46 protein-coding genes and 3 tRNA genes (1 of these 49 running past the window's edge) are annotated in these 57,671 nt (G+C 49.4%); 38 read left to right on the top strand and 11 right to left on the bottom strand.

Features of this window, described 5'->3' with window-relative positions; genetic code table 11:
* The 6 genes in view from V3O24_RS06635 to V3O24_RS06610 are tightly spaced (at most 41 nt apart) and all read right to left on the bottom strand, a layout consistent with a single transcriptional unit that may run on beyond the window.
* Positions 1-981: the 5' portion of an ABC transporter permease gene (locus V3O24_RS06635; protein ID WP_331306673.1), read on the bottom strand. 174 nt of this gene lie to the left of the window's left edge; only the first 981 of its 1,155 coding nucleotides appear in the window; it begins with the start codon at positions 979-981; its stop codon lies off the left edge, out of view.
* Positions 978-2,132 (bottom strand): ABC transporter permease, encoded by a 1,155-nt coding sequence (locus V3O24_RS06630; protein WP_331306672.1) that lies wholly within the window; start codon positions 2,130-2,132, stop codon positions 978-980. The genes V3O24_RS06635 and V3O24_RS06630 overlap by 4 nt, the downstream gene beginning before the upstream one ends.
* Positions 2,129-4,093, bottom strand: a complete 1,965-nt coding sequence (locus V3O24_RS06625) for an ATP-binding cassette domain-containing protein (protein ID WP_331306671.1) — start codon at positions 4,091-4,093, stop codon at positions 2,129-2,131. The genes V3O24_RS06630 and V3O24_RS06625 overlap by 4 nt, the downstream gene beginning before the upstream one ends.
* Positions 4,072-5,181: an efflux RND transporter periplasmic adaptor subunit gene (locus tag V3O24_RS06620; RefSeq protein ID WP_331306670.1), complete on the bottom strand. Its 1,110-nt coding sequence runs from the start codon at positions 5,179-5,181 to the stop codon at positions 4,072-4,074. The genes V3O24_RS06625 and V3O24_RS06620 overlap by 22 nt, the downstream gene beginning before the upstream one ends.
* A gap of 41 nt (positions 5,182-5,222) precedes the next feature.
* A complete protein-coding gene (locus tag V3O24_RS06615; RefSeq protein WP_331306669.1) occupies positions 5,223-6,500 on the bottom strand; it encodes a TolC family protein in 1,278 nt (425 codons plus the stop codon).
* Positions 6,487-7,101 carry a TetR/AcrR family transcriptional regulator gene (locus V3O24_RS06610; protein ID WP_331306668.1) on the bottom strand — a complete coding sequence of 205 codons (615 nt, stop codon included), beginning with the start codon at positions 7,099-7,101 and terminating at the stop codon, positions 6,487-6,489. Before V3O24_RS06610 ends, V3O24_RS06615 begins: the two co-directional genes overlap by 14 nt.
* A 71-nt stretch (positions 7,102-7,172) precedes the next feature.
* Between V3O24_RS06610 and V3O24_RS06605 the strand changes: the two genes are divergently transcribed.
* The 11 genes from V3O24_RS06605 to V3O24_RS06555 all read left to right on the top strand — a co-directional run bounded on the left by V3O24_RS06605 (position 7,173) and on the right by V3O24_RS06555 (position 20,809).
* Entirely contained in the window at positions 7,173-8,189 is a 1,017-nt protein-coding gene (locus V3O24_RS06605) for an HlyD family secretion protein (protein ID WP_331306667.1), read from the top strand.
* Between the two features lie 73 nt (positions 8,190-8,262).
* Complete coding sequence (locus tag V3O24_RS06600) at positions 8,263-9,759, top strand: DHA2 family efflux MFS transporter permease subunit (RefSeq protein WP_331306695.1); 1,497 nt, start codon at positions 8,263-8,265, stop codon at positions 9,757-9,759.
* A 201-nt stretch (positions 9,760-9,960) separates the two neighbouring features.
* Entirely contained in the window at positions 9,961-10,569 is a 609-nt protein-coding gene (gene gstA / locus V3O24_RS06595) for a glutathione transferase GstA (protein WP_331306666.1), read from the top strand.
* Positions 10,570-10,733: 164 nt separating this feature from the next.
* Entirely contained in the window at positions 10,734-10,934 is a 201-nt protein-coding gene (locus tag V3O24_RS06590; RefSeq protein ID WP_331306665.1) for a hypothetical protein, read from the top strand.
* A 206-nt stretch (positions 10,935-11,140) separates the two neighbouring features.
* Entirely contained in the window at positions 11,141-11,977 is an 837-nt protein-coding gene (locus V3O24_RS06585; protein WP_104422722.1) for a metallophosphoesterase, read from the top strand.
* Between the two features lie 54 nt (positions 11,978-12,031).
* On the top strand, positions 12,032-12,817 hold the full coding sequence (locus V3O24_RS06580) for a glycerophosphodiester phosphodiesterase (RefSeq protein WP_331306664.1): 786 nt from the start codon (positions 12,032-12,034) through the stop codon (positions 12,815-12,817).
* Positions 12,814-14,370 (top strand): glycerol-3-phosphate dehydrogenase/oxidase, encoded by a 1,557-nt coding sequence (locus tag V3O24_RS06575; RefSeq protein ID WP_331306663.1) that lies wholly within the window; start codon positions 12,814-12,816, stop codon positions 14,368-14,370. The genes V3O24_RS06580 and V3O24_RS06575 overlap by 4 nt, the downstream gene beginning before the upstream one ends.
* A 314-nt stretch (positions 14,371-14,684) precedes the next feature.
* Positions 14,685-16,715, top strand: a complete 2,031-nt coding sequence (locus tag V3O24_RS06570) for a carbamoyltransferase C-terminal domain-containing protein (RefSeq protein WP_331306662.1) — start codon at positions 14,685-14,687, stop codon at positions 16,713-16,715.
* Positions 16,716-17,024: 309 nt separating this feature from the next.
* Positions 17,025-17,813, top strand: coding sequence for a hypothetical protein (locus tag V3O24_RS06565; protein WP_331306661.1), 789 nt, complete (start codon positions 17,025-17,027; stop codon positions 17,811-17,813).
* A 49-nt stretch (positions 17,814-17,862) separates the two neighbouring features.
* Positions 17,863-18,804 carry an ABC transporter substrate binding protein gene (locus V3O24_RS06560; RefSeq protein WP_331306660.1) on the top strand — a complete coding sequence of 314 codons (942 nt, stop codon included), beginning with the start codon at positions 17,863-17,865 and terminating at the stop codon, positions 18,802-18,804.
* A complete protein-coding gene (locus tag V3O24_RS06555) occupies positions 18,797-20,809 on the top strand; it encodes a TonB-dependent receptor (RefSeq protein WP_331306659.1) in 2,013 nt (670 codons plus the stop codon). Before V3O24_RS06560 ends, V3O24_RS06555 begins: the two co-directional genes overlap by 8 nt.
* 389 nt (positions 20,810-21,198) lie before the next feature.
* Here V3O24_RS06555 and V3O24_RS06550 read toward each other — a convergent pair whose 3' ends face one another.
* Entirely contained in the window at positions 21,199-22,512 is a 1,314-nt protein-coding gene (locus V3O24_RS06550; RefSeq protein ID WP_331306658.1) for a DUF917 domain-containing protein, read from the bottom strand.
* Between the two features lie 430 nt (positions 22,513-22,942).
* Between V3O24_RS06550 and V3O24_RS06545 the strand changes: the two genes are divergently transcribed.
* The 12 genes from V3O24_RS06545 to V3O24_RS06490 all read left to right on the top strand — a co-directional run bounded on the left by V3O24_RS06545 (position 22,943) and on the right by V3O24_RS06490 (position 38,374).
* Positions 22,943-25,369 (top strand): alpha/beta fold hydrolase, encoded by a 2,427-nt coding sequence (locus V3O24_RS06545; protein WP_331306657.1) that lies wholly within the window; start codon positions 22,943-22,945, stop codon positions 25,367-25,369.
* Positions 25,370-25,433: 64 nt separating this feature from the next.
* Positions 25,434-26,573: a thiolase family protein gene (locus tag V3O24_RS06540; RefSeq protein WP_331306656.1), complete on the top strand. Its 1,140-nt coding sequence runs from the start codon at positions 25,434-25,436 to the stop codon at positions 26,571-26,573.
* Positions 26,573-28,885: a 3-hydroxyacyl-CoA dehydrogenase NAD-binding domain-containing protein gene (locus tag V3O24_RS06535; protein ID WP_331306655.1), complete on the top strand. Its 2,313-nt coding sequence runs from the start codon at positions 26,573-26,575 to the stop codon at positions 28,883-28,885. The genes V3O24_RS06540 and V3O24_RS06535 overlap by 1 nt, the downstream gene beginning before the upstream one ends.
* 360 nt (positions 28,886-29,245) lie before the next feature.
* Positions 29,246-31,684 (top strand): acyl-CoA dehydrogenase, encoded by a 2,439-nt coding sequence (locus V3O24_RS06530; protein WP_331306654.1) that lies wholly within the window; start codon positions 29,246-29,248, stop codon positions 31,682-31,684.
* Positions 31,685-31,909: 225 nt separating this feature from the next.
* Entirely contained in the window at positions 31,910-33,169 is a 1,260-nt protein-coding gene (locus tag V3O24_RS06525; protein ID WP_331306653.1) for a formylmethanofuran dehydrogenase subunit B, read from the top strand.
* Between the two features lie 9 nt (positions 33,170-33,178).
* A complete protein-coding gene (locus tag V3O24_RS06520) occupies positions 33,179-34,846 on the top strand; it encodes a formylmethanofuran dehydrogenase subunit A (RefSeq protein ID WP_331306652.1) in 1,668 nt (555 codons plus the stop codon).
* A gap of 20 nt (positions 34,847-34,866) precedes the next feature.
* Positions 34,867-35,040 (top strand): hypothetical protein, encoded by a 174-nt coding sequence (locus V3O24_RS06515; protein ID WP_331306651.1) that lies wholly within the window; start codon positions 34,867-34,869, stop codon positions 35,038-35,040.
* Positions 35,041-35,105: 65 nt separating this feature from the next.
* Complete coding sequence (locus tag V3O24_RS06510) at positions 35,106-35,951, top strand: hypothetical protein (RefSeq protein ID WP_331306650.1); 846 nt, start codon at positions 35,106-35,108, stop codon at positions 35,949-35,951.
* A gap of 30 nt (positions 35,952-35,981) precedes the next feature.
* On the top strand, positions 35,982-36,212 hold the full coding sequence (locus V3O24_RS06505) for a type II toxin-antitoxin system VapB family antitoxin (RefSeq protein WP_331306649.1): 231 nt from the start codon (positions 35,982-35,984) through the stop codon (positions 36,210-36,212).
* A complete protein-coding gene (locus tag V3O24_RS06500) occupies positions 36,200-36,604 on the top strand; it encodes a type II toxin-antitoxin system VapC family toxin (protein WP_104422705.1) in 405 nt (134 codons plus the stop codon). The genes V3O24_RS06505 and V3O24_RS06500 overlap by 13 nt, the downstream gene beginning before the upstream one ends.
* Positions 36,605-36,665: 61 nt before the next feature.
* Complete coding sequence (fhcD, locus tag V3O24_RS06495) at positions 36,666-37,562, top strand: formylmethanofuran--tetrahydromethanopterin N-formyltransferase (RefSeq protein ID WP_104422704.1); 897 nt, start codon at positions 36,666-36,668, stop codon at positions 37,560-37,562.
* The gene (locus V3O24_RS06490; RefSeq protein WP_104422703.1) at positions 37,559-38,374 is read left to right on the top strand and encodes a formylmethanofuran dehydrogenase subunit C; all 816 of its coding nucleotides are present in this window, start codon (positions 37,559-37,561) and stop codon (positions 38,372-38,374) included. Before fhcD ends, V3O24_RS06490 begins: the two co-directional genes overlap by 4 nt.
* 71 nt (positions 38,375-38,445) lie before the next feature.
* Here the strand turns inward: V3O24_RS06490 and fae are convergent, their stop codons facing one another.
* The gene (gene fae, locus V3O24_RS06485) at positions 38,446-38,994 is read right to left on the bottom strand and encodes a formaldehyde-activating enzyme (protein ID WP_104422702.1); all 549 of its coding nucleotides are present in this window, start codon (positions 38,992-38,994) and stop codon (positions 38,446-38,448) included.
* 73 nt (positions 38,995-39,067) lie between these two features.
* Here fae and V3O24_RS06480 point away from each other — a divergent pair, with 73 nt between their 5' ends.
* On the top strand, positions 39,068-39,922 hold the full coding sequence (locus V3O24_RS06480) for a radical SAM protein (RefSeq protein WP_104422701.1): 855 nt from the start codon (positions 39,068-39,070) through the stop codon (positions 39,920-39,922).
* An 8-nt stretch (positions 39,923-39,930) separates the two neighbouring features.
* On the opposite strand, the gene V3O24_RS06475 is transcribed toward V3O24_RS06480, so the two are convergent.
* Complete coding sequence (locus V3O24_RS06475) at positions 39,931-40,182, bottom strand: hypothetical protein (protein ID WP_104422700.1); 252 nt, start codon at positions 40,180-40,182, stop codon at positions 39,931-39,933.
* A gap of 207 nt (positions 40,183-40,389) precedes the next feature.
* On the opposite strand from V3O24_RS06475, the gene V3O24_RS06470 reads away from it, so the two are divergent.
* The 9 genes from V3O24_RS06470 to V3O24_RS06430 all read left to right on the top strand — a co-directional run bounded on the left by V3O24_RS06470 (position 40,390) and on the right by V3O24_RS06430 (position 49,065).
* Positions 40,390-40,474: transfer RNA gene (locus V3O24_RS06470), tRNA-Leu, on the top strand.
* 105 nt (positions 40,475-40,579) lie between these two features.
* Positions 40,580-41,875, top strand: coding sequence for a trigger factor (tig, locus tag V3O24_RS06465; protein WP_104422699.1), 1,296 nt, complete (start codon positions 40,580-40,582; stop codon positions 41,873-41,875).
* 39 nt (positions 41,876-41,914) lie between these two features.
* Entirely contained in the window at positions 41,915-42,532 is a 618-nt protein-coding gene (clpP, locus tag V3O24_RS06460; protein WP_104422997.1) for an ATP-dependent Clp endopeptidase proteolytic subunit ClpP, read from the top strand.
* Positions 42,533-42,619: 87 nt separating this feature from the next.
* Entirely contained in the window at positions 42,620-43,894 is a 1,275-nt protein-coding gene (gene clpX / locus V3O24_RS06455) for an ATP-dependent Clp protease ATP-binding subunit ClpX (RefSeq protein ID WP_104422698.1), read from the top strand.
* Positions 43,895-44,072: 178 nt separating this feature from the next.
* Positions 44,073-46,490 carry an endopeptidase La gene (gene lon / locus V3O24_RS06450; RefSeq protein ID WP_331306648.1) on the top strand — a complete coding sequence of 806 codons (2,418 nt, stop codon included), beginning with the start codon at positions 44,073-44,075 and terminating at the stop codon, positions 46,488-46,490.
* Positions 46,491-46,684: 194 nt separating this feature from the next.
* Positions 46,685-46,957, top strand: coding sequence for an HU family DNA-binding protein (locus V3O24_RS06445; protein ID WP_104422696.1), 273 nt, complete (start codon positions 46,685-46,687; stop codon positions 46,955-46,957).
* 13 nt (positions 46,958-46,970) lie between these two features.
* Positions 46,971-47,046: transfer RNA gene (locus V3O24_RS06440), tRNA-Val, on the top strand.
* 6 nt (positions 47,047-47,052) lie between these two features.
* Positions 47,053-47,129 (top strand) — tRNA-Asp (locus V3O24_RS06435).
* A 79-nt stretch (positions 47,130-47,208) separates the two neighbouring features.
* Entirely contained in the window at positions 47,209-49,065 is a 1,857-nt protein-coding gene (locus tag V3O24_RS06430) for a SurA N-terminal domain-containing protein (RefSeq protein ID WP_331306647.1), read from the top strand.
* A gap of 102 nt (positions 49,066-49,167) precedes the next feature.
* Here the strand turns inward: V3O24_RS06430 and V3O24_RS06425 are convergent, their stop codons facing one another.
* Positions 49,168-49,950 (bottom strand): enoyl-ACP reductase, encoded by a 783-nt coding sequence (locus V3O24_RS06425; RefSeq protein WP_104422694.1) that lies wholly within the window; start codon positions 49,948-49,950, stop codon positions 49,168-49,170.
* Positions 49,951-49,997: 47 nt separating this feature from the next.
* Here V3O24_RS06425 and V3O24_RS06420 point away from each other — a divergent pair, with 47 nt between their 5' ends.
* From V3O24_RS06420 to V3O24_RS06400, 5 genes are read left to right on the top strand one after another with little or no spacing between them, the layout of a single operon-like run.
* On the top strand, positions 49,998-52,232 hold the full coding sequence (locus V3O24_RS06420) for an ABC transporter substrate-binding protein (RefSeq protein ID WP_331306646.1): 2,235 nt from the start codon (positions 49,998-50,000) through the stop codon (positions 52,230-52,232).
* Positions 52,229-53,257: an ABC transporter permease gene (locus tag V3O24_RS06415; RefSeq protein ID WP_331306645.1), complete on the top strand. Its 1,029-nt coding sequence runs from the start codon at positions 52,229-52,231 to the stop codon at positions 53,255-53,257. Before V3O24_RS06420 ends, V3O24_RS06415 begins: the two co-directional genes overlap by 4 nt.
* Entirely contained in the window at positions 53,257-54,600 is a 1,344-nt protein-coding gene (locus V3O24_RS06410) for an ABC transporter permease (protein WP_331306644.1), read from the top strand. Before V3O24_RS06415 ends, V3O24_RS06410 begins: the two co-directional genes overlap by 1 nt.
* Positions 54,593-56,197, top strand: coding sequence for a dipeptide ABC transporter ATP-binding protein (locus V3O24_RS06405; protein WP_331306643.1), 1,605 nt, complete (start codon positions 54,593-54,595; stop codon positions 56,195-56,197). The genes V3O24_RS06410 and V3O24_RS06405 overlap by 8 nt, the downstream gene beginning before the upstream one ends.
* 44 nt (positions 56,198-56,241) lie before the next feature.
* Entirely contained in the window at positions 56,242-56,709 is a 468-nt protein-coding gene (locus V3O24_RS06400; RefSeq protein WP_331306642.1) for a CreA family protein, read from the top strand.
* A gap of 78 nt (positions 56,710-56,787) precedes the next feature.
* On the opposite strand, the gene V3O24_RS06395 is transcribed toward V3O24_RS06400, so the two are convergent.
* Positions 56,788-57,375, bottom strand: a complete 588-nt coding sequence (locus V3O24_RS06395) for a hypothetical protein (protein ID WP_331306641.1) — start codon at positions 57,373-57,375, stop codon at positions 56,788-56,790.
* Positions 57,376-57,671 lie beyond the last annotated feature (296 nt).

Genomic DNA, 57,671 nt, shown 5'->3' with positions numbered 1-57,671 from the left:
ACCTTGCGGCATGGCTTCCGGCGGCGTCCATACGCCGGAAAGCAGCAATATCGGCATCATCAGTAAAACCACCAGCATCGTCACCTGGCCCAAGGTACGGCTGGCGGTGGCTATGAACAAACCTATCCCCGAGGTGGCGAATACATACAAAGCCGTTACCGCAAAGAACAGCGGGATGCTGCCTTTAACCGGCAAATGGAAGGCCGGGATGATAATCAGAAATAAACATACCGCAGTACCCAGAAGAATTACCAGACTCATCGCGATGACTTTGGGCAGCAGAATCTGTAACGGCGTCAGCGGAGACACCGCGAGCTGCTCAATGGTTCCGCGCTCCTTTTCCCGAACCGCAGCGGCAGCGGGCAGCAGCATCGACAGTATCGTGATCACGGTCAACAGCTCCGAGATCGACATAAACCAGCCGTCAATCTGGTTGGGGTTGTACAGCACCCGGTGCCGGTCCTCAATAACGGGCAGGTTATCCGTCTGCCCGGCGGCCAGCCCAAGCTCTTGCATCGCAAAGTCCTGGCCGAAGTCCGCGGTAATTTGCGCGGCATACGAGGTTGCCAGTGTGCCCAGTACCGTATCGCTGGTATCCACCTGCAATTGAACAGCGACTTGCTTTCCCCGCAACAGGTTCCGTTGGAAATGTTCCGGTATATCCAGTACAGCCAGGACTTTTCCTTTATTTAACAAATTTTCAGCTTCTTTCTTGCCGGAAATTTCCCCCTTCAAATCAAAATAAGGCGGGCGAAAGCGGTAAATCAATTCACGGGACGCGGCGCTATGATCGTGATCGATGACCATCACCGATGCGTTGTGAAGATTCAGCTTGATGCCTTCGCCTGCGAGATAGACGTCGGCGGTAAAAAAATAAACAATGATCGCAAGCAGGACCGGATCGCGGAAAAGCTGTTTCAGCTCTTTAACGGTCATGGCTATCACGCGGTCCCACCATAACAGGAAACGGTTGCCGTTCATCGCCTCGGCCTTTTGTGGAAATTAAGGTAACCGACAACCCACAGGATAACCGCGTAGAGCATTAGCGCCGCCACCTCGAACCAAAGTTCGGCCCAGCCCAATCCTTTAAGAAAACTGCCCCAAGAGATACGCAGATAATAAAGCGTCGGGAACAAATGCGCCTCGAATCGGGTTCCCGGCTCCATTGATTCAATAGGCACCAGCAGACCCGAGTACAGCATAGCCGGAACAAAGGAAATCACCATCGTCAGCGTTATCGCGGCAACCTGGGTTTGAACCAGCAACGATACCAGCAGGCCGACACCGGCCGTACAGATCACATAAATCACCGACGCGGCATAATAAAACAGCGGGTCGCCCTTGAATGGGGTGCCGAACACGTTCATGACCACCCACCAGAGAACAAGAATGTTCAAGCAGGAAATCAGCAGATAAGGCAGGAATTTACCCAGAATAAATTCGCTACGGCTGATAGTGGAGGCGTAAATATTATAGATGGAACCGTTTTCCTTTTCCCGCACCACGCCCAACGCGGTAAGAAACGGCGGAGTCACCATCAACACCAGCATCATCAATCCTGACGCCATAGACCACTGGCTGCGAAGGGCCTGGTTGTACAAATAACGGGGTTCAAGCAACACGGGGGCTACCCGGCCAAGGGCTTGTTCCTGGGAAAGGCCCCGGGCGCCGGTTAAATAACCGGCCAAAGACTGACGATTAAAATTGGCGATAATACCCGATACATAACTTCGGGTTACCTGTCCCCGGTAAGGGAAAACGCCATCGATAAGGCTTTGCACCGATGTCGATTGTCCGGCCAGCAGACGCTCCTGAAATTTGGGCGGGATGACAATCGCAAAGCGTATGTCGCTATGCGCGAGCAGCGCGTCGAATTCGCGTTCGCTGCGGACATCGCCTTTGTAGTTGAAATAACGGGAGTCGATAAACCGGTGCAGAAAGTCCCGGCTCATCGCCGTCTTATCCTGATCGAGTACGGCGAACGGGATCTTTTCCACGTCGAAGGAAATTCCCCAGCCCAGCACCAGAAAGATGCATAAAGGCAGCACAAAAGCCATGGTGAAAAACAGCCGGTCGCGCAAAACTTCACGCCATTCTTTATAGGCCACCGCCCAGACCCGGCTTAAGTTCATAACCGCTCCTTATTTTCCAGGGCCAGAACCCGGTAAACAAAAACATCCTCCAGCGTAGGCGCGTGGATCGTTGAATCAATCAGCCGGATAGCCTGCCGATCCAGCAACGTGCGAATCTGTTTTTCCGCGGCTGCAATATCCAGCGCCAGCAGATGGATATGTTTGCCGAATAAAGCGGCGCCGTTGAACCCGGCCTGTTTAAGCAAAGCCAGCGTTTCCAGCGGACGGTCGGTGGTGATTTCAAGCAATTGTCCCGCCTCCTGTTGCAAGGACTGGATCATGTTTGTCGGCGACTCATCGCTTATGACCCGGCCCGCATACATCAGCGCCAGATGATCGCAATGCTCGGCCTCGCTCATGTAATGCGTCGTCACCAAAATAGCGACCTGTTCCACGCGGGCAAGATGTACCAGAATATCCCAGAAACGGCGTCGCCCGACAGGATCGACGCCTGAGGTGGGCTCATCCAGAAAAAGCACGCCGGGCTGGTGGACCAACGCGCAACCCAATGCCAGTCGCTGGCGGATGCCCATCGGCAGACCGGCTGTCATCTGTCCGGTGACATCGGTTAACCCGGCAATATCGATGACCCAGGCTATGCGCTGCTTGATGATGTCTCTGTTGACGCCGTAAATGCGGGCATAAAGCCGGATGTTCTCGATCACCGTCAGGTCCAGATAAAGGGAAAACGCCTGCGACATATAACCGATGCGCTCCTTGATGGTCTGCCCGGCATAGCGCATATCGGCGCCCGCAACCTGGCCCTCGCCGCCGGTCGGCGGCAGTATGCCGGTCAGCATTTTAATCGCGGTCGTCTTGCCTGCGCCGTTGGCTCCGAGCAGGCCGAATATCTCGCCCTGCCGAACCGTGAAATCGATTTGATCGACCGCGCGGAACCGGCCGAAATCGCGGGTTAATTGCCGCGCCGCAATAGCGATGCCCTGATTTTGAAGCAAGGGTTTATCGAAACGGGGAACGGTATGCGAGTTTGTCTTCTGCTCGGACAGCCGCTGCCTGCGCAACAAGGCGATAAAAGCATCTTCCAGCTCGGGTTGGGACGCGCGAATGGCTTTAATATCGACGCCAACCAGCAAACCGGAGACTGTTTTTGCCGCCTGATCCGAAGACTGATTATCGACAAAAACCCGCAACCGGGAGCCGATGGCTTCGACCTGCGAATAATGATTTTTAAGTTGATCCAGCGCCTGAATCTGCGGTTCGGCCGACAGCTCCACCAGACTTCCTTGCGCCTGACGGCAAATAAATTCCGGTTCCCCAGCGGCCAGTATGAGTCCGTCATACATCAAGGAAAGTCGATGGAAACGGGCCGCCTCATCCATATACGCGGTAGCAACCAAGGCCGTAACGCCCTGTTCGCGCAGCAGTTCGGCCAGTATGGCCCAGAAATCGCCGCGCGAAACCGGATCGACGCCGGTCGTCGGTTCATCAAGGATGATCAGTTCAGGTTCATGAATCAGCGTACAAACCAGACCCAGTTTTTGCTTCATGCCGCCGGAGAGATTTTTCATCGGCCGGTCGCGAAACTTGTCCAGCCGGGTTATGCCGAGCAGTTTCCGTTTGCGCTGGTCAAGTTGGGCGGGCGTTACCTGGCGCAGTTGCGCAAAAAAATCGATATTTTCCTCTACCGACAAGTCAGCGTAGAGATTAAGCCCCAGCCCCTGAGGCATGAATCCCAACCGGGCCTTTATAAGCTCGGCAGCCGATTCGGAATCAACCTTGATGCCGAATACTTCCAACTCGCCTTGTTCAAAGGACAGCACCCCGGCAATCGCTTTCATCAGGCTGCTCTTGCCGGAGCCGTCCGGCCCGATCAGTCCGTAAATTTCGCCACGCTCGACGCTCAGGTCGACGCCTTTTACGGCAGGCTGTTTTTTATAGCTTTTGCAAAATCCCTGTACTTTGATGACGGGTTTTTCATTTACCAGCGCGGTTTCGCCCATGGCGCATTCTCCTGCCAGCGTATCACCGCGTCGGCGGGCAGACCGGGAGTCAAGCGGTGATCCGGGTTTTCATCCAGATAAAGTTTGACGGCGTATACCAGCTTGACCCGTTCGTCGGGCGTTTGTACTTCTTTAGGCGTGAATTCCGCTTGGGAGGCGATATAACGCAGCGTTGCCGGGAAAGGCCGGTCAGGAAATGCGTCGGTATAAATTTGGGCGGCCAGCCCCAGGCGAACCTTGCCGATTTCTTTCTCCGGCACATAGACTTTCAGATACAGACGATCCAGATCGACAATATCGAACAGCGGACTGCCGGCCGCGACCACTTCGCCGGCATCGACGATACGGGTGGTTATCATGCCGCTTGCAGGGGCTCGGACAACAAGATCGTCCAGCACGCTTTGCGCCTCGGCCAGCGCGGCTTCCGCCTGCGTCACCTGAGCTTCCAGCGCCGCGACTTCATCCTCCTGCGCTTTAACCTGCTCCCAACCCAGACTCGCTTCGGCCAGCAGTTTTTCCGCCTGGGTGACGGCAGTTTGAGTCGTGGTGTGTTGGGCGCGCGCCACCTTCCAGCTTAGCTCGGCCTGTTCGCTGCGATGTTGTTCTACCGTCTGTCTTTTTAACAGTTCGCGAAAGCGCTCGGCATCCTTGCGTTCCTGTTCTTCAGTCGCATCGGCGGAAACCCGGCTTGCATTGGCATGGGTAAGCCCCGCTTTAGCCGTTTCTATCTTTAACGGGACATTTTTCTTGAACACTGACAGCGAGGTCCGGGCGGCCGTGAGTTTTGCTTTAATCGCATCCACGCCCGATTTGGCCTGATCTAGTCGGGCGCGGGTCTGGACATCATCCAGCTTGACCAGAATCCGGCCTTTTTCAACCTGGTCGCCTTCCCTGGCCAGCAATTCGGTGACGCGCCCGGACCATTTGCCGGCTGCGGTGTAATGATCGCCCTCGATGCGGCCATTGGCTTGAACCAGCCCCTCGGGGAAAGGCGGCTCGCGCCATATTAGCCACCAGGCTGCCGGCGCGATCAGCAAGCCGCCGATCAGTAGCGCGACGATAGTGGATGTGCGGATTTTTGTTTCCATATTCGATGTTCCTGCCGGCCTGATTTCAAGAAAACCCAGTGTTACAAAATACCTAACGCGCGCCGCAAATGCAGCGCGGCTAGTGTCGCATCATAATTGGCATTATTGAAGTTGCCATGACTGGTGGTGCGCAAATCTTCGGCCTTAAGCACGTCGGTATTGGTGGACAAACCTTGCTGGTAGCGGTCGGCGGTGACTTTCATGTTTTCATCGGCTTGTGCTATGGCCTGCTGAGCCACGGCTATGCGCTTTTGCGTTTCCTGAATATCCAGCCAGGCCTGTCTTACCTGCAAGCCGATCATGCTGGATAAGTCGTCGCGTTGTTCTTTTAACGAAATCGCCTGCCGGGTAAGCGCATCGCTGCGATGGCCTGAACTGCCGTCAAAGATTTTCCAATCCATTCCGACATTGGCCGTCCACATGCCTTCAAAGGCCTGATAGCGGTTTTCCTGGTATTGGTAACCGCCATTGACCGCGACCTGCGGCAACAGCGCGGCTTTTACACTCTGCGCCTGTTGCTCCAGCGACTCTATTTGCTGGGCCAGCGTGACCAGTTCGGGACGCTGTTTTAATGCGTTGCCGCTCAGCTCGTTTAAGGTTCCCTGAGGCGTTTCAGGGAATTGATGGGCCAGCTTAACCTCGTCGGCGAGATTCCGGTCCAGCAACTGGTTATAGCGGGCCTTGGCAATGTCCAGTTGATTGCTCGCCTGCACGACCAGCTGCCGGGCATTGGCCAATTCCACATTGACGGTCAATACGTCGTTGCGCGCGACCATGCCTTGATCGAACAGATTGTTCACATCCTTCATGTGCAGCTCCAGCGCATCGACATGGCTAAGGGCTACCTGCAAGGCGCTTTCCATGCGCAATACCGCGATATAGGCTTCCGCCACCTGCATTTTGATGTTTAATGCCGAGGTGGTCTCATTGGATTGAACCGCCTGCAATGAGGCTTCGGCGGCATTAATGTTGTGACTGATGCGTCCGCTGGTAAAAATCGGCACCGAGGCCATCGCCTGGGCCTTGACGCTGCCGGGCTGGGACATGTTGAACGTCGCCGTTTGCCCGCTGATCTGTGTTTTGGCTGCCGGCGTTTCGCTGAGCTGGGTATAGCTGCTGCTGACGTTGAGGTCGGGCAAGCGCTGGCCCTCCGCCGAATGCAGCTGCTGTTCGGAGGCGCTGGTGTCGGCTTTCGCCGCTTTGATCTGGTGGTTGTTGTTAATGGCGCTGCTCCAGGCGTCTTCCAGCGTTTCCGCATTAGCCGCGGTGGCGGCAAGAAGCAGTAACGCGCCGATTACATAATGGTTATGGCTTGGCATGGAGTATTCCCCGCATATAAAAAGCAATGACCTGTGAGATCAGGCGTTTTTTTTCGTCGGCGGAAGGCCGCAGCGTTTTCGACAATAGGCAGCGCAAATGCAGGTCGCCTTTCAACATGCTGAAAAACGCGTCTGCCGCAAATACAGGATCAATAATGCTGAAATCTCCGGTGGCATTCAAGCGCCGAAAATAATTTTCCAGCTGCGTCAGTCCGGCTTGCGGCCCGCTTTGATAAAACAGTTGGCCCAGTTCCGGGAAATCCGGGCTTTCCGCCACCACCAGCCGGTAAATGGCCAGGGCGTCTTCGGAGAAAATCAAGTCCACGGCGGATGTCGCGATTTGGGTCAGGTTGTTTTCGACATCATCCAGTTCGATAGTGACCTGGGTCATGGTTTGCAGTAAAGATTTGCAACGGTCGGAAATGACCGCCGAGAGCAGGGCGCTTTTACTGTCGAAATGGTTGTACAGCGTCGCCTTGGAAACCGGTGCGGCCTGGGCGATTTTTTCCATGCTTGCGTTGCGGTAGCCGTGCGCCAGAAACATGCGGGTCGCGCCATCAAGAATGGCTTGCCGCTTAGGATCGATGGGTTCTGAAGTCATTGTTTTATTTTTGCGTAATGCCAAATGATAAGTTAGACTAAACTAAACCGTTTAGTTTATCAAGGTCGTTTATGCGCAGTTTCCGTTCTGTTTTACTGATTTTATTGATAGCCCTTCCTTTGGTCGCAGGAACAGGCTACTGGCTGCTGGATCGCCGGCAATACGAAGCCACCGATGATGCCTATTTGCAAAGCAACATCGTACTGATCAGTCCCAGGGTGCAGGGTTATGTGACGCAGATAGCCGTCAACGACAATCAGGCGGTCAAGCAAAACGATGTGCTGGTGACGATTGACGACCGGGATTATCAGGCCAGGGTCATTCAGGCCGAGGCCAATGTCAGCGCGGAAATAGCGCATATCCAGCGTTTGCGGGCGATGAAAACCTCCCAGCGGGCGCATGTCGAAACCGCGGGCGCCAACATAGCGGCGGTGCAAGCCAGGCGGGAGCATATTCAGAAAGATCTGGAACGCTTTCAGAACCTGATTGACAGGGGATCGGCGGCCAGGCAATCCCTGGATAAGGTTGAATCGGAGTCCAAACAGGCCGCGGCCGAACTCAGAGGCTCGCAATCCGCAGCCAACGCGGAACATACCCAGCTAGCGACGCTCGATATTGAAATCACCGAAACCGAAGCGCGGCTGGAAAACGCCAAGGCGCAATTGAGCCTGGCGAAAATCGACCTGGAACATACCCAGATCAAAGCGCCGGTAGACGGCGTCATCGGCAATCGCGGCGTGCAGCTTGGGCAGTTGGTCCGCCCCGGCGTTGCGTTGGCCTCTCTGGTGCAAAACAGCAAAATCTGGGTTGAGGCGAATTTCAAGGAAACCCAGCTGCAACACATGCGCTTGGGGCAGCCTGTTACGATTAAAGTGGACGCCTATCCCGACCTTGAATTGGCCGGTAAAGTGGACAGTTTTTCACCGGCCAGCGGTTCCGAATTCAGCATCCTGCCCGAGGAAAACGCCACCGGCAACTTCACCAAAATTGTGCGCCGGGTGCCGGTCAAGATAGTCTTCGACGCGTCCGAGAACATCCAGCTGCTACGGCCGGGCTTGTCGGCCGAAGTTAAAGTCAAAGTGCATTAAGCCCGTGGTAAAGACGGATCAGCAGGATACCGAAGCGCCATTGACCCTGGGTCATTGGATCGGTTTTTTCAGCATGGCGATTGGCGTGTTCATGGCGGTGCTGGACATCCAGATCGTCGCCAGTTCCTTGCAGAAAATCCAGGCCGGGCTGTCCGCGACCAAGGATGAAATCGCCTGGGTGCAGACTTCTTACCTGATTGCCGAAGTCATCGTTATTCCACTGTCCGGCTGGCTGGGCCGGGTGTTTTCGACCCGCTATTTATTCGTCATCTCGGCGGGCGGATTCACGCTGGCCAGCCTGTTTTGCGCATTCGCCTGGAACCTGCCGTCGATGATTGCGTTCCGCTGTTTGCAGGGCTTTGTCGGCGGCGCGATGATCCCGATGACCTTTACCGTGATCTTCATATTATTCCCCCCGCGATTGCAACCGAGCATGAGCATCGTGCTCGGCTTGATTGTGACGATGGCCCCGACCGTCGGCCCGGTGCTGGGCGGTTATCTTACCGAAACCTACAACTGGGAATTGCTGTTTTTGATCAACGTCATCCCCGGCATCATCGTTTGCGTCCTGGTGTGGAAGTACCTCGATATTGACCGGCCGGACTGGTCGCTGCTGCAGAAAATCGATTTTGTCGGCATAGCGCTGATTGCCGTGTTCCTGGGCAGCATGCAGTTTGTGCTCGAAGAAGGCGCAAGCGAGCAGTGGTTTGAAGATCATCTGATTGTCGCGTTGACCCTTGTCGCGGTCGTCAGCGGCATCGGCATGCTGGTGTGGGAGTTAAAAACGCCTCACCCGATCATCGACCTTTACGCATTCCGCAATATCAATTTTGCGATAGGCTGCGGTTACAGTTTTGTACTGGGCGTGGGGCTTTATACGATCATTTATCTGACGCCGATTTATCTGTCCAGCGTTAAAGGCCTTAACAGTCTGCAAATCGGCCACTATTTGATGGTTGTCGGCATATTCCAGTTACTCTCCGCGTTTATCGCGGGGCCATTGGAGAAAAAAATGGATTTGCGCTGGATGCTGTGCCTGGGACTTGGCTTGTTTGCGCTGGGTTCGTGGTTGAATGGCAATTTAACCGTCGAATCCGGCTATTGGGAGTTTTTCTGGCCGCAGGCTATCCGGGGCAGCGCCTTGATGCTGTGCTTCCTGCCGATCAACACGCTGGCCTTAGGCCGGTTGCCGGTCGAAGAAGTTAAAAACGCCAGCGGGCTTTATAACCTGATGCGTAATTTGGGCGGTGCGATCGGGCTCGCGGTCGCCAATACGCAAATGATTTATTTAACCAAAGCGCATTATGCCGTGTTGCGCGACTCGGTTACCGCAACCAGCTACCAGGCGCAGCAAATACTGGAAGGATTAACCGAGTCGATGGGGCAAATGAATTTACCCGATCCCGATCTGGCCGCGTTAAAGCAAATCACCGGGCTTGCGATGAGGGAAGCGGAAGTGATGACCTTTAATAACCTGTTCCAGGTTATCGCCGTTATGTTCGCGGCTTCGCTGGTTGTTGCGCCTTTTTTACAGAAGGTGGAAAAAGGAAATGCGGTAATTCACGAGTGAAGTCAGGAAGTGCAAGCTTCGCCTAATGCGCCTGCTTTGGGTGCCTGCACTCCGGTTGTTAGTAGCAACCATAAAGATCGACCCGTTGTCGTCGATAGCGCAAAACCTTGCATGGCGTGACCATGTGGTGTATTTAATGACAGATTGTTTTCATTTGATCAGCCTTGTTTATTAATTTAATGCAACCCGGAGGAAAAAATCATGAAACTTTATTACAGCAAAGGGGCCTGTTCATTATCGCCCCATATCATAGCCTGCGAAGCGGAACTGCCGATTGAACTCATTGAAGTCGATTTGGCGACTAAGCGCACCAAAACCGGGGAGGATTTCCTGTCGATAAACCCTAACGGTTATGTGCCGGTGCTGGTACTGGACGACGGCAACCGGCTGACCGAAGGTCCGGCGATTGTTCAGTATCTTGCCGATCAGGCGCCGGGTAAGCACTTAGTCCCCTCAGCGGGCACGTTCGAACGTTATCGGTTGCAGCAATGGCTGAATTTTATTGCAACCGAGATTCATAAAGGCGGATTCGGGCCGTTGTTTAACCCCGCCACGCCTGAAGCCGCTAAAAAAATGGCGATTGCGTCACTGACTTCGCGTCTGGAAACCGTCGCGGAGCAGCTTGCGAACCGGGCATTTTTGCTAGGCGAGCATTTTACCGTGGCAGATGCCTATTTGTTCGTCACGCTGGGTTGGGGCGCGTATGTCGATGTCGATATTTCCCGCTGGCCGGTGTTGGTGGACTATGTCGCTAAAATTTCCGCGCGTCCGGCGGTGCAAAAAGCGATGACGGAAGAAGGGCTTATTTGAATCGAACGTGGTTTCCTTAAGCCGTTCGTGGTGAGCCCTTCGGCTACGCTCAGGAGGGCCTTGTCGAACCATGAATGACTTAAGGATGTATTCGTTTGTACGCCATGTTCCGTTGTTTTATACTCGGTCCCATCAAAACAGTCAGGCCGTCAGGAAATTAATTTATGAATACCGGCAACATGAGCAGCAAGGAAATTATCAAAGATTTGCTTTTGCGGCTGCCGGATGAAGTTTCTTTACACCAGATTGCGCAAGAAATTGAGTTTATTGTGGCTGTACGTCAAGTAATGGCGGAGCTTGATCGCGGAGAAAGCGTTACAGTTGAGCAGCTGGAAAAAGAACTGCCCTCATGGATTATGAGGTAACGCTGTCATTGTCAGCCCGCCGCGATCTTGAAGATGTCGTGCGTTATATCTCAGTTTTGCTAGTTCCCAGGTTCTAGCTTAGAAATTCGGTTTTGGAGGCTGCTGCCTCCAGTTTCGCGAAGCTAGAGCTTAGGCCTTCGAGATTCCCTAATTATGCAAATCCCATAAAGGCTAGTGACTGCATTAACCTAATTCGAGATGCTCCTATGAACAGAAGATCCTTTCTTAAATCAGCGCTATCCTGCGGCGCACTTGCTTTTGCCGGGAGTTATCCGATATTGATCGAGCGAAACATCGTGCAGGTGAATCGGTATAAAATTCCTGTCGATAATCTGCCGCTTTCGTTCCACGGCTTTACGCTGGCGCACCTGACGGACATACATTTGGGTTTTCTGGTTTCACCGTCGTTTGTTGAAGAAATAGTTCACCGGACAAACAGCTTAAACACGGATGCGATCGTATGTACCGGCGATTATGTCCATAATCGGAACACGATTGAAGAAATCGATACGGTATGGCCTATTTTGTCCAAGCTAAGTGCAAGGTACGGCGTCTATTCGGTATTGGGTAATCATGATCATTGGGGCGATTCCAACAGATCCCTGTATTGGCTGGAACGATCGGGACAGAATATTCGGCATCAATGCAAGCCGATTTACAAAGGGCGCGACCGAATTTTGATCGGCGGGGCAGGGGACTTTTGGGGCGACGAACTAATGATCGACAGGGTATTTTCCAGTTCGGATCAAGGCGATTGTAGGATACTGTTGTCGCATAACCCGGATTCGGTCGATACGGGGTTTGAAACGCCGTTGTCTTTGGTGCTGAGCGGTCATACCCACGGCGGGCAGGTCGTAATACCTTTTTTGGGCGCGCCCAGATTGCCGGTAAAAAACAAAGACTATTCTAGCGGCCTTATCGCCACGCCAAGAACCCCGCTTTTTATAAGCCGAGGGATCGGTTGGGCAATTTTGCCGGTGAGGTTTAATTGCTACCCGGAAATCGCGGTGTTGGAACTGGTAAACCCAAGACTGGTGGCATAATAATTTGAGCTTGGGTATCAGCGAATAAAATTAAGGTTAATGAGGAATGAAGTAATGAGCAACCGGAACACATGCTTAATCTTTGCCCACCGCGGCGCTAGCAGGGAAGCCGCCGACGACTTGGATGCAGGAGGTGGAGCAATTGCCGAAAACACCCGAGCCGCCTTCAACAAAGCCCTGCAATACCCGATTGACGGCATTGAAACGGATGTACAGCTGAGTCTGGACGAGGTGCCTGTGCTCTGGCATGACTGGGAGCTGGATAAATTGGGCCATCCGGGAAAATGCATCGACGATTTTAATTTCGCGCAGCTTGAACAAATGGATTTTGCCGGATACAGCTCGCCCGATGCGTTGCCTGAAGGCGCGTTGAGCCTTCAGGAGTTTATCGATAGTTTCCGGGGACGTTGCCGCCTGGATATTGAGCTTAAACGCCGCGACGGGGAATCGCGGCAACGGTTGGAAACTAAAATCCTGAAAATGCTGGCGATCATCGGCGCATCCTCCGCCGATGACGTGTTTATTTCCTCATTCAGCCTGCCCGGCCTGATTTTTGCCCATCAACACGCGCCGGATTTACCGCTTTACTATCTGCTGTCCGGTCATCACACCCAGGCCGACGTTGAGCAATTTATGGTAGAACACGGCTTCCTTGCCGGTTTTTGCCTGCCGATCGACATCCATAACGATTCTATTGCCAAGCTTTTGCGCGACAACGGCAAAGGCGTCGGGGTTTATACCTGCAACAGCGTCGAGGAGATTCAAAAGGCGCTGGATCTGAAGGTCAATATCCTGATTACCGACTACCCGCAACTGGCATTGCGGATGCGCGATTCGTGAAACGGGACTTTGCGCAACTGGCCGACCGGCATTTTGATGTGCTGGTTTGCGGCGGCGGCATTTATGGTACATGGACTGCGTATGATGCCGCTTTGCGCGGATTGAAGGTTGCCATTGTCGATCAGGGCGACTGGGCCTCGGGAACCTCGTCCGCTTCCACCAAGCTGATACACGGCGGCCTGCGCTATCTGGAATCGCTGGACTTCAAGCTGGTTAAAAAAGCCTTGCGCGAACGCGAGATGTTGAAGAAGGCCGCACCGCACCGCGTCTGGCCGTTGCGTTTCGGCATCCCGGTTTTTAAGGGCAGCAGGCTAAACGGCATTCGCTTGAAACTCGGTTTGATGCTTTATGATTTTTTGGCTGGGACGCTTTACTCCGGGCAAGTCCATCGTCATTTCAGCCGGGCCGCATTCGCGGAGCGTTTTCCCTGTCTCAATTCCTCATTATTAACCGGCGGCTTTACTTATGCCGACGCACAGACCGACGATGCCCGTCTGGTTTTGGAATTGATTGACGGCGCGTTATCGGCCGGGGCGGTATGCGTGAATTACTGCAAAGTGACCGACTTTATCGAAGATAAGGGGCAAGTCTGCGGGGCCAAAGTTCAAGACCAGGTCAACGGCAAAACAGCAATCGTCTACGCCCGGCAAATCGTTAATGCCACCGGGCAATGGACGATTGAAAGCGGTTGCCGGTTGACCAAGGGCGTGCATCTGATCTTGCCCAAGGCGCTGGATAATGAAGCGCTGTTGCTGACCGCGCAATCGGACGGGCGGGTGTTCTTTATGATTCCGTGGTACGGGTTGACGCTGTTGGGCACCACGGATACCGATTATACCGGCGATGTCGATCGGGTCTCTGTTGAAGCGGATGAAGTCGATTACCTGCTGGACGAAGCCAATCAAGTGCTTGATGTGAACTGGGCTGAGGCCGACATTATCGGGCGTTACGCGGGATTGCGCGTTTTAAAACAGAGTTTAAAAACAGCGCCGTCTGCGGTCAGTCGCGACTGGGAACTGAAAGTCGCCAAGAACGGCCTGTTGACTTCCATCGGCGGAAAAATCACGTCGGCGCGCGAGGATGCGGCTCAAATCGTCAATACGCTTTGTGAAAATTTAGGCCGCAATGAGCCTTGCCGTACCAACGGCAGGCCGTTTCCGTGGCTGCCGGATCAGGATTACCGGCTGTGGGAGGAGCAAGCTTTGGCCGAAGCCGTAACGCTGGGCATCGACGGCGAAAGCGCCCAATGGCTGGTACGGCGACACGCAAAACGCGTGTCGATGATTTTTCAATTAATCGAGCGGGATGCTGAGTTGGCGAAGCGGATAACGCCAACGCTGCCTTTTATCTTCGCCGATTTGGTGTTCTGTGCCGAAAATGAAATGGTCGTGCATCTGGATGATCTGCTCAGACGGCGAATTCCGTTGCTAATCTTGGCCAAAATGACTGAGGCTGAGCTGCGTTATCTCGCCGAAATGACAGCAAGAACGCGGGGTTGGGATGAGGCTACTTTAAATAACGAACTCGGCAATTGCAGCAGACAAAATATCTGATCAGGCAGTCGTGGAAATGTGCGTCAAAAAATATGAACGGGCGATAATCGGGTTCAATGCTTTTTGCGGCGGTATTTTTAAGGTGGCTATGGAGTCCTGATTATAGCTTGGTCAATGGTCCTGTTTTTTATGATAGCCAAGAAATTTGTATATTAAATCCTGTCTGCGATAATGTTGTCTCTAACTTGTACCATTTGTCGGCAGGTTGTTTTTCTTTTTGGGCCATTCAAGTCATTAATTCCATATGTCTTAATGGATCTTATAATTGGCTCTATGGTATTTAACTTTATTAACAATGTATTAAGGAAAGTTTAATGTTGGTTCTGGGCTTAAGTGGTGGCTGCGACGCAGTGTTTGATAAATATTTTAAATTATTTGAAGACGCCCACCATGATACTGCGGCGGTGTTAATGCAAGATGGTCATGTCATCGCTGGAATTGAAGAAGAACGATTAATTCGCATTAAACATACCGGTAAAATATGGAGATTTGCCGTGCTGTTTTGTTTGGAACAAGCAAATAAGACATTGGAGGATATAGATTATTTTGCTATCTACTCTAATGAAGATGTTTTAAATAAAGTATTAAAACAATATCAGATAAGCAATCCCTTACTCGCTGAAATTGGAGATGCACGTCAACTTTATCGGTATTTGTTTCAGAATGAGTTTAATTTTTGCTTAAAAGATAATCAGCTTGTATTTGTTGATCACCATATTACCCATGCGGCAACAGCCTATTATATGTCCGGGTTTAGTGACAGTCTGGTGTTGACCATTGATGCGCTTGGCGACACTTTATCGACCAATGTGATTGATGTGCGCAATGGTCGCTTTGATAATTTGTTGAGCAAGTCGGAATCCGACTCTTTAGGGATTTTATATTTGGATGTAATACGTTTTCTTGGCTATCGTATTTATGACGAATATAAAGTCATGGGGCTGGCGCCTTATGGTCGTAGTCATGTATATAGAGAGCAATTGCAGCGATTCTATACCTTGCTGCCAAACGGCGATTATGCGGTGCATCGAGAACGCAGGTTTGAATTGTTCAACATAACCAGTCCTCGGAAAAAAGATGCGCCGATTACCCAAGTTCACATGGACATTGCTGCGGCGTTACAAGAAGCGATAGAGACTATCGTTTTGCATATCCTGCGTCATTTTCAGCAAGTGACGGGACACGCTCGCTTAGTAATTAGCGGCGGTGTCGGACAGAGCAGCAGTATGAATGGCAAGATTCTTTATTCAGGCTTGTTTGAAGATGTTTTTGTGCCTTCTTTCGCTGGTGATTCGGGGTGTGCATATGGTGCGGCGGCTTATACGACTCACCAAATGCAACCGGAATTACCTTTGGCTCGAGTGACTCACGCCTATTGGGGAACGCCGATTCATGATGACGAAATCAGCGACACTTTAGAGGCTTGGCGCACCTTTCTGCATACCGAGAAAATGGATAACCGGTCGGAGCAGGTGTCCGATCTGATTATTGACGGTGCGGTGATAGGTTGGGTGCAAGGGCGTTCCGAATTCGGCCCTAGGGCTTTGGGCAACCGCAGTATTCTGGCCGATCCGCGTGTCGCTACTCATAAGGAAACGATCAATGCAATGATCAAAATGCGCGAAAGTTACCGCCCGTTTGCCCCATCGGTCGTGGAAGAACGGGTTCGGGATTTCTTTGAAGTGCCGGGAGAAAATGCCGATTTTCCTTTCATGTCTTTTGTGTTGAATGTCAAGCCGGAATGGCGCACACAACTACCCGCTATTACTCATGTAGATGGCAGTGCCCGGCTGCAAACTGTAAGCAGGGTCAGCAATCCGCGCTATTGGGAGTTAATTGACGCATTCGGCAGAAAAACCGGCATTCCGATTTTGTTGAATACCTCGTTCAACAACAATGCGGAGCCAATTGTCGACAGTATAGACGACGCCGTCGTGTGCTATTTGACGTCCGGGTTGGACTATCTGGTCGTAGGCGATTATTTGGCTCGCAAAAAAGCTTGGCAACCTAAGGACATAGAGGATTTAATCATTAGCTTACCGAAAGCGGCTCGATTGCTAAGAGAGGATTGCTATATCAGTCATAGTGAACGAGGTTTCACTTACTCGTTGGTTTGGAATTACGATTCCGCCCGCGATTTTGATTTCGATCCTACACAACAGCCTCGTGCATTGTCTGAAGTATCGTACAAGGTTTTGCAAGCGGCGGATGGGGAGCACTCTGTAAGTCGGCTTATGTTTGCGTTGGGGTTTTCAAAGGAACAGCAATCGCAGGTTTTGGATGAATTGCCGGGGCTATGGTCCGAGCGATTGCTGGTGTTGCGGCCAGAATCCAAACGACGTTAATTTTGCCGGGTTATTGGGGTGTTAACCGTTATAGGCGTAGCGTGTCAGTATTATTGCCCCTTAATTAGGCAAGAATGGGCAAAATTTAACCCTTGTGCGAACAACACATGGCATTCGGCAGGGTAACAATGTTTTTGCCTTTGAGTACCTTTGTAGTGCGTTAAAGCACGATTCAGGCGTATTTTAACGGTGCTTTATTTCTCTTTAAAGGCTATTATTGCGATTTTACTAATTTAAAAAATATGCAATGACCAACCCAAAGACTTCTTTCTTGGTATTAATGTTCGGTCTTAACCAAAGATACTAGAAATGAAACGCATCTTGTCTGTCTTTTTTATATTTTTTGTATTTATTACAGGAGGTTACTGGTCTGCCTATTCAAATGTAGGATCGATTATTTATTTCTATAATCCAGAAACGAATATCAATAATTTTGCTACGTTAAAAACCGCTTTTGATACTTATTTGGTGAATCATGGCGGCTATTATTTCCAGCCTTTTGATGACAGAGAAAATTTTGAAGCGGTCATTCAGGAAAAAAAAGGCGATATCTATTTGTTATCCAGTTGGCATTTAAAGGCATTGCAGCAGAAGAAAGTGCCGCTGGAAATCGCTTTGGTCGGCACGTCAAAAGGTAACACTATGCAAAGGAAGGTCTTGAGCACGAAAAAAGACATTGCCAATGTCTCTATGCTTAAGAATACCGTGGTTGCAGGTGCGGGCAGTGAAGAATACATCCACAGCATATTGAAGCAAATACTCGGCAAGGGGCAGGAAGCACTGCTTAAAGACATCAAGATACTGATCGTTCCGAAAGACATAGATGCGTTGATGGCGGTCGGTTTTGGCATGGCGAGCGCCGCGATTTCCGCTGAGAGCAGTTTGGATAAGCTGGCGATGTTTAATCCCAATCAGTTTCGGGAATTGCATAGTCTCGGTTTTAGCGAAAAGGATTATTTGTTAATTGCGGCGACATTGAAGAAACCGGAGCCACAAGAGGTGGAATTGCTTGAGGTGTTACGCAAAATGTCGGAGGCGGATGCGGGTGGAGAAAATTTAAAGTTACTGGGCATAGATGGCTGGAGGACGTTGCAATGAAAAAATTCAATCGTCGCGGCGCATCCTGCAATGAATACAGGAGCCAACTATGAAAATGATAAATTTTTGTAAGCTCTTAGTCCTGTTGGCTGCCTTTTTTGCGACCGCCGGCTTCGCCGAATCGAGTAAAGTGCTGATCGTTAATAGCGATAATACGGTTTACCGGTATGAAGCAATTGCGACAGAATTTAAAAAGGTCTTACAGCAAAACGCCTATCAATGGGCTGAATTTAACCTGGATCGCCATGCCAATGCCGAAGAGGAACTGAAGCGGCTTATCCAGCAAGAAAATCCTGAGCTGATTTACAGCATAGGAACCAAAGCCTATTCGTTAGCGCGTATCCATGCACATAACAAAAAAATGTTATTTTCAGCAGTGATTAATTGGCGAAGGTTGGATATCGATGCAGGGACTTACGGGGTCGCTAATGAGTTATCTTCGGCACAAGAAATCTCGTTGTTACGTTATTTCTTTCCAACGATTAAAAAAATCGGTTTGCTCTACAACGATAAGTTCAGCCGTGAATATGTAGAAACCATCAAAAAAGATGCCTCAGCCTTAGGCATAAATATCGTTACCCAGTCTGTTAACGATGCGCAGGAGATTGGCGAGGCGCTCGATCAATTGCTGCCGAAAATAGATATGTTCTGGATTATTTCCGATCCGATTGTCTTAAGCGGTAAAGATTCGGTGCGGCAAATTTTTCAGGCGGCGGAACAACAAAAGAAACCCGTGTACGCTTACAGCGATGTGTTTATAGAACATGGCGCTGTTTTGGCTATTTCTGCGGATATTGCGACGATTGGGCGGCAATCGGCAAACTTAGCCATGATGATGGATAAGGATAAAGTGCCCGGCGGTACCGTGCAGGTCCCTGCCGGATCAACGATTACTTTAAACAAGTGCGTTCTCGACGCATTGCAGCTCAAGTTCAACCAAGACGCCCTGGATTCGGTCAATAAAATTGTGGGGTGCGCTAAGAATGATTAACTATTTACGCACCCTGCTGGTTGGCGCCTTAGTCTTAAATTCGAGCGCGTTTGCAAAATCATTGGAACCGAATGACGACCTGGAAAGGGAATTGGCTTATCTCGCCGCAGAAAGACAAGTCGTGGTCACCGCGTCGAAAATGGAAGAGCATGTGGACAAGACTATCGCCACAACTACAGTCATTACCCAAGACGATATTGCGCATATCGGCGCGCGCAATTTGATCGATGTGTTGCGATTGGTTCCGGGTATTGGTATTACGCAAACTCAGTTTGGCTGGCGTGAAATTGAGGTTCGCGGCGTTAAAACAGTGCTGTCTGAAAAAGTTCAGATTATGTTGAACGGTCATCCGCTGGATCATAACCTGCAAAATGCCGGCAGTGCCTGGGTTTACGATGATTTACCGGTTGATACGATCAAGCGTGTGGAAGTGGTGCGCGGTCCCGGCTCGGCTTTATACGGCGCTAATGCTTTTCTTGCCGTTATCAACATAATCACCCTAAATGCCAAGGATTTAAATGGGGTGCAAACTTCAGCGGGTTGGGGGAGTTTCGATACCCAGCAATATCGCGCATCCTGGGGCAAGCAATTTGATAATAGCGCTGAAGCGGCGGTGCATTTTAATTTTACCGATACCGACGGCATCAATTCGCCAATTCCTGCCGACAGCTTGAGCGCAAAAGGTCTCAATTCTTCGGCTCCCGGTAAGAGTCAGCTCACCGAAGGTCGCTACGATCTGGAATGGCAGTTAGGTTATCAGGACTTTAAGCTGGACGGGCGTTATATCAATAAAAAAGCCGGCGCATTTTTTGGAGCGGCAACTGTTCTTAGTGATGACAGGACTCAACAGGATTACAACGATTATTTCCTGCGCTTGAGTCGGGCCTGGAAGATTAACGATAATTTCACGGTAGATACGCAGGTATTTCACGATTTTTTTAGCTATGACAATATATGGCAAACCGCATCGAGCCAGTTTATTCGGACCGGCCTCCAGGACACACGCACCGGTGGTGAGATTCAAGCTAACTACCATGTCAGCGATGCCCAAACTCTGATCAGCGGATTTTCTTATGCAAAAGAGCAACAGAGTAACCTTATTGATCAAGCGGGTCCCGACCCTGCTCACTTGACAGCGGCGCTGCCTTCTACCGAAGAAAGAAGGCGTGAACGCTGGGGGGTTTATGTGGAAGATGTCTGGGATCCGTTAAAAAACTTACGCTTGAGCTTGGGGGCCCGCTATGACCGATACAACGACTTTGGCGGCACATTCAATCCCAGAATGGGCTTTAATTGGGAGTTTATTAAGAATTATTCATTGAAGTTTTCTTACGGTACCGCTTATCGAGCGCCTGCTTTCGGTGAGCTCGGGCTGGTCAATAATCCTGTGTTATTGGGTAATCCAACTCTTAAGCCTGAGGAAGTTAAAACCTTTGAAACAGGCGTTATCGCCCATCCTGTGTCAGGCTTGACGACTCAGGCCACCTATTATCATTCGGCAATCAATCAAATCATTTCACAAGTTCACGTTCAAGCAGCGATTTCGCAATACGACAATAGCGGCAGTGTGATCGCCGAGGGCGTTGAATTGGAAATGCGTTATGACTTTGACGGCAATCTGCAAGGCTCCTATGTGAGCGCGAACCATGTCTTACAACATAGCATTCAGCTTGGGCGCCAATTAGCGGATGTGCCGCGACAGCGTACCAACCTGACAGCCAATTGGGCTTTCGATAATACCTGGAGCAGCTTCGCTCATGTCCTTATCAAAGGCGACACATTACGCGATTTGGGTGACACGCGCGACAGTGTACCTGGATACGCCTTATTAGATTTGGGATTGCTGGGGAAAAATATGTTCGGTAAGAAAGTTGACGTCAGTTTTAATGTCTACAACTTATTTGATAAACGGTATTACGATCCTGCTCCGGCCAGTTTGAATTTTGTGGGCGATTATCAAATGGCCGGAAGGGCGTTTTTTGGACATGTCAGTTTGAAATTCTAATTAATGAGCCTCTTATTATTCTAGGTGCTACGTTTAAACGATATGTTGGTTATTAAGTTAGTGTAGAGGAGGTGGATTGCCTGTCGGCGAATCCACCTTTCGAGCTAGTTTTTTTTACCAGTACATCTTATCTCTCCTTTGAAAAGTGTTAATGTGAAAACTTATCGCGCAGTGCGAATGAGCGCCGGTTTGCCTCAGATTAAAAGCACAATCAGGCAGAGGCCTTCCTGATTGTAAAAACAAGTTACTATGTAAATCGGTACAATTTATATACTAGACGGGATAAGAATAGCGTATTGTTCGTGAAGATGGTTGTATTAATCGGTTTCACTGTATTTATAGCGTCCTACACGCTGTGTAACCGTTAGGTGTAGAAATGCCAAATAGTCCTATCCGGTGTAATCCGGCATTAAATCCGACAGCGGGACATACCTCTCGGGAATAGGGACATGATCTTCAGGGAATGCTGTCAAGATTTCTTGAATGTTTGATAAAAATAAGCTCACAAGGACTGCATTTTTCAATTTTTCATAAGCACACAGTCCGATGATACCAATTTCTGTTCCTAACGATATGTTTTTATTGTTTTTTTCTGGGTCGCTATTTATATCGGTATTGGAGAATGGTTGGGCGTCTTTCTTGGCAAGAAAATTTATTGAGTCAGGTCCCATAGCCACATAGCATTTTCTTGTTATGCTCCATGCTAACAAGCTTTCATTTTTATAATAGATAAAAAGTGTTTCATCTCCATTTGATACAGTGATTTTTCCAACGTTAAAACCGCCTATTTCTCTCTCTTGTTTATCGGTGATGGTGCCTTCAAATAATGTATAACTGAGGAGTGGAAAGCTGTCCAGGAACTCCATGAACTCATTATAATTTTTGGATTCAACCATGTTGCGGCCCAGATTCCATGCAAATCCTACTGTCCATTGAATAAATTTAGCTTGGTTATTGTCAGATAACCTTGAACAATTTAAATCGGCACCCTGCATCGGATAACAAGCCATGCCAGCTGTGCTGTTATGTGACTTAGCAAATCGCCGTGCTTGGTTTTCCGCATCATCCGCATCTTTTACTTGTACAATTATTTTTTGATACTGCCCCGAGTCGTCGGTATCGGAAGTTAAGATAACAGGATTTATGGGTAACTTATTAGTATTGAACAGATTCATGCCCATTTCCGGTGCAGCTCTGCCGCAGGGATCGCCGTTAATTACTGCAATTCCTTTCCGTGCTGAAATTATGAAAGGGATTAGGGTATTCATCGCCCCCATTTCAACGGGTATCAAATACCCTACCGGTTCTTGGCCGGATTGGGTTAGATAATTATCCATTTCCAGAAAAGCATTTAATGAAACCGTTTGCCCGAAACCTTCAAATATTTTGTCGGGTGCTCCCAAACCCGCTACAAAAGCTATGTTTTTAGTTGCTTCAAGATCATCAGGATTAACATAATACATAACATCGGCATCGTTAATCATTTTGTCCATAAAAAGCAAGGCTAATCCAATTGGGCCGCCGCCGCCGGAGGCTAAAAAGCATGCCCCATAGATAATGTAGCTAATATCTTTTTTCGTTAACCGATAATTGCCGGGGCCAAAATATTTTATTGAATGCTCATTTTGAGCGGTTTCTTTTACCGGCGTGTCTTCATTCAATGATGATTTTTTTATTGAAATATTATTAAAATCATTAAGCATAAAAACTCTTCCTTAAAATTAAATGAACTCTGTCTGTTTCGGTTGCAGCTCATCTGCGCTAAACACAGAAGTTTTTATTACGATAACCTTGATTAGCAAGGCGAGGTGATATTGTAAGCTATAACGCCAATAATGTGTGGCAAAAGCTGACATAAATTACCGTTACCATTTTTAGAGGCTGTATACCGTTGTTCCCCGTTCGTCGGATCGGTAGAAAGCCTTTGCCGCATTGATTCCATCGCTGCTGTATCAATCTTGCAATCAGGGACGGCTGTCATGGTTTTCAATAGATGTACAGTCACGATCCAATATGGCTAACATTACCGATAAGGGGTATTATCAGGTTCGCCCGCAGAGCGGGGCATACTGACAGTGTAAATTTTGCACAATGATGTTTTTTTGGATTTCTACCTTAAGACATACAGCGGACATGAATAACACACCATACCCTGATGATTGGCCCGATATAAGCACCAAGCTCTACAACAGGTCGGTCAAGCTGTTTAACGCCGTCAAAAACATGTTGAGCGTCAGGTTGGATCTGCATGCCGACCCGCAGTTTTTGGAAGGCGACATCTTCTTATTCAATCATTTTTCCCGGTTCGAAACATTCATACCGCAATTTCTTATTTACGAGAAAACCGGGGCTTACAGTTGCGCTATTGCTTCCGGGGAATTTTTTAACGAAGACAACGTGCTGTCGCGGTATTTAAAGCATGTCGGCGTTTTTCCCCACGATCATGACCGTCTGTTTCCACTGCTGGCCGGACAGATTTTGCGCGGCCGCAAAGTCATTATTTTTCCTGAAGGCGGCATGGTCAAAGACCGGAGGGTTATCGATAAACGCGGTCATTACAGTATTTACTCCCGGGTTACCGGCAACCGGCGCAAGCTGCACACAGGGCCGGCTGTTTTGGGGCAGGGCGTGGAAACCTTTAAGGCGGCTATCCGGCACGCCTATAGTCAAAACAATGTGACGCTGCTTCGGCAATGGCAAGATGCTTTGCAAATCGACAGCATTGATCAGCTGATAGCGGTAGCGAATAAACCGACGCTGATGGTGCCGGCCAATATTACTTTTTATCCGATTCGTTCTTCTGAAAACTTGTTGTTTAAAGGCGTTGAGCTGTTTTCTGACAGCCTGAGTTTGCGCCAATCCGAGGAATTGCTGATTGAAGGCAATATCATGCTGAAGAATACCGATATGGATATACGCATGGGTACGCCGGTCGATCCCTGCTGTATCTGGGATTGGCGCACCCGTTATCTGATGGATACGGTCGTTCCTGAAATCAGTACGATAGACGATGTTTTTACGCTGAGTTCCAGGCCTAAAAACTGGCGGCAACGTTTACTGGGTTCGTATTTTATAAAAAATGCCCAATGTTCCCGCGATCGATATATGGAAGGCATTTATGCCAATGTCACGATCAATTTAAGCCATCTGGCGGCAACGCTGATTATGCATTACATCGGCGAAGGCCAGACGCATATTGAGAAAAATCAGTTCTACAGCATTCTTTATATCGCCATCAAGCATCTGCAAAACAATACCGCGATTCACCTGCACCGGAGCCTGCTTAATCCCGATGATTACAGTGATCTGCTTAAATCAACGAACAAGCGCTTCGATTATTTTATCTGTGCCGCCAAAGAAGCCGGCCTGATCCAGGATAGGGCGAATAGTTACCAATTCTTGCCCAAACTTTTGGCTGAGTATGACTTTGACAGCATCCGTCTGGAGAATCCGATTGCGGTTTATAATAACGAAGCAGCGCCTCTACGCACGGTTCGCGATACTCTAGTCGCGGCTATCAACGAATTCGCTGGCATCGATACCAACAAACTGGCAGCCTGGCATTTTGAAGATGAATGCCGCGCTCTGGCATGGGAAAAACAAGTTTATTCAAGCTCCCTCTTTGCCGAGATCAATCAAATGGAAGATACGGTTGCCGACCCATCGCCGTTTTTTCTTCAACCGCCTGTCCTGAGCAGCGTCGAAGGGCCTGTCCTGAGCTCTGTCGAAGGAGAGCAAGTCAACGGCATCGGCATATTACTGATACACGGTTTGCTGGCCAGCCCGGCTGAATTGAAGGATTATGGCGAATACCTGGTTAAACAGGGCTACACGGTATTGGGTATCCGACTGAAAGGTCACGGTACGTCACCGCATGCGTTACGCGACCAAAGCTGGGAAGACTGGTTCGGCTGCGTACAAAGAGGTTTCAGCATCCTCAAAGCGCATTGCCGGCGCATAGCCGTCGCCGGATTTTCTACCGGCGGCGCATTGGCGTTGAAACTGGCCGCCCAACGACACCATGAAATAATCGGCGTCATTGCGGTTTCCGTGCCGTTAAAATTCGTCAATTCCGCTTTCATGCTGGTGCCGTTATTGCATGGGACCAATAAACTGGTCGGCTGGGTTTCGGCCTTTGAAGGCGTAAAGCCCTTTATCGAGAATGCCACTGAACACCCTCATATCAATTACCGCAATGTGCCGGTCAGAGCTCTATATGAATTGAGACTGCTGATAGCGCATATCGATGAATTATTGCCGCGTATCAGCACGCCGACCCTGATTATTTACGCCGATCAGGACCCGGTTGTCTCGGCTAAAAGCGCACCGGCTATCTTCGATAAACTGGGCTCAAAAAACAAAAAACTCCAGGTCATTACATCTAATCGCCACGGTATTTTGATGGAAAATATCGGCGGCGTCTGGCGCGCCATTGATGATTTTTTAAATGAGTTGCGCACCGCCAATAGAGTCGATCGCAGTCTTGAAGAGATGTACGATTGCATACCCTTAGCGGCACAAGGAGTAAAGCAGGGAAAAGTCAGCAAAAAACATCTTTAAATCCCGTTATGTCCCGTTGAACGTATTTAATCAGTGGAAATGCATAACATAAGGAGGCAGCATCATGAAAAATGTAGTTATCGCAGGGTATTGCAGATCACCCTTTACACCCGCGCAAAAAGGCCAGTTGGCTAAAGTACGGCCGGATGATCTTGCCGCACAGGTCATCAAAGGCTTAATCAATGATACCGGCGTTGCCTCCGAAGATATTGAGGATTTGATTTTAGGCTGCGCTTTTCCTGAAGGGGAGCAGGGCATGAACCTGGCGCGGTTAATCGTTCATCTTGCCGGGCTGCCTGTTACCGTCTCCGGTACCACCATTAATCGTTTTTGCGGTTCCTCAATGCAGGCGATACATAATGCGGCGGGCGCGATTCAAATGAATGCCGGTCGGGCGATTATCTGCGCCGGTGTCGAATCGATGAGCCGCGTGCCGATGGGCGGTTTTAATTACCTGCCCCATCCGGGCCTTTATAAAAGCTATCCCCAAGCCTATATCGGCATGGGCGAGACGGCGGAAAACCTGGCCCTGCAATATCATATCGACCGTCTGGCGCAGGAGGCTTTCGCCTTGGCGAGCCAGCAAAAAGCGGGAGCCGCCCAAAAAAACGGTTTGTTCGCCGGAGAAATCATTCCGATTAAACGCGCCGACGGCGAAACCGTCCAGCATGACGGCTGCATCAGGGCTGGCACCACGTTACAGGCGCTTGCCGATCTGCAACCCGCCTTCCTTAAAAACGGCAGTGTGACTGCCGGAACCTCATCGCCGTTAACCGATGGTGCGGCTGCTGTGCTGGTATGCAGCGAGGACTACGCAGACGCCCACGGATTGGAAAAACTTGCCCGCATCAGGTCCATCGCAGTATCCGCTTGTGCGCCGGAAATCATGGGCATAGGCCCGGTCAGCGCGACCCATAAGGCCTTGCAGCGCGCCGGTCTGACTTTGCAGGACATCGACATCGTCGAACTGAATGAGGCTTTTGCCGCGCAATCTTTGGCGGTACTAAAAGACCTCCCGATACCGTTCGAAAAGTTGAATCTGGATGGCGGCGCGATTGCCTTGGGCCATCCGCTGGGCGCGTCAGGCGCCAGAATTACCGGCAAAGCCGCCAGCCTGCTGAAACGGGAAAACAAGCAGTTTGCGCTTGCCACCCAATGCATCGGCGGCGGCCAAGGCATTGCGACTATTTTGGAGGCGATCTGATGAGCATCCAAAAAGTTGCAGTGATCGGCGCCGGGGTCATGGGCGCGGGTATTGCCGCCCATATCGCCAATGCCGGTATTCCTGTCTGTTTACTGGATATAGTTCCTGAAAATGTCGAAAACCGGAACAGCGTTGCCGAATCGGCGGTTGCCAAGATGCTCAAAGCCGAACCTGCGCCGTTCATGCATAAAAATAACGCCCGATTGGTCACGCCCGGCAATATTGAAGACCATCTTGAATGGCTGAAGGAAGTGGACTGGGTGATTGAAGCGGTGATTGAAAATCCGGCCGTCAAGCGGGAACTTTACCGGAAACTTGAGAACATTTGCCGCCCCGATACCCTGATTTCATCGAACACCTCGACATTGCCGTTGAAGCTGCTGGCCCGCGATATGCCGGACAGCTTCAAACAGCGCTTCATGATTACCCATTTTTTTAATCCGCCACGCTATATGCGTTTACTGGAACTGGTTTCAGGTGCCGAGACCCGGCCGGAACTGGTTGCTGCCGTCAGCCGTTTTGCCGACACCCATCTGGGTAAGGAGAGCGTAAGCTGCAAGGATACGCCGGGATTTATCGGCAACCGCATCGGTATTTACTGGCTGCAATGCGGATTGCTGGAAGCGATCAAGCTGGGTTTGACCGTCGAGCAGGCCGATGCGGCGATGACGGTTTTCGGTATACCCAAAACCGGTGTTTTCGGCCTGCTGGATTTGGTCGGGCTGGATCTGATCCCGCATATCCTGGGCAGCATGGAACGAGCCTTAGCCAAAGAAGATGCGTTTCATCAAGTCAATACCTTGCCCGAACCGGTTCAGACCATGATAGCCGACGGTTACACCGGCAGAAAAGGCAAGGGCGGGTTTTATCGTCTACAGGAAACAGGCGGAAAGCGCGTCAAGGAATCGATTAGCCTGCAAACCGGCGCTTATCGTGTTAGCGAAAAATTCGCCTTGCCGAGTTTGCCTAAGACGCAGGACGAGATCAGGGCTTTTTTGTTGGGCGAAGACGCAATCAGTCGTTTTTCCTGGCAGGTGTTGTCCAATACTCTGGCTTATAGCGCGAGCCTGACTCCCGAGATTGCCGATGACATCACCGCCGTCGATACTGCGATGCGACTGGGTTACAACTGGAAATACGGGCCGTTCGAGCTGCTGGATCGGATCGGCGTAGATTGGTTCGTTGACCGCTTGCTTGCCGACAACCGCGAGGCGCCGTCGCTGCTGGCAAATCGTCACGACCTATACAAGGTCGATTCAGGCAAATGCTTGTATGCCGATTTATCCGGCAATTACCATCCTGTGCATCGCCCGGACGGTATGCTGCTGTTGGCGGATATTAAATTACAGGCTCCGGCTGTGCTGGAAAACCCGTCGGCCAGTCTGTGGGATATTGGCGACGGCGTTGCCTGCCTGGAATTCCACAGCAAAATGAATACGCTGGACATGGATAGTCTGGCAGTGGTCCGGCAAAGCGTCGAAAAGGTCAAAACCGACTTTTCCGCATTGGTTATCCACAACGATGCCGACAATTTTTCCGCCGGAGCTAACTTAACCTTGCTGGTGCAAGCCATCCAAGCCCAAGACTGGCTGGCGGTAGAGCAGTTGATAAAACAGGGGCAACAGTCTTACCAGGCCTTGAAATATGCGCCGTTCCCGGTGGTCGGCGCGCCTTCCGGCTTGGCTTTGGGCGGCGGCTGCGAAATCCTGCTGCATTGCGATGCGATTCAGGCTCATGCCGAACTGTATATCGGTCTGGTCGAAGTGGGCGTGGGACTGGTGCCGGGTTGGGGCGGCTGCAAGGAATATCTGCGCCGCCGGCTGGAATTTGCAAGACGTCCCGGCGGTCCGATGCCTGCGATTGCGCAGGCTTTCGAAACGATCGGCATGGCCAAGGTGTCAAAATCGGCGACCGAAGCAAAGGAACTGCTGTTTTTGTCCACCACCGACGGCATTACCATGAATAAAGACCGCTTATTGGCCGATGCGAAGGCTAAAGCGTTGCTGTTGGTATCGGGTTATACGCCGCCTGAGCCGGTCAGTTTCAGCCTGCCCGGCGCCAGCGCCAGAGCGGCAATGGATATTGCGATCAATAACTTAAAACTGGCCGGCAAAATAACGGACTATGATGTGGAAATCTCACGGCAACTGGCAGACGTGCTCAGCGGCGGCCAGTGCGACATCACCGAGCCGCTGACCGAAGACGATTTGTTAAATCTGGAGCTGACCGCGTTTTTACATTTAGTCCAACAACCGGGCACTCTGGCCAGGCTGGAACACCTTTTTAAAACAGGTAAGCCGTTACGCAATTGATGTTACGCAATGATTAAGAAATTTTCACCACGAAGGCACGAAGAACACGAAGGATTGAATAATAAGGGACGTGCATGAAATAACTTGGGCAAGTTTTATTTTTCATTTTTTAACCATGAAAGACATGAAGCGGCATGAAAGGTTTAAGTCTTCATGTCCTTCATGCTCTTCATGGTAATTGCCTAAATTAATTTATGCATGATCCTAAGTTTAAAAAAATAGTTGGACTTGAAATGCGTAGGGGTGTCTATCATTTTTCAATGGCTGAATGTTGTTGCTAAATAACTTCGTGTTCTTCGCGCCTTCGCGGTGTCTTTATTCTGTTTGTGTAACATCAGTAATTAACTCAAGGACCACCCCATGATCTGGTTAATCGCATCACTCATTATCGTCGGCGTCCTGGCTTATGGCCGGGTACCTCTACGCAGGGCCACGTTGGTTTTGGCCGGATGGTTGGGGCTTTATTCGCTGGCGCAGGGCGGCAATTTAGTATTCCTGCTCTGGGTCATTTTCGATGCGATTTTTATCCCGCTGAATGTTCCGGCTATCCGCAAACGGCTATTCAGCAGCGTAGTTTTCAAGGTCATGAAACAGATGCTGCCGCCAATGTCGCAAACCGAACGCGAAGCGCTGGAAGCGGGCAATACCTGGTGGGATGCCGAGCTGTTTTCCGGTCATCCCGACTGGAAAATATTGCTCGATTTGCCCGCCCCGAAATTGACTGCCGAAGAACTGGCCTTTATCGACGGCCCGGTAGAGACCTTGTGCGGCATGCTGGATGACTGGGACATTACCCACAATCGCCGGGATTTGCCTGTCGAAGTCTGGGACTATATCAAACAGCACAAATTCTGCGGCATGATTATACCTAAGCGCTACGGCGGCCTGGAGTTTAGCGAGTACGCGCATTCCGAAGTGGTTATGAAGATTTCCAGCCGCAGCACCACCGCAGCCGTCACGGTCATGGTGCCCAATTCTTTAGGCCCGGCCAAATTATTGCTGGCTTACGGCACCGAGCAACAAAAAAATCATTATCTGCCGCGCCTGGCAACAGGTCTTGAAATTCCCGCGTTTGCGCTGACCGGTCCCCTTGCAGGCAGCGATGCCGGAGCCATGCCCGATACCGGCGTGGTCTGTTACGACTGGTTCCCAAGCTCGAGCTTGGGAACCAGCGGCAGGGACAAGGTGCTGGGCATACGGCTCAACTGGGAAAAACGCTATATCACCTTGGGTCCGGTTGCTACGGTGCTGGGTCTGGCGTTCAAGCTTTATGACCCGGAGCACCTGATCGGCGATCAGGAAAACATTGGCATCACCGTCGCGTTGATCCCCACCGATACCAAAGGCGTTTCCATAGGCAGACGCCACTTCCCGCTGGATTCCGCGTTCCAGAACGGCCCGAACTGGGGCAAAGACGTGTTTATCCCGATGGACTGGATCATCGGAGGCAAAGAGCAAGTCGGCAACGGCTGGAAGATGCTGATGCAATGCCTCGCGACCGGTCGCGCGGTGTCCTTGCCCGCGCTCAGCACCGGCGCGTCGAAAATGGTCAGCCGCAATTCCGGCGCTTACGCGCGCATCCGCAAGCAGTTCAATCTGCCGATAGGCGAGTTTGAAGGCATCGAAGAGCCGCTGTCGCGCATAGCCGGTGAGACTTATATTATCGACGCCGCGCGCAAGGTGACCGCCGCAGCGCTGGACGACGGGCAAAAACCGTCGGTCATTTCAGCGATCATCAAATACGAACTCACCGAAAGAATGCGCCGCGTGGTTAACGACGGCATGGATATACAGGGCGGTTCCGGTATTTGCATGGGGCCTAAGAACTATCTTGGCCGGATGTACCAAGTGATTCCGGTCAGCATTACCGTCGAGGGCGCCAATATCCTGACCCGCACGATGATGATTTTCGGCCAGGGCGCGGTGCGTTGTCATCCGTACATCCAGCGGGAAATGGAAGCTTTAGGTCATGATAATCTTGATCGGTTTGATCAAGTGCTGTTCGAGCATATCGGTTCCGTGCTGCATAATCTGGCCGCGGGTTTTTGGCTGGGATTGACCGGCGCCCGATTTGTCGCGGCACCCGGCGATCAACATACCCGGCGATATTTTCGGCAGATTGCCCGGCTCAGCGTCGGCTTTGCGTTGGTCGCAGATTTTGCGCTGCTGACGCTGGGCGGCTCGCTTAAACGCAAGGAACGCATCTCCGGGCGCTTTGCCGACGTCTTGAGCAACCTGTATTTATGTTCCTGTGTGCTGAAAAACTTTCAGGATCAGGGTAGTCCCGAAGATGATTTGCCGTTGTTGGATTGGGCCTGCCAGCAAACCCTGCACCGCGCCCAGCAATCGCTGCTGGCTATTTTTCATGCCTTGCCGATGCGGATCCCTGCTTATCTGTTAAGAGCCGTATTGTTCCCCGGCGGCAAACCGTATTCGCCGCCCGCCGATCATTTGATCCACCAGACTGCGGCGCTGCTGCTGAAAAATTCACCGGTTCGCGACCGTTTAACCCACGGTATTTACATTAACTATAAGCCCGATGACGTGACCGGCAGGATTGAAGTCGCCTTCCAGGCGGTGCTGGCCGCAGCGCCTGTGGAAGCCAAGATCCATGCCGCACAAAAGCAGAAAAAGTTGCCGAAAGGCTCGATTGTCGATGTGCTGGATGCGGCGATAAGCAATTCAATTATCAGTAAAAAAGAAGCCGAGTTGATAGTGGCCGCTGAAAAGGCCCGCTTTGCAGCGATCGGCGTCGATGATTTTAGTCCTGAACAATTAAGCAACACCGGCAAAATATAAAACAGCCGAATCAGGGGCATCAAGGGGCGGCTTAGGCCGCCTTTTGTTTCATTGAGCAGGAGAAAGCGGTTGATCTTCTAAACGCGTCATCAACTTTATGTCGTTTTAAAAGACTCATCAATTTAAGGACGGATAAAGGCTTGACTGGGTGAGATGCCAAGGTTGTACGAATAGAGGTCATCTGTCACAATAACCTTATATTGTGACTAACAAAAGGATAGCTCCATGGCTGAGATAACTGAAGTACCCAGCCCTTTTTGCGGTATCGGCACGGACGACCTGTGCATTCAGGTTGACGGCGTATCGCTTAAGGTGGTTGAAAACGGCTGCGCGGTTAATACGCCCGCTTTTGAACAGGCTATTACCGATACCCGTCCAAGAGTTGATGGCAAGGACGTCAGTCTGGATGAGGCTGTAGCCAGGGCGGCGGCGTTGTTAAAAAACACCAATCAACCGGTTATCGGCGGCTGTGCAACCGATGTTAACGGCATGCGGGCGTTGTTGGCGTTGGCGGATCGTAGCGGTGCTGTGGTCGATAATATGAATTTTACCGGTGCGCGGAACAATTTTCTGGCCTTACAGGATTCCGGCTGGATGAATACGACGCTGGCGGAAGTCAAAAACCGCTGCGATTTATTGCTGGTAGTCGGCGTCGATCTGGAAAGCTTTTCGCCGCGCTTTTTCGAGCGTTACCTGTGGAATGAAGAATCCATGTTCCTGGACGATACCGGCAAGCGCGAGGTTATCTATTTGGGCAAAACGCCTTCCGGTAACGCGTCCACGTCGCCTAGCGGCCAAAAAGCGCAGGTTTTCGAATGCGCCAATGAAGATTTGCCTGATGTTGTCGCGGTATTGCGGGCATTGGTTAAAGGCAATCCGATACGGGTCGATTCGGTCGGCGGCATTGCGGTAGTTGATTTGCAGGGTATTGCCGATAAATTAAAAGCGGCAAGCTACAGCGTAGTGACTTGGGCGGCCGGTGCGTTGGCCTATAGTCAGGCCGAATTGACGGTGCAAACCATTTCAGAAATGGTAAAGGATATTAACAACCAAAATACCCGTAGCTCCGGCTTGCCGTTAGGCGGCAAAGAAGGTGATCAGACGGCCAATCAGGTTTGCGGCTGGACGACCGGTTACCCGGCGCGTACCCGTTTTTCCAGCGGCTATCCCGAATACGATCCCTATTTGAACGATACGAATGCCTTGCTGGCTAATGGCGAGGCAGATGCTTTGGTCTGGGTGCAGGCGTTTAATGCTAAAGCCGTCCCACCGGTGACAACCTTGCCGACAATCGTGGTGGGCCGTTCCGGGATGACGTTTGCAAAAGAACCGGATGTGTTTATTCCTGTCGGGACGCCGGGCATCGATCATGCCGGCCATGCTTACCGGATGGATAACGTGGTCGCGATACGGCTGAAGAAGTTGCGCGAATCCGGCCTGCCCAGCACGTCTGACGTGCTTCATGCCATTGAACAAGCTTTGTAGGAAAATAGTATGTTGATTAAATTAACAGGTGGAGCTGTTTATGATCCTGCGAGCGGGATCGATGGCGCGAAACAGGATATTTACATTCAGGATGGGCGTATCGTCAATAAGCCTGTCGGCGATTTTAAGGTCGATAAAGAATACGATTTAACCGGCAAGGTGGTGATGTCCGGTGCGATTGATATGCATACACATATCGGCGGCGGCAAGGGCAATATCGCCAGAACCTTGTTGCCTGAAGATCATCGTCAGGACCCCGTTCACCGTACCGACATTTGCCGTTCCGGTTGCGGCCATGCGATGCCCAGCACCTTTGTGACCGGCTATCGTTACGCGGAAATGGGTTATACCGCCGGTTTTGAACCTGCCGTATTGCCGATTAATGCGCGTCAGGCGCATATGGAAATGGCCGACATTCCGATCCTGGATAAAGGTGGTTATGTGTTGATGGGCAGCGATGATTATTTGCTGCGCATGCTGACGGCCAAAAAAGACCAAAAAGCTATCAATGATTATGTCGCTTTTACCATGCAAGCCGCTAAAGCGATCGGCGTTAAAGTCGTTAATCCGGGCGGCATCAGTGCATTTAAATTTAATCAGCGCAAACTGGACCTGGACGAGCAAAACAGCCATTACGGCGTAACCCCGCGCGAGATTCTGCGCGTATTGGCAACGGCCGTTAAAGAGCTGGGCATTACGCATCCGCTGCATGTGCATGGTTGTAACTTGGGCGTGCCCGGCAACATGAATACTACGCTGGATACCATTCAGGGCGTAGGCGGCTTGCCGATGCATTTGACCCATATTCAGTTCCATAGTTATGGTACGGAAGGGGATTTCAAGTTTTCGTCCGGTGCGGCCCAGATTGCCGAAGCGGTTAACCTTAACAAGAACATCACGATTGATGTCGGGCAGATCCTGTTCGGTCAAACCGTAACAGCATCCGGCGACAACATGCGCCAACACGCCAATCATAAGCATGCCAGCCCGAATAAATGGGTGACGATGGATATTGAATGCGATGCGGGCTGCGGCGTTGTACCGTTCAAATACAAGGACCAGAACTTCGTTAACGCGCTGCAATGGGCGATTGGCCTGGAAACCTTCCTGCTGGTTGATGACCCGTGGCGTATTTTCCTGACCACGGACCATCCGAATGGCGCACCATTCACCAGCTATCCGCATTTGATCCGCTTGCTGATGGATAGAAGTTTCCGTAACGATGTGCTGGCTACGATTCATCCCGAAGCGCAAAAGATGACCACCTTGGCATCGATTGAGCGTGAATACAGTTTGCAGGAAATTGCGATTATGACCCGCGCCGGTGCGGCCAGACTGATCGGTCTGCAAGATCGCGGCGCTTTAAGCGCCGGTAACTGGGCGGATATTACCGTTTATACCGACAACGCCGACCGGCAGCTTATGTTCGAAAAACCGGATTATGTGTTTAAAGACGGTGAGCTGGTGGTGGTAGACGGCAAGGTTGTTCACACCAAATGGGGTACGACCCATGTCGTTAAGCCTGATTTTGATGCGTCGGTAGAAAAGGATTTGCAGAAATATTTTGACCGGTTCCTGACCATGAAACTGGGCAACTTTAAAATCAGCGATGACGAGATTACCGAAGATGGGCGCGGCAGTTTGACGGTGCATCCGCTTAAAGGGACTGTGGCATGATTGTTATAGGCTATTGAAAAATGACTGCGTTAACCTTGTCCGCTACCAAGCAGGATGTTAGAGAGGCTGAATTAAAGCTGGAGTTGAAAATTGTCGAATTTAAAGCCGAATTGATATGCTGGATTGTTGGAGTTGGATTCTTACAAACGATTTTGACTGCGGCATTGTTAATTAAGTTCAGTGTTGGAATGTAGTGGAAAACAAAGTGCTGCATGTGAATGATGCTCTTCCCGCCAGTCTGTGACTCGATTAAGATTCTATGAATAATATTGACATCAATTCGGCATGGGCTGCTGTTGCTCCGATACTTAGAAAATTTGATTTCTATGATATTAAGGATATTGTGGGGCTTGCTGGATTTGATTTAGAAATTCTCAAGGGACTAGGTTTTGATGCTAATAATTGGGGGAATCCAAATACGAGCCAGCTTGTGTCAGAAATAGGAGATTGTTTTCTGAGTTTTGCTGATGAAACGAAGCTTCGCTTTTTGAACACCGTCATAGAAGAAATATTCAGTGATCGATATAGGGTATTTTCATATGGCAATGAGATAGAGGAACCTGAAGGAAGAAAAGAAAGATTGCAATACTGCCTTGACAGATTAGGTTGGCAACTCATTGATAATAAGATATTGCCGATTGAAGTTTTAGATAGGTCAGATTTGGAAGAACTAGAGCCGTCTGCACGGGAAGAATTGATTAAAGCAGCAACAAAATTTCGCGACGGTGATTTAAGTGAAGCAATCTTATCTGCGTATGCCGCTGTTGAAAGCGTAATTGCGCGAGTATATCGAGATAAGAGTCTTGGCGAGGTAGATTACAGTAAATCCTTTCAGCATCGATGTAAAAAAGCACTAGAGGCAACTGGTGTATATACTGCTATTGATGGTCAATTAACTGGCATTGAATGGAAGGAAGGCGATATCAAAGTATTTAGGGCAAACCTTGAAGGGTCGCTCAAACAAGCTGCTCATGTGTTGCAATTGTTAAGAAATAATATGTCAAACGCCCACGGCTCAAAGCCGGTAATAAAACCTTTGGTTTTTGATAGCATCAAATGGTCGCAAATAATTGTTCGATTACTAAGTGAAAAATATGATGTTTAGTGCGATAGGCTTCAACAGCAGGATTTAGTCATGCAACAAACCATTACTGTAAACGACACCTTGTTGAAAAATGCCTCGCAATGTGTGGGCGTTGATGATTTTAATGAAATAATTAATATTGCTCTGCGCGAGTTAATCAAAAATCATCAAGCCGTTGATAAACGCCGCCAGCCGCCCGCATCTATCGCCGGTAAAGGCAAGATAATCGGCGATTTAATAGAGCCCAGTGTGACGAGTGAGGATTTTGAGTGTCTCAAATAGTCGTATTGGATACGCATATTTGGGTATGGTGGCTAAATGATAAGTTTAGTTACTTATCAGCGCAGCAAATTGACTGCATAGAACAAACCGAGCGGGTAGCTGTTTCGGTTATTTCGTGTTTTGAAATAGCGCAATTGGTAAAAGGTGGTCGTTTGGTTTTGCCTTTACCGGTTAGTGAATGGTTGCAAGAGGCTTTAGCTCCGGCCGGTATTGAGCTATTGCCGTTGTCACCCGCTATTACTTGCTGTGCTGTTGATTTAACCGATATTCATAAGGATCCGTTTGATCGGATGATTATCGGCACAGCTTTAAACTATCATGCTAAGTTAATGAGCGTCGATGGTCATTTTAAAAATTATCCCGAATTGCAAGGGCATTTGCTTGATATTTAGGTTAGAGATTTACCAATCAAGCTACGATACTGAAAAATAGTTCAATAATGAGTTTAACAATATGATTATTAACGGTGTAACCATAGACGCTACGTTTGCCGAAGCGTTTCCGATGAAAGCCACTCGCGCCATCATCACCGCACAAAATGAAAAGTGGGCGATGATCTCGGCCCAAGCCATGACCGGTTTTGCAACGTCGGTGATTGCCTGCGGTTGCGAGGCGGGAATTGAGCGGGTTCTTGATCCTTCCGAAACGCCTGACGGCCGCCCCGGCGTGTCGATCATGATTTTTGCGATGGGCGGCAAAGGTTTGGCCAAGCAGCTTGAAACACGCGCGGGTCAGTGCGTATTGACGTCGCCGACCTCAGCCTTGTTTGCCGGTATTGATGGCGGCACACGCATAGCCTTGGGTAAAAACCTGCGTTATTTCGGCGACGGTTTTCAAGTGGCTAAATTAATCGACGGCAAGCGTTACTGGCGTATTCCGGTCATGGACGGCGAGTTTTTGGCCGAAGCAACTACCGGGCAGGTTGATGCAGTCGGCGGCGGCAATTTCTTGGTGTTGGCCGAATCGCAACCGCAAGCTTTGGCGGCCTGTGAGGCGGCGATTGAAGAAATGCGCAAGATCCCGAATGTGATTATGCCGTTCCCCGGCGGCGTAGTGCGCTCCGGTTCCAAGGTGGGTTCAAAATATGCGGCTTTGGGCGCGTCAACCAATGATGCTTTCTGCCCGACTTTAAAGGGGATGACCAAAACCGACCTGTCGCCGGAAATCGAATCGGTCATGGAAATCGTTATCGACGGTTTAACCAAAGAAGACATTGATAAAGCCATGCGTGTGGGCATTCAGGCGGTCTGCGATTTAGGCGCTACGAACGGCATCAAACGCATTAGTGCGGGTAATTACGGTGGCAAGTTAGGGCCGTTCCACTTTCACTTACAGGAGATTATGGCATGAGCGCTTTAACCTTTACGCTGAAACTTAAGCCTGATCAGCGCGTGGATATGTCACCGCTGGTTTGCCATAAACTGGATGGTATGCAGGCGGCTGAAATTGCCGCTCTTACGTTACAGAATGGCAAGCGCAAGATTCGTGTCGACGAGTTATTCGATATTGCAGGTTCCGACGCGCAAAACATCGTCATAAAAAACAGTTTCGGTAAGCTTGATTTTATCGGCAAAGAACTGGATGGCGGACGCATAACGGTTGAAGGCGATGCGGGCGCTTATCTCGGTTTAGGCATGAAATCTGGCGAGATTGAAGTGTCCGGTGATGTAGGGATTTATGCGGCCTGCGAAATGAAGAAAGGCTTCCTAACGATTAACGGTAATGCCGGCGATTTTTTGGGCGCGGCTCTGCCCGGCAATAAAATGGGCATGAAAGGCGGAACCGTTCTGGTTAAAGGCAATGTCGGCGAGCGCGCCGGCGATCACATGCGGCGCGGCAACATTCTGATCGAGGGCAATGCCGGCGATTATTGCGGTTCCAGAATGACGGCGGGCACTATTGCGGTCATGGGGCAGACCGGAAAATATCTAGGGTTTGCGATGCGCCGGGGCACGTTATTGTTATGGAATCAGCCGCAGGCGTCGGCAAGATTCAATGATTGCGGTGCGCACACCTTGGCGTTTTTGCCGATACTGTTTGCCTCATTTAAGAAATTTAATTCCAAATTTGCAGACGGCTCTGCGGCTTTTAACCGGGTGCAGCGTTATGCTGGCGATATGTCGGAAATGGGGCGTGGCGAAGTATTGGTTAAAATAGGGTAGCGTACTTACATCATTCGACTTGCTTGTGGCTACAAAAAAGCCCCGTTTATCGGGGCTTTTTTGTATGGACTTTAAATCTTTCCGTCCAGGCCCATCTGGAAATATTTGTGGGTGATTTTATCCTGATTTTCCAGCAGCCAGTCGATATCCGGTGTGTTGGTCATGGCTTTGTGGATCGCTTGCGTCATGGCTTTACGGTGTATATCGAACAGGATTTGATGATCCAGATTGTCGTCCGTCGCAACACTCGGATTTAACCAGACTGAACAGATAATGCCTAAATCATTGGCTTTTTCCTTGGGAATGTCGCCGGCGCGCACTGCGTCAAGCACGCCGTTGGCAATGGCCGCTTGTACGGTACCCATCAGGATATTGGTGTAGCGGCTGTTTTTTACCGTTACCTTGCTAACCATCAGCGTTACCGGACGCACTTGAATGTCGGTGTTTAAAATGGCAAAGACTTTGGAATGGCCTTTAGACTGATTGCCGGTCAGTGTTGCGAGAGCAATGCCGACCGGGCCGTCCAGTTCTCCGATAATGATTTCAGGTTCTGCCGCGGTACCCGGCGGACCGCCTGCAACCAGCGCTTCGCCGGTGCGCAATATAATTCTTTCGCTCATGACTTAAAAACTCCAAATTAAAAATAGAGAAGATCGTAGAATAGCATGATTTGGATTATTTCTGAGTAGGGTCATGGCTTCGACATTAACAGTAAACAATCATAATCGGGATGTTGCCGGGTTGAAATATGTGTATCCGGTGTTTTCCAGGCGGGCGGGCGGCTTGTCGATCGGCATCAATTTTAATCCTAACAATGCCTGTAACTGGCGTTGCATTTATTGCCAGGTTCCCAATCTTAAAGTGGGCGCGGCGCCGGATATGGATTTTCAATTGCTGGGGCAAGAGTTGAGATTTTTTCTTGATGATGTTCTCAACGGCAATTTTTATCAGCGTTTCCAGGTCGATGAAGATAAACGGGTAATTAAGGATGTTGCTATTTCCGGCAATGGCGAACCGACCAGTCTAAAGGATTTCGATAAGGCCGTAGCTTTGATTGGCGAGGTGGCAGCAGAGGCCGGGATTTTGCCGCAGTGTAATTTTGTGCTGATTACCAATGGCAGTTTGGTGCATCGGCCCTGCGTCCAGGCGGGCCTGAAAAAGTTAAAGGAATATGGCGGCGAAGTATGGTTCAAGTTGGATAGCGCCACGGAAGAGGGCCGGGCTTTAATCAATAATACCGGACAGAGCTGTCAGGCGAGCGTGGAAAATCTGTTGCTTTCGGCAAGGCTTTGTCCGACCAAGCTGCAAACCTGTTTACTCGATTACGATAAACAAGGCTTGTCCTTAAAGGAAAAAAACGCATACCTGGATTTGCTTAAGGAGATTAAAGCAAAGGGTTGTGTGCTGAAGGGGGTGATGTTGTATACGATAGCAAGGCCGTCTCTCCAGCCTGAATCCAGTCGGCTGGAGAAGTTGTCGGTAGCAGTGTTGAATGCTTTTGCTGATGAAATCAGGCTTTTTGGTTTTGAGGTCTTAGTGTCTGGCTGAGCGATGTGTTAACTTTTGATATCCAGTAGGGATCCAAGTGTTTTTTTATCGGCTTCGAGTAATTTAACTGCGGCGGAGGTTTCCAGTTCGGCTTCTTTTAAGCTGAGTACCGGTTTGATAATATCGCCGGAATTGAACTCTGGACTGCCGACTTCATCGTTTTGTATGGGCAATTTAGCGATTACTTGGGCGGCATCCGCTGATTTATGCTGGGCTGTGTTGAGTAGATTCATTGCGCTGGTCGTTGGTGTAATGTTCATGTCGTACCCCCTAATACATTGAATTGGCATCAGGCTAATACTACATCTATATGGGGAATATGCAACGATAGAATCGTAATTTTAGGATGGAACTGTGAGAAATGGGGTATTTCTTTGAGCGACGAACGGTTATGTAGAATAAATGCTTTAATTTATAGCTTGTCGTCTTCGGATGATTCCAGGTACAATTACAAGTTCATTTAAAGTGCGAATGTGGCGGAACTGGTAGACGCGCTGGATTTAGGTTCCAGTAGGTTATCCTGTGAGAGTTCGAGTCTCTCCATTCGCACCACCCAATTCATAAGAGTCAGCCCTCATCGCTAACTTTTCAGTTCTTTTAAGCCGTCTACCGGTATTCTATAAAAAATCTTATTTTAAATTTAATTGAGGTAAAGAAATGCAAGTTTCTGTCGAAAAGACATCAGAATTAAGCAGAAAAATGACTGTTAGCGTGCCTGAGGAAGTTGTTCAGGAAAAAATGGCGGCACGTTTAAAATCGTTAGCGCGCGAAGTTAAAATTGATGGCTTTCGGCCGGGTAAAGCGCCCCAGCATGTTATCAAGAAAATGTATGGAGACCGGGTTCGTGGTGAAATAGCTGGAGATCTGGTTGAGACTACTTATTTTGAAGCATTAAAGGAACAGGATTTAAGACCTGCAGGTTATCCGCATATTCAGTCATCAGATGAATCTGATGGTTTCAAATATACTGCCGAGTTTGAAGTTTACCCTGAAATCTCACTGGAAGGCATTGATCAAATTGAAGTGGTGCGTCCTGTTGCGACCGTTCAAGATGTCGATGTGGACGGCATGATTGAGAAACTAAGAGCGCAAAAGAAAAGCTGGGCTACGGTCGAGCGCGCATCCCAGGAACCTGATCGCGTGACGATTAGTTTTTCCGGCGTTTCCGAGGGTGAGAACTTTACCGATGGAAAGGTAGAAAATTATTCAGTTGAAATCGGCGCGAAACAAATGATTCCGGGGTTTGAAGAAAATCTGGTTGGTCTCAGCGTTGGTGAGAAGAAAACCTTTGAGGTGTCTTTTCCTGAAGAATATGGCAATGAAAAATTGGCCGGTAAAGTGGCTGAGTTTGAAGTTGAAGTGATTAGTGTTGAAGAGCCTGTGCTGCCTGAAATCGATGATGCTTTTATTAAAGCGTATGGTATTGATGGTTCAGTGGATGCTTTCCGTGAAGATATCAAAAGCAATCTGGAAAATGAGCTTGAGCAGGCGTTGCGCAACAAGCTGAAAAACGCAGTGATGAATGCGTTAGCTGAAAAGATTCAGATCAGTGTTCCAAATACACTGGTTGACCAGGAAGTCGAAAGTATGATGAAGCCATACATCGAAACCGCCAAAAGACAGAAAATGAAGCTGGAAGATTTGAAGTTGCCCAGAGATGCTTTTGAAGAACAGGCAAAACGTCGTGTTGCGTTGGGTTTGATCTTAAGTGAAATTATTCATGAAAATGGTATTAAGGTGGACGACAATAAGGTACGCTCTACTATTGAAGACATGGCGAAAAGCTATGAGCGTCCCAAAGACGTGGTTGAATGGTATTATTCCGATGAAAACCGCTTGAACGATGTGCGGCAGATGGTTTTGGAAAATCAGACCATTGACTGGCTGGTTGCTCAAGCAAAAGTGACTGACGAGACTATAAGTTTTAGCGATGCTATGAACAAGCAAGGGTAAGGGGTTTAAATGTATAACCAGTACATAAGAAATCAAATGATGGCTCCAGAGGCAGCGGGTGGCTTGGTTCCTATCGTTATCGAGCAAACTGCTCGGGGCGAGCGTTCTTTCGATATTTATTCGAGATTATTAAAAGAGCGGGTGATCTTTCTGGTAGGGCAGGTTGAAGATTACATGGCTAATCTGGTTGTTGCCCAGTTGCTTTTTCTGGAATCGGAAAACCCCGATAAGGATATTCATTTATATATTAATTCGCCAGGCGGTTCGGTGACGGCGGGTATGTCGATCTATGACACCATGCAGTTCATTAAGCCCGATGTCAGCACCATGTGTATCGGCCAAGCCGCAAGTATGGGGGCCTTGCTGTTGACTGGCGGAGCCAAAGGCAAACGTTATTGCTTGCCTCACTCCAGAATGATGATTCATCAGCCATTGGGTGGCTTTCAGGGCCAAGCTTCGGATATTGATATTCATGCCAGAGAAATCCTGTCGATCAGGGAAAAGCTGAATAAAATTCTTTCTGATCATACTGGGCAGCCGATAGAAAAGGTTCAGCAAGATACTGACAGAGACAACTTCTTGAGTGCAAACGATGCGGTTAGTTACGGTCTGATTGATCAAGTATTGTCGAGCCGAGCAGCGATTGCGAATAAATAATGGTTGGAATTTTTTTGTATTTCGATCTATTCTTCGCCCTATCGAAAATAAAAACATCATCTCCGGATGTTTGCGGGAGCCTAATTTATGAGTAATGACAAAAACAGCAAAGACGACGATAAACTGCTTTATTGTTCTTTTTGCGGTAAAAGTCAGCATGAGGTCAGAAAGCTTATTGCAGGGCCGTCAGTTTATGTCTGTGATGAATGTGTGGATCTTTGTAATGATATTATCAAAGACGAATTACAGGATGATTCATCTTCTTTTAGCGGCGGTGAATTGCCCAAGCCGAAAGAGATAAAAGAAGAACTTGATAATTACGTTATCGGTCAGGAAAATGCGAAAAAGATTTTGGCGGTGGCTGTTTATAATCATTATAAGCGGCTGCGCAGTAAGTCTAAAAAAGATGCGGTTGAATTAGCAAAAAGTAATATTTTGTTGATTGGGCCTACCGGTTCAGGGAAAACCTTGCTGGCTGAGACCTTGGCGCGTTTACTGGACGTGCCGTTTACTATCGCCGATGCAACTACGTTGACAGAAGCCGGTTATGTAGGTGAGGACGTAGAAAACATTATTCAGAAGATTCTACAGAAATGTGATTATGATGTAGAAAAAGCGGAAACCGGCATCGTTTATATCGATGAGATCGATAAGATTTCCAGAAAATCCGATAATCCGTCGATTACCCGCGATGTTTCAGGCGAGGGTGTGCAGCAGGCTTTGTTGAAGCTGATTGAAGGCACCATCGCTTCGGTTCCGCCTCAAGGTGGACGCAAGCACCCGCAACAGGAGTTTTTGCAAGTTAATACGGCTAATATCCTGTTTATAGTCGGAGGCGCTTTTGCCGGTTTGGATCGGGTTATTAAGGATCGTTCCGAGAAAGGCGGGATTGGTTTCGCAGCCGAAATAAAGACCAAAGACGAGTCTAAAAATATTGGTCAGCTGTTTGCCGAAGTCGAAGCTGAGGATCTGATTAAATATGGTTTGATTCCTGAATTCGTTGGCCGTCTGCCGGTTGTTGCTACATTAGAGGAACTGGACGAGAAAGCTTTAGTGCAGATACTAACTGAGCCCAAAAATGCACTAATCAAACAATACAAGCACTTATTTGAGATGGAAGGCGCCGAGCTGGAGTTTCGCGATGATTCCTTGGTTGCAATCGCCCGTAAAGCCATGGAAAGAAAAACCGGCGCGAGAGGATTAAGGACGATTGTTGAAAATGTCCTGTTGAACACCATGTATGAGTTGCCGTCTGCGGATAATATTTGCAAGGTTGTTGTCGATGGCAGTGTCATTTTAGGTGAATCGGAACCTATTCTGGTTTATGAAGCCGAAAAGAAAAAAGCTTCTGCCGAATCTTAAAAGAAATTTTTGCCGGTTGATAAAAAGGGAGTCTTTATTTTAAAGCTCCCTTTTTTTATGCAGTAGATAGTTTAAAAAATACTATTTTGAGCCGGCAAGCTTGCTATTTAAATTAACATCCCCATAATTTCTCTTTCTAAGAAAAATTGGTAAGGTTCCATTTATGGAAACGCACAAAATGACAGAGTTACAACAAATAAATGTACTGATTCCGGTTTTGCCGCTCAGAGATGTGGTCGTTTATCCGCATATGGTCATTCCCTTGTTTGTCGGTAGGGAAAGGTCGATTGATGCTTTAGATGCCGCCATGAAAGACAATAAACAGATTTTATTGGTCGCGCAAAAAGAGGCTGAAGTCGATGAGCCGGATATTGCTGATCTTTATGAGATCGGCACCCTGGCTAATATCTTACAGATGCTGAAATTACCTGATGGAACTGTCAAGGTTTTGGTTGAAGGGATTCAGCGCAGCAAAGTGTTGCGTTACAAAGAAACGGGGGATTATTTTTCTGCCGAGGTGACGGAAATTCACGATATTTTAAAACTCACTGAGCAAGAGCAGGATGTGTTACAGCGGACGGTGATTAATTCGTTCGATCAATACGTTAAGCTGAATAATAAGATTCCGCCGGAAGTCTTGAATTCATTGTCCGGTATTGACGATCCAAGCCGTCTTGCCGATACGATGGCGGCTCATATGACTTTAAAGGTTAATGAAAAGCAGGCTATTCTTGAAACAGCAGACATTGAAAAGCGGTTGGAAGATTTAATGACCTTAATGGAAGGGGAGGTTGACCTTCTGGAGATGGAGAAAAGAATCCGGGTGCGCGTTAAGCAGCAAATGGAGAAGAACCAAAGGGAATACTATCTGAATGAACAGATGAAGGCGATTCAAAAAGAATTGGGGGACATGGATGATGTACCCAATGAAATTGAAGAGCTGGCGAAGAAAATTGAGAGCGCCGGTATGTCTAAAGAAGCCCGGGCAAAAGCGGATGCAGAGCTTAACAAGCTTAAGCAGATGTCGCCTATGTCAGCCGAGGCAACCGTGGTGCGCAATTATATTGACTGGATGGTCAATGTACCCTGGAAGAAAAAAACCAAAGTACGTCATGATTTAAAGCTTGCCGAGCAGGTTTTGGAGGCCGAGCATTACGGGTTGGAGAAAGTTAAAGAGCGTATTCTTGAATATCTTGCCGTTCAGCAACGGGTGAAGCAGCTCAAAGGGCCTATTTTGTGTTTGGTGGGACCTCCGGGTGTAGGTAAAACCTCGTTGGGTGAGTCCATTGCCAGGGCAACCAATCGCAAATATGTGCGTATGGCTCTGGGCGGCGTGCGCGATGAGGCTGAAATCCGCGGGCATCGTCGAACTTATATAGGTTCTATGCCGGGTAAAATTTTGCAGAATCTGTCCAAAGTGAAAACGCGGAACCCTATGTTTTTGCTCGATGAAATCGATAAAATGGCGGCCGATTTTCGGGGAGATCCGGCGTCGGCTTTATTAGAGGTGCTGGATCCCGAGCAGAATCACACTTTTTCAGATCATTATCTGGAAGTGGATTTCGATTTGTCGGATGTGATGTTTGTTGCGACTGCCAATACTATGAATATACCTCCGGCGCTGCTGGACAGAATGGAAGTTATACGCATTGCCGGTTATACGGAAGACGAAAAAATCAATATCGCAATCCGGTATTTGATCCCGAAGCAAGTTAATAATAACGGTCTTAAGGATCGGGACATTCAGATCACGGAAGAGGCTGTCAGGGATATGATCCGTTATTACTCTCGGGAAGCGGGGGTGCGGAGTCTTGAGCGTGAAATCTCGAAAATTTGCCGTAAAGTGGTTAAGGATTTGCTGTTAAAGCCAAGAAAAAGCAAAGTTGTGGTTAATTCGGGAAATTTGGATAAATATCTAGGGGTTAGGCGTTTTCATTACGGTTTGGCTGAAGAGAAAGATCAGATTGGACAAGTGACCGGTTTGGCCTGGACCGAAGTGGGGGGCGAATTGCTGACTATTGAGACAGCGGTAATTCCGGGAAAAGGCAAGCATTCGGCAACCGGTAAGCTCGGTGATGTCATGAAAGAGTCAATTGAAGCCGCGATGACGGTGGTCAGGAGCCGGTCGGAAATCCTGGGTATTGATAATGAGCTGTTTCAGAAAAATGATATACATATCCATGTGCCGGAAGGCGCGACTCCCAAAGATGGTCCGAGTGCCGGGGTGGGTATGTGTACCGCTATCATCTCAGCTTTGACCAAAATACCTGTTCGCGCCTGTGTAGCTATGACAGGTGAAATTACCTTGCGAGGAGAGGTGTTGCCTATCGGGGGATTGAAAGAAAAACTCCTGGCGGCTCACCGCGGAGGGATAACAACAGTTTTGATTCCAGCTGAGAATGAAAAAGATTTGGCAGAGATACCGGAAAATATCAAGCAAAATCTTAAGATCAAACCCGTCCATTGGATTGACGAGGTATTGGAAGTCGCTTTGCAATATATGCCCATGCCTGTTGAAAAGATAGAAGCGGAAGAGCAAGGAAAAAATGAAGCTGACGCAGTTAAAATAATAAAACAGGGTTTAACAGCACATTGACTAATGCTAAGTTTTGTTAAGGAATTGGCAAAACCGCAAAAATCAGGGCTTCCGGGGTGGTAATGCTTGACACTGCGCAAGCCCAGTTGTTATAAATACCGGTGTTTTTTGTGCTGCCGAGGATGGGGCATCAAGAATTATCACGCTGAGCTTTTAGAATATAACTTTAAAAAATGACTTCCTAAGGGGGAATAATGAATAAATCGGAACTTATTGACGCTATAGCAGAATCTGCTGAATTAACTAAAGCGGATGCGGGTCGTGCATTAGATGGCTTTATTGGTGCAGTTACAAAAGCCTTAAGCAACGGTGATTCAGTTGCTTTAGTTGGATTTGGAACATACGCTGTAAAAGAAAGAGCGGAGCGCAAAGGACGTAATCCACAGACTGGGGCTGAGATTACTATTAAGGCTGCAAAAATTCCTTCATTTAAAGCTGGTAAATCTTTAAAAGATGCTGTAAACTAGGATTTCTTTAGTCGGGTGCTTAGCTCAGCTGGGAGAGCATCGCCCTTACAAGGCGAGGGTCGGGGGTTCGAACCCCTCAGCACCCACCAGACTTTGGAGTGGTAGTTCAGTTGGTTAGAATACCGGCCTGTCACGCCGGTGGTCGCGGGTTCGAGCCCCGTCCACTCCGCCAAAATCAAAAAAGCCCCGGATCGATTGGTTCGGGGCTTTTTTTTTGATTAAAATTAAGTTGTTTCTTTAGGACAGAGCATATGCTGACAAAAATTAGAGAAAAAGCACAAGGTGCTTTTGCATGGGGTATTTTGATAGTAATTTGTGTGCCCTTTGCTTTATGGGGGATTCAGAACTATTTGGATACCGGAAAAGAAGCACCTGTCGCTTCCGTAGGCGATAAGGATTTTTTTCAGCGCGATGTTAACAAGGCTTATGAGCAGTATAGCCAGAATCTTCAAGGGATGACCATTGACGAACAAAGCTTGAAGGCGCAGGCGTTGGAGAAGCTGATAAAGGATGAAGTTTTATTGCAATATGTGCATGCCAAAGGCTTGGTTACAACGGATGATACCGCGCGCGAATTTATACAATCGCTGCCTTATTTTCAGGTAGATGGTAAGTTTGATGACAAGCGGTATAAAACAATGCTTAATTTACAAAAAATGTCCTCAGCGGAATTTGTAAACAGGATCAAGAGCGCACTGATCATGGAGCAGTTTCAGCGCAGCATTATAGATAGCAGTTTTGCAACGAAATATGATGTGGAAAGTTTTTTCAAAATCCAGAATCAGCAACGTGATGTAGATTATGTCACTGTTGCGGTGCAAAAAACGGCAGAGCAACCCACAGAGGAAGAAATCACAGCCTATTATCAACAGCATCAGGATGCCTATCAAACGCCTGAGCAAATCTCTATAGAATACATAGAATTATCGCTTGAAGATATAGCCAAGACGATAGCGGTAACTGATGACAAATTGAAAGCTTATTATGAGGAGCAAAAAGATCAATACACTACCGCAGAACGAAGGAAAATCAGTCATATCCTGTTTGCAATTAATGACAAAACCGACGAGAAAACGGCTTTGGAAAAAGCCTTGAACGCAAAAAAAGAATTGGCTAATAAAGATTTTGCGGCTGTTGCGGCGGAAGTTTCCGACGATAAGTTAACCGCTAAAACAGGCGGGGATTTAGGCCTGTTTAATGTCGGCGTCATGGAAAAATCATTTGAGGATGCGGCGAGCGCTCTAAAGCTGGGTGAAGTTTCAAACCCCGTTAAGTCGGCATTCGGTTATCATCTGATTAAAGTAACCGAGTTGGCGCCGGGAGAAGTCAAACCGTTCGATTCAGTGAAAAACGAAGTGGCCAAGGCTTATCAGAAAGCCCAAGCGGAAAATGCCTTTTATGAGGCGGGTGAAACCTTGACCGAAATGAGTTATGAAAATCCCGACAACCTGAAAACAGTTGCAGACGCTTTAGGCGTCACCATTAAGAAATCGGCCTTATTCACCAAAGACAAGGGCGAGAGCATTGCCGCTGAAGAGAAAGTTCGGAGTGCAGCCTTCACTGAAGAAGTTCTGCATGGTAACAATAGCGCACCGATAGAATTGGGAACCGACAGCCTGGTTGTGTTGCGGCTGTTGGAACACAAAGCGGCGGCTGCGCGTGAGCAAAAAGATGTTAAGCCGGAGATAGTTGCGGTATTACAGTCCGATAAAGCCAGGCGGCAGGCTGCTGAAACAGCTAAAAAGATCAAGGCTAAATTACAGGCGGGCGATTCTATTCAGGCTGTAGCGGCTGAGAACAAGCTGCAAGTTAAAACAGTGGCGGGTTTAACACGCAGCAAAGATGGTTTGCCATTGGTGCTGAGTGATGCGATTTTTAGGGCGGCTAAACCAGTGGGCGGAAAATCCACTGTTTTTATTGCTGAATTACCCGCCGGAGAACAAGCGGTTGTGAGTTTGTCGAAAGTAAAGGAAGGCGTAATGACTGAAGACGATAAAAAGCAGCTGGAACTGGCGACGAAGAATATTGCCAAGGCTTTCGGGCAGACTGAGTTTAATGCGTTGATAAACAGCTTGCAGGCCGATGCCGATATATCGGTGAAGCGGTAGAGCGGAGCCCATCACATAGTTGAGTGATGGGGTTGGATACTACCGAGCCGGAAATAAAAAAGGGAGCTTTAAGCTCCCTTTTTTGCGTCAAGATTTTTGCTTTTAAGACGCTGCTAAGCCGGCAATATTATAGCCGCAATCGACAAAAGTAATTTCGCCGGTAATACCCGAAGCCAGGTCGGAACACATGAAAGCCGCCGCGTTGCCGACTTCTTCAATGCTGACGTTTCTCTTTAAAGGCGCGGTATCGGCCGCTTTGCTGAGCATGGATTTAAAATCATTAATACCCGAGGCGGCAAGCGTTCTGATCGGGCCGGCGGAAATCGCATTAACGCGCGTACCTTCCGCGCCTAACGCAACAGCCATATAGCGGACATTGGCTTCCAGGCTGGCTTTGGCGACACCCATTACGTTGTAATTAGGGATCGCCCGGTCGGCGCCTAAGTAAGACAGGGTTAACAGTGAGCCGTTGCGGCCCGCCATCATTGCGCGTCCGGCTTTTGCCAATGCAGTAAAGCTGTAAGAACTCACATCATGAGCGATTTTAAAGTTTTCGCGGGTGGTGACATCAACATAATCGCCGTTCAGCGCGTCGCGGGGTGCGTAAGCGACCGAGTGCACGATGCAATCCAGGCCGTCCCAATGCTCGCCCAGTTTTTTAAAGACATTGTCGATATGCTCATCAATGCTGACATCGCATTCAATGGTAATGTTGGAATCACATTGCCCTGCCATTTCTTCGACGCGACTTTGCAGTTTTTCATTTTGAAAGGTAAAGGCCAATTCAGCTCCTTCGCGGTGCATGGCTTGGGCAATGCCCCATGCAATTGAACGGTTACTGGCTAAGCCTACAATCAAGACACGTTTGCCCTGCATAAAACCCATTATCATCTCCCCATGTTTTTGTTGTTACAATAGAGTTTCAAGTATCTATGACCCTTATATTGATGTCCAGTCTTTTGTCCATGAAGATGCAAACCTTCAAAGCTCGTGCGTTAGTTCCGATATTGACGGCCATGTTTTTGGCCGCGACGTTTTCGTGTGCGGCATCGGCGCAACTGAACAATCCCTATACCGAAGACGAGAGCGGGCAAGCGGTTTTGTACGAATCGTTTTCGGAGCGACCCAAGCACATGGATCCGGCTGTCGCCTACAGTTCCAACGAATATGCCTTTATCTCGCAGATTTACGAACCGCCGTTTCAATATCATTATCTGAAGCGGCCTTATCAAGTGGTGCCGCTAACCGCCGTCCGTATGCCGGAAGTTATTTATCTGAACCCCAAAGGCGAAAAGCTGGAGCAGGGTGCAAATGACCGCGATATTGGGTTTACCGATTATATTATTGATATTCAATCCGGTATTCGCTACCAGCCGCACCCGGCGCTGGCTAAAAATCCTCAGGGCAATTATGAATATCACCGGTTAAGCGCAGCGCAAATCGAGGCAGCTACGTCGCTTAATGACTTTAACGCGACCGGTTCGCGCGAATTGACTGCCGAGGATTATGTCTACCAAATCAAGCGTTTGGCGCATCCCAAAATTCAGTCGCCGATAGCCGAAATCATGAAGAATTATATCGTCGGCTTTGACGATTTTTCCAAACAGGTCAAAGACAAGCCCAAGACGGCGATCAGGGACCTGGCGATAGAAGGCGCAACAGCGCTCAGCCCTTACCAGTACCGCATCCGCATTAAAGGCAAATATCCGCAATTTATCTACTGGCTGGCCATGCCGTTTTTCTCGCCGATGCCGTGGGAAGCGGATGTGTTTTACGATCAGCCGGGACTTGCCGACAAAAACATTACCCTGGACTGGTTCCCGATAGGCACCGGGCCTTACCTGTTGGCGGAGAATAACCCGAACCGACGCATGATCCTGCTGAAAAATCCGCTGTTTCATGTTGAAACCTATCCGAGCGAAGGCGAGCCTGACGACCGGCAAAAAGGCCTGCTGGCCGACGCCGGAAAACAGCTGCCGTTTATCGATAAAGTGGTTTTCATGCTGGAAAAAGAAACCATCCCCTACTGGACAAAATTCCTGCAAGGCTATTACGATGCCTCGGGCATCGCCTCGGACAGTTTCGACCAAGCCATACAATTTACCGGCAGCGGCGGCGTGGCGCTGACGCCTTCCTTGTTGGAAAAGGGCATCCAGTTGCAAACTTCAGTGACGACCACCAGTTTTTACATGGGCTTTAATATGCTGGACGCGACCGTAGGCGGAGCGTCCGAGCAGGCTCGAAAGTTGCGGCAGGCTATCTCCATTGCGGTCGACTATGAAGAGTTTATCTCCATTTTCATGAACGGGCGCGGCGTTGCGGCGCAAGGCGTTTTGCCGCCCGGCATCTACGGGGTTGATGATAAAAGCGGCTTCAATCCCTATGTTTACGATAGTCTGAATGACAAAGCTTCCGCTCCTGCTCACGCCCCTTACCTACATCCTGTAGGTAAAGCTCAGCGTAAAAAAATCGATGCCGCGCGGCAACTGATGACCGAAGCCGGTTATGCAGGCGGCATAGATCCCAAAACCAAAGAAGCGCTGATTTTGTATTTCGATACCACGGCCACCAGCGTTGACGACCGCCCCAGGATGAACTGGTATCGCAAGCAATTTGAAAAACTGGGTATAAAACTGGTGATACGCGCTACCGACTACAATCGTTTCCAGGAAAAAATGCGCAACGGCAACGCCCAGTTGTTTTTCTGGGGCTGGAATGCCGATTATCCCGATCCCGAGAATTTCTTTTTCCTGCTGTACGGTCCGAATTCCAAAGTGCAATATGGCGGCGAAAACGCCGCAAATTACCATAATCCCGAATTCGACCGTTTATTCGAGCAAATGCGTAATATGGATAACGGCGAGCAACGTTACCGGGTTATTCAGCAAATGCAGGAGATCGTGCGCCGTGACGCGCCGTGGATTTTCGGCTTTCATCCGAAGAATTTTTCACTGTTTCACGGCTGGTATAAAAACCTCAAACCGAACCTGATGGCGAACAACCAGCTTAAATATACCCGCATCGATATGGCCGCCCGAGCTGAAAAAAGACGGCAATGGAACCAACCGGTATTTTGGCCTTTGGTGCTCGGCGGCGCGGTGTTTGTACTGATGTTGATTCCGGCGGTTAATGCTTACCGCCGCCGCGTCAAGGAGACCGTGCAATGACCCAATATATTATCCGTCGGCTTTTATACAGCTTACCGCTGTTGATGGGCGTCAATATTTTAACCTTCGTCCTGTTCTTCGTCGTCAACAGCCCGGACGATATGGCGCGTATGCAGCTGGGGCAAAAGCACGTTACCGAACAAGCCATCGCCAACTGGAAACAGCAACACGGCTACGATGTGCCGCTGCTCTGGAATGATTCCGCGCAAGGCGGGGGGAAAATAACCGACACCGTTTTTTACCAAAAATCGGTCGGCTTGTTTTTGTTCCGTTTCGGCGTGTCCGATAGCGGCCGGAATATCGGCGCGGACATTAAAGAACGCGCCTGGCCCAGTCTTGCCGTAGCCTTGCCGACATTAATGATCGGCTTGCTGGTGAATATTTGTTTTGCGCTGATGATGGTGTTGTTCCGCAACAGTTATGTCTCCAAGGATGGTGTGTATGCCGCAGGCCGGTCGGGAGCCGGCGCGGCGCTGGAACATACGGGCATCGTGTTGTGCGTGATTTTGATGTCGATTTCCTCGCTGTTTTACATTATCGGCGGCCAGTTTTTCATCGGCAAAGTCTTAAGGCTGGTGCCTATTTCCGGCTACGACGACGGCATGGCGGCGGTTAAATTCCTGATTTTGCCGGTGCTGATCGGCGTGTTTTCAGGCATAGGTTCGGGTACGCGTTGGTATAGAACGCTGTTTTTGGAAGAAGTCGGAAAAGACTATGTGCGCACCGCAAGGGCCAAGGGCCTGAGCGAAACCCAAACCCTGTTCCGGCATGTATTGCCCAATGCGATGATTCCCATTTTGACCGGCGTCGTGGTGGTGTTGCCGCTGTTGTTCATGGGCAGCCTGATCATGGAATCGTTTTTCAGCATCCCCGGTTTGGGCAGTTACACCATAGACGCGATCAACAGTCAGGATTTTGCGATCGTTCGCGCGATGGTTTTCTTAGGTTCGGTGCTCTATGTGATCGGGCTGTTGTTGACCGACATTTCCTATACCCTGGTTGACCCGCGCGTGAGGTTATCGTAATGGTAGTATTGTGGACAGACGCGCTGATCTATTTGCTGATTGTTGTGATATTGGCGCTGGGCTTGCACCTGCGTGGCAAAGAACACATCAAGCGCCCGCTGCAACAGATTGGCCGCAGCAAAATCGGCATGGTGTCGCTGGTAGTGCTGCTGTTTTTTGTATTGATCGGTTTGCTCGATTCCGTGCATTTTAAGCCCACCGATGACACAAAAAACGAGATTATCAGCCTGCTGGACTATTGGGCGACGCCGCTACGGGAACATGGCGAAAAAACCTATTCCGCGCCTTTTGCGACTAAGCTGTACAGTAAGGAAATGATCGCGATGCCGGACGGCTCCATGCAATGGGGCTATCCGCGCCTGGAGTTCGGCGGCAGGCATTTGAATAATCCCGAGATGGAAAAAATCCCCGATATTTTACAAAAAGCACTTTACGGCCTAGCTCAAGGCGCGAGCCTGATTGTTTTTTTTATGTTGCTGATGTGGGGGTTATTAGCTGAGCAACATAAACGCTTGATGCTCAGCTCAACGGCGAAAACGGTTTTGGCTGTCGTATTTGTGATCGTATCGTTTAGTTATGCTTTAATTTATCTATCCCCTTATTACCATGTGTTCGGCACCGACAAAGTCGGAGAAGACGTGTTTTATCAAGCCGTAAAAAGCATCCGCACCGGGCTGGTCATCGGCACGTTAACCACGTTAATCATGCTGCCGATGGCGATCATCTTCGGCATCCTGGCCGGATTTTTTCGCGGCTGGGTGGACGATGTGATCCAATACATCTACACCACGCTCAATTCCATCCCCGGCGTATTGCTGATCGCCGCTTCGATCCTGATGGTGCAGGTATACATGGCCAGCCATGAGTCGGACTTTACCAGCGTTATCGTCAGGGCCGATACGCGTTTATTGTTCCTGTGCATGATACTCGGCGTGACCAGTTGGACAGGCTTGTGCCGGTTGCTCAGGGCGGAAACCCTCAAGCTCAGGGAAATGGAATACGTCCAGGCCGCCTCGGCCTTGGGCGTCAAGCAAGGTGCGATTTTACTGCGCCATATCCTGCCTAACGTGATGCACATCGTGCTGATCTCGGTGGTGCTGGATTTCAGTTCTCTGGTGCTGGCCGAAGCGGTGTTGTCGTATATCAATATCGGCGTCGATCCGACCAGTTACAGCTGGGGCAATATGATTAACGGCGCAAGGCTGGAAATGGCGCGTGAGCCTATCGTGTGGTGGTCGCTGACGGCCGCCTTTGTGTTTATGTTTGCGCTGGTGCTGGCAGCCAATCTGTTTGCCGACGTGGTGCAGGATGCGTTCGACCCGAGACGGAGCGGCAATGAATAATCCTCTATTGGTCGTCGATCATCTTAACGTCACCTTCAACCATAAGCAGACGGTCGTCGACGACATCAGTTTTGAAATCCATGCGGGCGAAACCTTCGCATTGGTTGGCGAGTCCGGTTCAGGCAAATCGATCACCGCCTTGTCGGTGCTCAGGTTATTGCCGAACAATGCAAGGCTTAACGCCGAAGCGATTAGTTTGCACGGCGATAATTTACTGGGCCGCTCTGAATTCGAGCTGTGCAAAATTCGCGGCCGTCGCATCGGCTTTATTTTCCAGGACCCGATGTCCTCGCTGAACCCGGTGATGACCATCGGCAGCCAGATCGAGGAAGTCATCAAGCTGCATTTCAACCTGCCTAGGGACGCAGTAAAACAACGGGCGCTGGAATTATTGCAGCAGGTTGAACTGCCCGAGCCTCAGCAACGCATTAACGACTATCCGCATCAACTTTCCGGCGGCCAGCGGCAACGGGTCATGATTGCGATCGCGTTGGCGGGACAGCCGGATTTGTTAATCGCCGATGAGCCGACTACATCGCTGGACGTGACCATCCAGGCGCAAATCCTGGCGTTGCTGAAAAACATCCAGCAACAGACCGGCATGGCCTTGTGGCTGATCAGCCACGACTTGGCGCTGGTGTCCACCATCGCGGACCGGGTTGCGGTTATGCAGCAGGGTAAAATCGTCGAAACCGGTTTAACCTCCGAGTTCTTCAACCGGCCCAAACACCCTTACACCCGCAAGCTGCTTAACGCGCTGCCGTCGATGCAAAGCTGCCTGATGCACAGCGTCGAGGAAAAACCTCCGTTACTCCAGGTCAGCGATTTTTATTGCCATTACCCGATACGGAAAGGCCTATTCAAGCGGGTTGTCGATTATGTGCGGGCGGTCGACGGCGTCAGTTTCGACATCCAGCAAGGTAAAACCCTGGCGCTGGTCGGCGAATCCGGCTGTGGTAAAACCACCCTGGGCAAGAGCTTGTTAAACCTGATCCCAGGCAGCGGACGAGTCGTGATCAACGGCGTCGAGTTGAATGCCTTGAGCGGCGAAGCGTTGCGGCGACAGCGCGCCAATATCCAGATCGTGTTCCAGGACCCGTTTTCGTCGATGAACCCGCGCATGCTGGTCGGCGACATCATCGCAGAAGGCATCAGGGCCTTGCATCCCGAGGTGAGTTCAGAGCAACGCAAGGCCAGGGTCCGGCAACTGTTGCAGCAAGTCGGTTTGCCCGAGGATTCGGCGCTACGTTATCCGCATGAATTTTCCGGCGGCCAGCGCCAGCGTATCTGCATTGCCCGCGCCTTGGCGGTCGATCCCAAGCTGATCGTCTGCGACGAGCCGACTAGCGCGCTGGATGTGTCGGTGCAGGCGCAGATTATCCAATTGCTCAAAACCTTGCAGCGGGAAAAGGGCGTCAGCTATTTGTTCATCACCCACGATCTTGCCGTCGTCGCGGAAATCGCCGATGACGTGGCGGTGATGTACCGGGGCAAGATCGTAGAGCAGGGCAGCGTGGCCGATGTCTTGACCCGGCCGAAACAGGCTTATACCCAAAAGCTGCTGGCGGCTGTGCCGGTTTTGAAAACAGATCATTGATCGCGCAACCAATCAACTTTACCTTTTAACTTTGTGGATAAACTATGAAAAAACAAATCCTGCTTGCCGTAACAATAGTTCTCGGCACCTTAGCCTTGACTGCGTCAGCCGAAGAAATCGGTGATGTAACCACGACATTCAAACTGCTGGGGGCCAATCATAAAATTGTGATCGAAGCCTTCGACGATCCCGATGTTCCGGGTGTGGCCTGTCATGTATCGCGCGCTAAAACAGGCGGAATGAAAGGCGCGGTGGGTCTGGCTGAAGATCCATCGGAAGCATCGATTGCATGCCGGCAAATAGGTCCAATCGATACGGGCAAACTGGATAAATTGAAAAATGGCGATGTGGTATTTAAGGAAAACCTGTCGCTGGTTTTTAAGACGCTGCAAGTCGTGCGTTTCTACGATAAAAAACACAATGTTCTGGTCTATCTGGCATACAGCGACAAGGTGATTGAGGGGTCCCCAAAGAACTCTATTTCATCGGTGCCGGTTATGAAGTGGCAGTAGTAAAGGCGTAGGACGCAATACGCTGAAGTTATTGCGTCCTACAGGACTACAGCTTTGGACATCGGACGTTCGTTTCAATTACGTTAAAAACACAAAAATAAAAGCCACTGAAAAACTCAACGTGCCGAAAAACATCGGGTCTTTCAAAAATCGATTAAAAATCCCGATCAATATGGCCCCGCCCAGAAGATAAAAAGGGAATACAAAAACAGTGGTGAAATGCCCCATATCTCCAGGGACATAATAAAATATGAACGTGTTAAGGAAGTAATTGCTTGAAATATTGACGAATATTTCAAGCAACAACGCTTCTATCGCGAGAAAAACAGCAAAAATATATTCCTCATATTTAATTTTATAAGACTGAAGCTTTTTTCGGACAAAATAAAGGTGATAACCGTAAAGTGACCACTGAAAAAACGCAAAAATCGAGGTATCGCCATGATGTACGGGCGCTACCTGGTATGTCCAAAGAGACGAGTCGAAAGCGGCTCTATAGAAGTTATTGATAGCCACCTCGCTGATGCATCCTATCAGGGCGAGTGTTCCTGAAAACATGTAAACTTCTTTGACGCTTATCGGCGTTGATCGTTCGGTCAGCGCGACGCCGGTAACACAAATAACTGCAACCAAATACAAGAAAAAAAGTGTAAGGTTTGTATCCATAAGGTAGTTCTCTAAACAGATTTAATGGGGCATGTCGCCCTTGTTCGAAACGCAAGGCGTTGCTTAGGGAAGCGCTGAACAAATCGATTCCGCTCATGGTTCGACAAGCTCACCACGAACGGAATCAACAATTTACCGTTCGTCCTGAGCCTGTCGAAGGACTTAATCAGCGCTTCCTTAGGAACGTGCATGAAATAACTTGAGCAAGTTTTATTTTTCATTTTTTAACCATGAAGGACATGAAGCGGCATGAAAGGTTTAAGTCTTCATGCTCTTCATGGTAATTGCCTAAATTA

It is taken from the genome of Methylobacter sp. Wu8, assembly GCF_036440755.1.
Taxonomy (GTDB): Bacteria; Pseudomonadota; Gammaproteobacteria; order Methylococcales; family Methylomonadaceae; genus Methylobacter_A; species Methylobacter_A tundripaludum_A.
The sequence above is the reverse complement of the archived record's forward strand: the minus strand, read 5'-3'. Positions and strand labels throughout refer to the sequence as shown.

Bases quoted from the DNA above. Each gene is read 5' to 3' on its own strand.
- V3O24_RS06445 (WP_104422696.1), top strand. From the start codon at position 46,685: ATGAATAAATCGGAACTTATTGACGCTATAGCAGAATCTGCTGAATTA.
- V3O24_RS06605 (WP_331306667.1), top strand. From the start codon at position 7,173: ATGCGCAGTTTCCGTTCTGTTTTACTGATTTTATTGATAGCCCTTCCT.
- clpP (WP_104422997.1), top strand. From the start codon at position 41,915: ATGGCTCCAGAGGCAGCGGGTGGCTTGGTTCCTATCGTTATCGAGCAA.
- V3O24_RS06570 (WP_331306662.1), top strand. From the start codon at position 14,685: ATGTTGGTTCTGGGCTTAAGTGGTGGCTGCGACGCAGTGTTTGATAAA.
- V3O24_RS06425 (WP_104422694.1), bottom strand. From the start codon at position 49,950: ATGGGTTTTATGCAGGGCAAACGTGTCTTGATTGTAGGCTTAGCCAGT.
- V3O24_RS06405 (WP_331306643.1), top strand. From the start codon at position 54,593: ATGAATAATCCTCTATTGGTCGTCGATCATCTTAACGTCACCTTCAAC.
- V3O24_RS06505 (WP_331306649.1), top strand. From the start codon at position 35,982: ATGCAACAAACCATTACTGTAAACGACACCTTGTTGAAAAATGCCTCG.
- V3O24_RS06525 (WP_331306653.1), top strand. From the start codon at position 31,910: ATGGCTGAGATAACTGAAGTACCCAGCCCTTTTTGCGGTATCGGCACG.
- V3O24_RS06510 (WP_331306650.1), top strand. From the start codon at position 35,106: ATGAATAATATTGACATCAATTCGGCATGGGCTGCTGTTGCTCCGATA.
- V3O24_RS06410 (WP_331306644.1), top strand. From the start codon at position 53,257: ATGGTAGTATTGTGGACAGACGCGCTGATCTATTTGCTGATTGTTGTG.
- V3O24_RS06620 (WP_331306670.1), bottom strand. From the start codon at position 5,181: ATGGAAACAAAAATCCGCACATCCACTATCGTCGCGCTACTGATCGGC.
- fhcD (WP_104422704.1), top strand. From the start codon at position 36,666: ATGATTATTAACGGTGTAACCATAGACGCTACGTTTGCCGAAGCGTTT.
- V3O24_RS06625 (WP_331306671.1), bottom strand. From the start codon at position 4,093: ATGGGCGAAACCGCGCTGGTAAATGAAAAACCCGTCATCAAAGTACAG.
- V3O24_RS06555 (WP_331306659.1), top strand. From the start codon at position 18,797: ATGATTAACTATTTACGCACCCTGCTGGTTGGCGCCTTAGTCTTAAAT.
- V3O24_RS06530 (WP_331306654.1), top strand. From the start codon at position 29,246: ATGATCTGGTTAATCGCATCACTCATTATCGTCGGCGTCCTGGCTTAT.
- V3O24_RS06615 (WP_331306669.1), bottom strand. From the start codon at position 6,500: ATGCCAAGCCATAACCATTATGTAATCGGCGCGTTACTGCTTCTTGCC.
- V3O24_RS06610 (WP_331306668.1), bottom strand. From the start codon at position 7,101: ATGACTTCAGAACCCATCGATCCTAAGCGGCAAGCCATTCTTGATGGC.
- gstA (WP_331306666.1), top strand. From the start codon at position 9,961: ATGAAACTTTATTACAGCAAAGGGGCCTGTTCATTATCGCCCCATATC.
- V3O24_RS06585 (WP_104422722.1), top strand. From the start codon at position 11,141: ATGAACAGAAGATCCTTTCTTAAATCAGCGCTATCCTGCGGCGCACTT.
- V3O24_RS06480 (WP_104422701.1), top strand. From the start codon at position 39,068: ATGGCTTCGACATTAACAGTAAACAATCATAATCGGGATGTTGCCGGG.
- V3O24_RS06600 (WP_331306695.1), top strand. From the start codon at position 8,263: ATGGCGATTGGCGTGTTCATGGCGGTGCTGGACATCCAGATCGTCGCC.
- V3O24_RS06560 (WP_331306660.1), top strand. From the start codon at position 17,863: ATGAAAATGATAAATTTTTGTAAGCTCTTAGTCCTGTTGGCTGCCTTT.
- lon (WP_331306648.1), top strand. From the start codon at position 44,073: ATGACAGAGTTACAACAAATAAATGTACTGATTCCGGTTTTGCCGCTC.
- V3O24_RS06535 (WP_331306655.1), top strand. From the start codon at position 26,573: ATGAGCATCCAAAAAGTTGCAGTGATCGGCGCCGGGGTCATGGGCGCG.
- clpX (WP_104422698.1), top strand. From the start codon at position 42,620: ATGAGTAATGACAAAAACAGCAAAGACGACGATAAACTGCTTTATTGT.
- V3O24_RS06400 (WP_331306642.1), top strand. From the start codon at position 56,242: ATGAAAAAACAAATCCTGCTTGCCGTAACAATAGTTCTCGGCACCTTA.
- V3O24_RS06565 (WP_331306661.1), top strand. From the start codon at position 17,025: ATGAAACGCATCTTGTCTGTCTTTTTTATATTTTTTGTATTTATTACA.
- fae (WP_104422702.1), bottom strand. From the start codon at position 38,994: ATGAGCGAAAGAATTATATTGCGCACCGGCGAAGCGCTGGTTGCAGGC.
- V3O24_RS06580 (WP_331306664.1), top strand. From the start codon at position 12,032: ATGAGCAACCGGAACACATGCTTAATCTTTGCCCACCGCGGCGCTAGC.
- V3O24_RS06515 (WP_331306651.1), top strand. From the start codon at position 34,867: ATGACTGCGTTAACCTTGTCCGCTACCAAGCAGGATGTTAGAGAGGCT.
- V3O24_RS06540 (WP_331306656.1), top strand. From the start codon at position 25,434: ATGAAAAATGTAGTTATCGCAGGGTATTGCAGATCACCCTTTACACCC.
- V3O24_RS06630 (WP_331306672.1), bottom strand. From the start codon at position 2,132: ATGAACTTAAGCCGGGTCTGGGCGGTGGCCTATAAAGAATGGCGTGAA.
- V3O24_RS06475 (WP_104422700.1), bottom strand. From the start codon at position 40,182: ATGAACATTACACCAACGACCAGCGCAATGAATCTACTCAACACAGCC.
- V3O24_RS06545 (WP_331306657.1), top strand. From the start codon at position 22,943: ATGAATAACACACCATACCCTGATGATTGGCCCGATATAAGCACCAAG.
- V3O24_RS06420 (WP_331306646.1), top strand. From the start codon at position 49,998: ATGACCCTTATATTGATGTCCAGTCTTTTGTCCATGAAGATGCAAACC.
- V3O24_RS06590 (WP_331306665.1), top strand. From the start codon at position 10,734: ATGAATACCGGCAACATGAGCAGCAAGGAAATTATCAAAGATTTGCTT.
- V3O24_RS06520 (WP_331306652.1), top strand. From the start codon at position 33,179: ATGTTGATTAAATTAACAGGTGGAGCTGTTTATGATCCTGCGAGCGGG.
- V3O24_RS06430 (WP_331306647.1), top strand. From the start codon at position 47,209: ATGCTGACAAAAATTAGAGAAAAAGCACAAGGTGCTTTTGCATGGGGT.
- V3O24_RS06415 (WP_331306645.1), top strand. From the start codon at position 52,229: ATGACCCAATATATTATCCGTCGGCTTTTATACAGCTTACCGCTGTTG.
- V3O24_RS06490 (WP_104422703.1), top strand. From the start codon at position 37,559: ATGAGCGCTTTAACCTTTACGCTGAAACTTAAGCCTGATCAGCGCGTG.
- V3O24_RS06550 (WP_331306658.1), bottom strand. From the start codon at position 22,512: ATGCTTAATGATTTTAATAATATTTCAATAAAAAAATCATCATTGAAT.
- V3O24_RS06395 (WP_331306641.1), bottom strand. From the start codon at position 57,375: ATGGATACAAACCTTACACTTTTTTTCTTGTATTTGGTTGCAGTTATT.
- tig (WP_104422699.1), top strand. From the start codon at position 40,580: ATGCAAGTTTCTGTCGAAAAGACATCAGAATTAAGCAGAAAAATGACT.